The 53758-nt window shown below is 40.1% G+C and carries 54 protein-coding genes, 1 tRNA gene and 2 rRNA genes; 2 read left to right on the plus strand and 55 right to left on the minus strand.

Going from position 1 to position 53758, the window contains the following annotated elements; all coding sequences use genetic code 11:
* The 17 genes from AC3WR0_RS21925 to spoIIE all read right to left on the minus strand — a co-directional run.
* Positions 1 to 66 (minus strand): 16S ribosomal RNA (locus AC3WR0_RS21925); the annotation flags it as partial.
* Positions 67 to 443: 377 nt separating this feature from the next.
* Positions 444 to 1925: a lysine--tRNA ligase gene (gene lysS, locus AC3WR0_RS21930; RefSeq protein ID WP_492554285.1), complete on the minus strand. Its 1482-nt coding sequence runs from the start codon at positions 1923 to 1925 to the stop codon at positions 444 to 446.
* 201 nt (positions 1926 to 2126) lie between these two features.
* Positions 2127 to 3125, minus strand: a complete 999-nt coding sequence (gene dusB / locus AC3WR0_RS21935) for a tRNA dihydrouridine synthase DusB (RefSeq protein WP_492554286.1) — start codon at positions 3123 to 3125, stop codon at positions 2127 to 2129.
* 35 nt (positions 3126 to 3160) lie between these two features.
* Positions 3161 to 3373: a helix-turn-helix domain-containing protein gene (locus AC3WR0_RS21940; RefSeq protein ID WP_492554287.1), complete on the minus strand. Its 213-nt coding sequence runs from the start codon at positions 3371 to 3373 to the stop codon at positions 3161 to 3163.
* Positions 3325 to 3834 (minus strand): 2-amino-4-hydroxy-6-hydroxymethyldihydropteridine diphosphokinase, encoded by a 510-nt coding sequence (folK, locus tag AC3WR0_RS21945; protein WP_492554288.1) that lies wholly within the window; start codon positions 3832 to 3834, stop codon positions 3325 to 3327. The genes AC3WR0_RS21940 and folK overlap by 49 nt, the downstream gene beginning before the upstream one ends.
* A gap of 2 nt (positions 3835 to 3836) precedes the next feature.
* On the minus strand, positions 3837 to 4196 hold the full coding sequence (gene folB, locus AC3WR0_RS21950) for a dihydroneopterin aldolase (RefSeq protein ID WP_492554289.1): 360 nt from the start codon (positions 4194 to 4196) through the stop codon (positions 3837 to 3839).
* Positions 4189 to 5034 carry a dihydropteroate synthase gene (gene folP, locus AC3WR0_RS21955; RefSeq protein WP_492554290.1) on the minus strand — a complete coding sequence of 282 codons (846 nt, stop codon included), beginning with the start codon at positions 5032 to 5034 and terminating at the stop codon, positions 4189 to 4191. The genes folB and folP overlap by 8 nt, the downstream gene beginning before the upstream one ends.
* A gap of 157 nt (positions 5035 to 5191) precedes the next feature.
* Positions 5192 to 6121: a cysteine synthase A gene (gene cysK, locus AC3WR0_RS21960; RefSeq protein ID WP_492554291.1), complete on the minus strand. Its 930-nt coding sequence runs from the start codon at positions 6119 to 6121 to the stop codon at positions 5192 to 5194.
* Positions 6122 to 6535: 414 nt separating this feature from the next.
* Positions 6536 to 7432 carry a peptidyl-prolyl cis-trans isomerase gene (locus AC3WR0_RS21965; protein ID WP_492554292.1) on the minus strand — a complete coding sequence of 299 codons (897 nt, stop codon included), beginning with the start codon at positions 7430 to 7432 and terminating at the stop codon, positions 6536 to 6538.
* Positions 7433 to 7456: 24 nt separating this feature from the next.
* Entirely contained in the window at positions 7457 to 8335 is an 879-nt protein-coding gene (hslO, locus tag AC3WR0_RS21970) for an Hsp33 family molecular chaperone HslO (RefSeq protein ID WP_492554293.1), read from the minus strand.
* A 10-nt stretch (positions 8336 to 8345) separates the two neighbouring features.
* Positions 8346 to 9131 (minus strand): type III pantothenate kinase, encoded by a 786-nt coding sequence (locus tag AC3WR0_RS21975; RefSeq protein ID WP_492554294.1) that lies wholly within the window; start codon positions 9129 to 9131, stop codon positions 8346 to 8348.
* Positions 9132 to 9294: 163 nt separating this feature from the next.
* Positions 9295 to 11283: an ATP-dependent zinc metalloprotease FtsH gene (gene ftsH / locus AC3WR0_RS21980; protein ID WP_492554295.1), complete on the minus strand. Its 1989-nt coding sequence runs from the start codon at positions 11281 to 11283 to the stop codon at positions 9295 to 9297.
* 127 nt (positions 11284 to 11410) lie between these two features.
* Complete coding sequence (gene hpt / locus AC3WR0_RS21985; RefSeq protein WP_492554324.1) at positions 11411 to 11959, minus strand: hypoxanthine phosphoribosyltransferase; 549 nt, start codon at positions 11957 to 11959, stop codon at positions 11411 to 11413.
* The gene (gene tilS, locus AC3WR0_RS21990) at positions 11949 to 13370 is read right to left on the minus strand and encodes a tRNA lysidine(34) synthetase TilS (protein WP_492554296.1); all 1422 of its coding nucleotides are present in this window, start codon (positions 13368 to 13370) and stop codon (positions 11949 to 11951) included. The genes hpt and tilS overlap by 11 nt, the downstream gene beginning before the upstream one ends.
* Before the next feature lie 171 nt (positions 13371 to 13541).
* Positions 13542 to 14585, minus strand: coding sequence for a serine/threonine protein kinase PrkT (gene prkT / locus AC3WR0_RS21995; protein WP_492554325.1), 1044 nt, complete (start codon positions 14583 to 14585; stop codon positions 13542 to 13544).
* Positions 14554 to 15291 (minus strand): VWA domain-containing protein, encoded by a 738-nt coding sequence (locus tag AC3WR0_RS22000; protein ID WP_027322555.1) that lies wholly within the window; start codon positions 15289 to 15291, stop codon positions 14554 to 14556. The genes prkT and AC3WR0_RS22000 overlap by 32 nt, the downstream gene beginning before the upstream one ends.
* Before the next feature lie 89 nt (positions 15292 to 15380).
* The gene (gene spoIIE / locus AC3WR0_RS22005; RefSeq protein WP_492554297.1) at positions 15381 to 17855 is read right to left on the minus strand and encodes a stage II sporulation protein E; all 2475 of its coding nucleotides are present in this window, start codon (positions 17853 to 17855) and stop codon (positions 15381 to 15383) included.
* A gap of 269 nt (positions 17856 to 18124) precedes the next feature.
* Between spoIIE and AC3WR0_RS22010 the strand changes: the two genes are divergently transcribed.
* Positions 18125 to 18198, plus strand: a tRNA-Met gene (locus AC3WR0_RS22010).
* A gap of 392 nt (positions 18199 to 18590) precedes the next feature.
* Here the strand turns inward: AC3WR0_RS22010 and AC3WR0_RS22015 are convergent.
* From AC3WR0_RS22015 to metG, 26 genes are all read right to left on the minus strand, one after another.
* Complete coding sequence (locus tag AC3WR0_RS22015) at positions 18591 to 19016, minus strand: S1 domain-containing RNA-binding protein (protein ID WP_492554298.1); 426 nt, start codon at positions 19014 to 19016, stop codon at positions 18591 to 18593.
* A 95-nt stretch (positions 19017 to 19111) separates the two neighbouring features.
* Complete coding sequence (locus tag AC3WR0_RS22020; RefSeq protein WP_492554299.1) at positions 19112 to 19498, minus strand: FtsB family cell division protein; 387 nt, start codon at positions 19496 to 19498, stop codon at positions 19112 to 19114.
* Between the two features lie 24 nt (positions 19499 to 19522).
* On the minus strand, positions 19523 to 20152 hold the full coding sequence (yabQ, locus tag AC3WR0_RS22025) for a spore cortex biosynthesis protein YabQ (protein WP_492554300.1): 630 nt from the start codon (positions 20150 to 20152) through the stop codon (positions 19523 to 19525).
* Entirely contained in the window at positions 20149 to 20451 is a 303-nt protein-coding gene (yabP, locus tag AC3WR0_RS22030; RefSeq protein ID WP_027322560.1) for a sporulation protein YabP, read from the minus strand. Before yabP ends, yabQ begins: the two co-directional genes overlap by 4 nt.
* A 116-nt stretch (positions 20452 to 20567) precedes the next feature.
* Positions 20568 to 20837, minus strand: a complete 270-nt coding sequence (locus AC3WR0_RS22035) for an RNA-binding S4 domain-containing protein (protein ID WP_027322561.1) — start codon at positions 20835 to 20837, stop codon at positions 20568 to 20570.
* Positions 20838 to 20867: 30 nt separating this feature from the next.
* The gene (gene yabN, locus AC3WR0_RS22040; protein ID WP_492554301.1) at positions 20868 to 22340 is read right to left on the minus strand and encodes a bifunctional methyltransferase/pyrophosphohydrolase YabN; all 1473 of its coding nucleotides are present in this window, start codon (positions 22338 to 22340) and stop codon (positions 20868 to 20870) included.
* Positions 22324 to 23967 (minus strand): putative polysaccharide biosynthesis protein, encoded by a 1644-nt coding sequence (locus tag AC3WR0_RS22045; RefSeq protein ID WP_492554302.1) that lies wholly within the window; start codon positions 23965 to 23967, stop codon positions 22324 to 22326. Before AC3WR0_RS22045 ends, yabN begins: the two co-directional genes overlap by 17 nt.
* A gap of 373 nt (positions 23968 to 24340) precedes the next feature.
* Positions 24341 to 24877: a stage V sporulation protein T gene (gene spoVT, locus AC3WR0_RS22050; protein ID WP_492554303.1), complete on the minus strand. Its 537-nt coding sequence runs from the start codon at positions 24875 to 24877 to the stop codon at positions 24341 to 24343.
* 254 nt (positions 24878 to 25131) lie between these two features.
* Positions 25132 to 28665, minus strand: a complete 3534-nt coding sequence (mfd, locus tag AC3WR0_RS22055; protein WP_492554304.1) for a transcription-repair coupling factor — start codon at positions 28663 to 28665, stop codon at positions 25132 to 25134.
* Between the two features lie 110 nt (positions 28666 to 28775).
* Positions 28776 to 29006 carry an anti-sigma-F factor Fin gene (gene fin, locus AC3WR0_RS22060; protein WP_492554305.1) on the minus strand — a complete coding sequence of 77 codons (231 nt, stop codon included), beginning with the start codon at positions 29004 to 29006 and terminating at the stop codon, positions 28776 to 28778.
* Between the two features lie 97 nt (positions 29007 to 29103).
* Positions 29104 to 29664, minus strand: coding sequence for an aminoacyl-tRNA hydrolase (gene pth, locus AC3WR0_RS22065; RefSeq protein WP_492554306.1), 561 nt, complete (start codon positions 29662 to 29664; stop codon positions 29104 to 29106).
* A gap of 137 nt (positions 29665 to 29801) precedes the next feature.
* Positions 29802 to 30437 (minus strand): 50S ribosomal protein L25/general stress protein Ctc, encoded by a 636-nt coding sequence (locus tag AC3WR0_RS22070; RefSeq protein WP_492554307.1) that lies wholly within the window; start codon positions 30435 to 30437, stop codon positions 29802 to 29804.
* Positions 30438 to 30860: 423 nt separating this feature from the next.
* Positions 30861 to 31817 carry a ribose-phosphate diphosphokinase gene (locus AC3WR0_RS22075; protein ID WP_492554308.1) on the minus strand — a complete coding sequence of 319 codons (957 nt, stop codon included), beginning with the start codon at positions 31815 to 31817 and terminating at the stop codon, positions 30861 to 30863.
* A 22-nt stretch (positions 31818 to 31839) separates the two neighbouring features.
* Complete coding sequence (gene glmU, locus AC3WR0_RS22080; protein ID WP_492554309.1) at positions 31840 to 33213, minus strand: bifunctional UDP-N-acetylglucosamine diphosphorylase/glucosamine-1-phosphate N-acetyltransferase GlmU; 1374 nt, start codon at positions 33211 to 33213, stop codon at positions 31840 to 31842.
* A gap of 265 nt (positions 33214 to 33478) precedes the next feature.
* Entirely contained in the window at positions 33479 to 33769 is a 291-nt protein-coding gene (gene spoVG / locus AC3WR0_RS22085) for a septation regulator SpoVG (protein ID WP_027322572.1), read from the minus strand.
* A gap of 216 nt (positions 33770 to 33985) precedes the next feature.
* Positions 33986 to 34360, minus strand: coding sequence for a RidA family protein (locus AC3WR0_RS22090; protein ID WP_492554310.1), 375 nt, complete (start codon positions 34358 to 34360; stop codon positions 33986 to 33988).
* Positions 34361 to 34372: 12 nt separating this feature from the next.
* Entirely contained in the window at positions 34373 to 35197 is an 825-nt protein-coding gene (purR, locus tag AC3WR0_RS22095; RefSeq protein ID WP_492554311.1) for a pur operon repressor, read from the minus strand.
* A 54-nt stretch (positions 35198 to 35251) separates the two neighbouring features.
* Positions 35252 to 36121, minus strand: a complete 870-nt coding sequence (ispE, locus tag AC3WR0_RS22100) for a 4-(cytidine 5'-diphospho)-2-C-methyl-D-erythritol kinase (RefSeq protein ID WP_492554312.1) — start codon at positions 36119 to 36121, stop codon at positions 35252 to 35254.
* A 446-nt stretch (positions 36122 to 36567) separates the two neighbouring features.
* A complete protein-coding gene (locus tag AC3WR0_RS22105; RefSeq protein ID WP_027322577.1) occupies positions 36568 to 36744 on the minus strand; it encodes a small, acid-soluble spore protein, alpha/beta type in 177 nt (58 codons plus the stop codon).
* Positions 36745 to 36869: 125 nt separating this feature from the next.
* Positions 36870 to 37133 (minus strand): biofilm formation stimulator Veg, encoded by a 264-nt coding sequence (gene veg / locus AC3WR0_RS22110; protein ID WP_027322578.1) that lies wholly within the window; start codon positions 37131 to 37133, stop codon positions 36870 to 36872.
* Positions 37134 to 37413: 280 nt separating this feature from the next.
* A complete protein-coding gene (gene yabG, locus AC3WR0_RS22115) occupies positions 37414 to 38304 on the minus strand; it encodes a sporulation peptidase YabG (protein ID WP_492554313.1) in 891 nt (296 codons plus the stop codon).
* Positions 38305 to 38572: 268 nt separating this feature from the next.
* Entirely contained in the window at positions 38573 to 39460 is an 888-nt protein-coding gene (gene rsmA, locus AC3WR0_RS22120; protein ID WP_492554314.1) for a 16S rRNA (adenine(1518)-N(6)/adenine(1519)-N(6))-dimethyltransferase RsmA, read from the minus strand.
* Positions 39453 to 40013, minus strand: a complete 561-nt coding sequence (gene rnmV, locus AC3WR0_RS22125) for a ribonuclease M5 (protein ID WP_492554315.1) — start codon at positions 40011 to 40013, stop codon at positions 39453 to 39455. The genes rsmA and rnmV overlap by 8 nt, the downstream gene beginning before the upstream one ends.
* A gap of 275 nt (positions 40014 to 40288) precedes the next feature.
* Entirely contained in the window at positions 40289 to 41470 is a 1182-nt protein-coding gene (locus tag AC3WR0_RS22130; protein WP_492554326.1) for a ubiquitin-like domain-containing protein, read from the minus strand.
* 235 nt (positions 41471 to 41705) lie between these two features.
* Positions 41706 to 42476 (minus strand): TatD family hydrolase, encoded by a 771-nt coding sequence (locus AC3WR0_RS22135; protein WP_492554316.1) that lies wholly within the window; start codon positions 42474 to 42476, stop codon positions 41706 to 41708.
* Positions 42477 to 42656: 180 nt separating this feature from the next.
* The gene (gene metG, locus AC3WR0_RS22140) at positions 42657 to 44615 is read right to left on the minus strand and encodes a methionine--tRNA ligase (RefSeq protein WP_492554317.1); all 1959 of its coding nucleotides are present in this window, start codon (positions 44613 to 44615) and stop codon (positions 42657 to 42659) included.
* Between the two features lie 482 nt (positions 44616 to 45097).
* Between metG and abrB the strand changes: the two genes are divergently transcribed.
* The gene (abrB, locus tag AC3WR0_RS22145; RefSeq protein ID WP_027322585.1) at positions 45098 to 45382 is read left to right on the plus strand and encodes a transition state genes transcriptional regulator AbrB; all 285 of its coding nucleotides are present in this window, start codon (positions 45098 to 45100) and stop codon (positions 45380 to 45382) included.
* An 83-nt stretch (positions 45383 to 45465) separates the two neighbouring features.
* Here abrB and rsmI read toward each other — a convergent pair whose 3' ends face one another.
* The 12 genes from rsmI to rrf form a co-directional block, all read right to left on the minus strand.
* Positions 45466 to 46338 (minus strand): 16S rRNA (cytidine(1402)-2'-O)-methyltransferase, encoded by an 873-nt coding sequence (rsmI, locus tag AC3WR0_RS22150; RefSeq protein WP_492554318.1) that lies wholly within the window; start codon positions 46336 to 46338, stop codon positions 45466 to 45468.
* Entirely contained in the window at positions 46316 to 46603 is a 288-nt protein-coding gene (locus AC3WR0_RS22155) for a GIY-YIG nuclease family protein (protein WP_492554319.1), read from the minus strand. Before AC3WR0_RS22155 ends, rsmI begins: the two co-directional genes overlap by 23 nt.
* Positions 46593 to 47333: a tRNA1(Val) (adenine(37)-N6)-methyltransferase gene (locus AC3WR0_RS22160; RefSeq protein WP_492554320.1), complete on the minus strand. Its 741-nt coding sequence runs from the start codon at positions 47331 to 47333 to the stop codon at positions 46593 to 46595. Before AC3WR0_RS22160 ends, AC3WR0_RS22155 begins: the two co-directional genes overlap by 11 nt.
* A gap of 62 nt (positions 47334 to 47395) precedes the next feature.
* Positions 47396 to 47767 carry a DNA replication initiation control protein YabA gene (gene yabA, locus AC3WR0_RS22165; RefSeq protein WP_027322589.1) on the minus strand — a complete coding sequence of 124 codons (372 nt, stop codon included), beginning with the start codon at positions 47765 to 47767 and terminating at the stop codon, positions 47396 to 47398.
* A 12-nt stretch (positions 47768 to 47779) separates the two neighbouring features.
* Positions 47780 to 48607, minus strand: a complete 828-nt coding sequence (locus tag AC3WR0_RS22170; RefSeq protein WP_027322590.1) for a PSP1 domain-containing protein — start codon at positions 48605 to 48607, stop codon at positions 47780 to 47782.
* Positions 48600 to 49607, minus strand: coding sequence for a DNA polymerase III subunit delta' (gene holB, locus AC3WR0_RS22175; RefSeq protein WP_492554321.1), 1008 nt, complete (start codon positions 49605 to 49607; stop codon positions 48600 to 48602). Before holB ends, AC3WR0_RS22170 begins: the two co-directional genes overlap by 8 nt.
* 13 nt (positions 49608 to 49620) lie before the next feature.
* Positions 49621 to 50061, minus strand: a complete 441-nt coding sequence (locus AC3WR0_RS22180; RefSeq protein ID WP_027322592.1) for a YaaR family protein — start codon at positions 50059 to 50061, stop codon at positions 49621 to 49623.
* 23 nt (positions 50062 to 50084) lie between these two features.
* Positions 50085 to 50414, minus strand: coding sequence for a cyclic di-AMP receptor DarA (darA, locus tag AC3WR0_RS22185; protein WP_027322593.1), 330 nt, complete (start codon positions 50412 to 50414; stop codon positions 50085 to 50087).
* Between the two features lie 198 nt (positions 50415 to 50612).
* Positions 50613 to 51254 (minus strand): dTMP kinase, encoded by a 642-nt coding sequence (tmk, locus tag AC3WR0_RS22190; protein WP_492554322.1) that lies wholly within the window; start codon positions 51252 to 51254, stop codon positions 50613 to 50615.
* A gap of 41 nt (positions 51255 to 51295) precedes the next feature.
* Complete coding sequence (locus AC3WR0_RS22195) at positions 51296 to 52729, minus strand: aminotransferase class I/II-fold pyridoxal phosphate-dependent enzyme (protein WP_492554323.1); 1434 nt, start codon at positions 52727 to 52729, stop codon at positions 51296 to 51298.
* 177 nt (positions 52730 to 52906) lie between these two features.
* Complete coding sequence (locus tag AC3WR0_RS22200) at positions 52907 to 53110, minus strand: sigma factor G inhibitor Gin (protein WP_027322596.1); 204 nt, start codon at positions 53108 to 53110, stop codon at positions 52907 to 52909.
* A 574-nt stretch (positions 53111 to 53684) separates the two neighbouring features.
* Positions 53685 to 53758: ribosomal RNA gene (rrf, locus tag AC3WR0_RS22205) — 5S ribosomal RNA — on the minus strand; the annotation flags it as partial.

Consider the following 53758-nt stretch of genomic DNA (forward strand, 5'->3'; position numbering starts at 1 on the left):
CTCGACTTGCATGTATTAGGCACGCCGCCAGCGTTCGTCCTGAGCCAGGATCAAACTCTCCGATAAAGAGTATGAGTATTAGCTCATAAAGTTACGTTGGCTGATGAATAAATTCATCATGTTATTGTTTGTTTGTTCACGCTTTGTTTGTTTAGTTTTCAAAGAGCAATTTGGTTCGTCGCTTGTGGGCGACTTTATTATATTATCAGGTTTAGAACCCGATGTCAATAACTTTTTTACTTTGTTTTTTCCTTGCTTGCTTGCTGTCTTGCAGCAACAGAAACTAATATACCATCAATAAATCTATCTTGCAATAGCTTTTTTTGAAATTTATTCGTATAAATTAAAGAAGCAATTTTCTAATTGTTCTGTAGAAAATTACTATGGCTGCAAAAATGTACTTAAAAAGAAAGAGCACTGCATCTGCAGCACTCTTTTCTGTCTTAACGGTGTCTCATTAAAGGGAATAATAATACGTCACGGATAGATGGTGAATTGGTCAGCAGCATTACCAGACGGTCGATTCCAATTCCCAGTCCTCCTGTAGGCGGCATTCCGTATTCTAACGCCTCTACAAAATCCTCATCCATCTCATGCGCTTCATCGTTCCCCTGCTCACGTTCTTTCAGCTGAGCTTCAAAACGTTCCCTTTGATCAATCGGATCATTTAACTCCGTAAAGGCATTTGCATGCTCACGGGCTACAATAAATAATTCAAATCGGTCAGTAAAGCGTGGATCTTCTTCATTTTTCTTAGCAAGCGGCGAAATTTCCACTGGATGCCCGAAAATAAAAGTAGGCTGAATTAACTTTTCTTCTACCTTTTGCTCAAAGAATTCATTAACAATATGCCCATAGCGCATTGTGTCCTTAATTTCAACGCCATGTTCCTTAGCTAAGTCGCGGGCTTCTTCTTTACTCATTTCTTTCCAGAAATCAACACCAGTGTATTCCTTGATGGCATCGACCATATGGAGCCTTTTCCATTCTGGCTTCAAATCCACCTCATAGTCACCGTATTGAACCGTTGTAGTTCCAAGAACCTCCTGGGCTACATGAGCAACAAGATTTTCTGTCAAAGACATGATATCACGGAAGTCAGCATACGCTTCATAAAGTTCTATCATTGTGAACTCAGGATTATGACGAGTCGATACTCCTTCATTACGGAATACACGGCCAATTTCGTATACCTTTTCAAGTCCCCCTACTATTAGACGCTTCAAGTGAAGTTCGATGGCGATTCTCATAAACAGCTGCATATCAAGGGCATTGTGATGTGTAATGAATGGCCGCGCTGCCGCACCGCCAGCAATGCTATGCATCATCGGAGTTTCAACTTCTAAATAGCCGTTGTCATCTAAATAACGGCGAATTTCACGAATAATTTTGCTTCGGGTCACAAATGTTTGTCTGCTCTCTTCACTGACTATTAAATCAAGATACCGCTGACGATAGCGCTGTTCAATATCTTTTAATCCGTGGAATTTATCTGGCAGAGGGCGAAGAGCCTTAGTTAAAAATTCAAAGTCATTAACTTTAACCGATAATTCCCCAACCTTGGTTTTAAATAAAGTTCCCTTAACACCAGCAATATCTCCAAGGTCTGCAGAATCAAAAATACTATATTGTTCTTCACCAACGGAATCCAGGCGCACATAAATTTGAATTTGTCCGGTTAAATCTTGGATATTGGCAAATCCAGCTTTCCCTTTTCCTCGCTTCGTCATAATTCGGCCAGCAAGGATAACTGAAACGTTTTGAGCTTCTAATTCTTCTTTTTCAAGATTTCCGTACTTTTCAATAAGGCTTTTTGTATCGTCTGTACGATCGAATCTTTTACCAAAAGGATCTAGGCCCTTTGATCGCATTTCGCTCATTTTCTCGCGCCTTACTCTTAATTGATCGTTTAATTCTTCGCTCACGCCTATCAACTCCAATTTTAATATCTAATATGTAAAGGAAAGGTTCCTGGTAGAAAACTTGTACATATCTTATTATTTTACACAATTTTGCTGATTCAGACATCAAAAATGTGTTTATAAAGAAAAACTGCCAGTTTATTTACTGGCAGCTTCTTTTTTACCAAATGTATTATAGAAAATTTGAATCAATACTGTCAAACATTAGGATACAGTTGCTTCTTGTTCTATGGCTTCCACATCTTCAACCAAAGTACTTAATACGGAAACTAGATCCTGACGTGTAATGCATTCATTGATTCCATTACGTACTTTTGCATTTCCACGGATACCTTTTAGGTACCAGGCAGCATGCTTTCTCATTTCACGTACTGCTACATCTTCATTTTTCAAAGCAATCAGCCTGTCCAGGTGAAGTGTACATACATCAACTTTCTCCTGTACAGATGGCTCTCCGGCTAGTTCACCTGTTTGAAGATACTTTACAGTGCTGTAAATCATCCATGGGTTACCTAAAGCAGCACGGCCAATCATAACACCATCTACACCTGTCTCCTCTAACATACGTTTTGCATCCTGAGGAGTTTGGACATCTCCATTTCCGATAAGAGGAATGTTAATCGACTGCTTGACTTCTCGGATAATATCCCAGTTTGCTTTTCCTTCATACATCTGGACGCGCGTTCTTCCGTGAAGCGCTACTGCTTTGCCTCCTGCACGTTCCACAGCCTGGGCGTTTTTAATAGCATAAATATGATCTTCATCCCAGCCCATACGCATTTTAACTGTAACTGGCTTTTCAACGGCATCAACTACAGCTGATACCATTTCATAAATTTTATTAGGATCGAGAAGCCATTTAGCTCCTGCATCACACTTTGTGATTTTCGGAACAGGACATCCCATATTAATATCAATAATATCAGCATTTGTATTTTTATCTACAAACCTTGCAGCTTCAACCAGTGTATCTTTTTTACCACCGAAAATTTGAAGGCTTAGTGGTTTTTCTCTTTCATCAATATAAAGCATATTTATCGTTTTTTCATTTTTAAAAACGATTCCCTTGTCACTGACCATTTCTGCACAAACAAGCCCTGCGCCAAATTCCTTAACGGTAAGGCGGAATGCAGAATTACACACGCCTGCCATAGGAGCCAGTACTACTGGGTTTTTCATTTCGATATCGCCTATTTTAAGCATAATCGATTTCCTCCTATCCTTTACTGATCTATATATTACTGCTCCTTGGGAGGAGTCAATTCTTCTATACTTATCTGTAATGCCTTTGCTATTTCGTCAGCCAATTTTGTAGTAGGTACTCGATTGCCTCTTTCTATCTCCCCAAGAATGGAAACTGAGATTCCTAATTCCTTAGAAAAACTTTCCTGGGTGTAGCCTTTTAGCTTTCGGTAAGCTCGAATACGTCTTCCCCATTTTTCCGCTTCCATATTCGGACTCCTTCACTTTCAGGTGTTTTTTCTAGGGAGAATGGTAAGGTACTCCGATTCTTGGTCATTTCCAAAAGGGGCACCATTACAAAAGCTCTTTCCTGCATCCGGGGATGCGGGATAATAAGCGTCTCCGTTTCAATATTTTCTTGGTTATAAAGAAGAATGTCAAGGTCTATTGTTCTGGGACCCCATTTTATTTCCCGTTTCCTTCCAAGTGCATTTTCGATTGCAAGGCATACATCCAGTAGTTCCTGGGCTGTCAGTATGGTTTTTACTTCAACAGCCATATTTAAAAATAAATCCTGATCCTCATAGCCAACAGGGTCGGTCTCGTAAATAGAAGAATAATTTACCAACTTTAGTTGCGGGTTATCTTTTAGACTTTTAACAGCCATTTTTAAAAAGCTGAACCGATCTCCCATATTCGTACCCAAAGAAATATAAGCTGTATTTTCCACAGTTACCTACTCCTTGTAATTTCCACCGCAACCGATTGATAATGCCCTGGAATCGGCGGGTCCGGCTTAATAACCTTTACCTTTGTTTCTTCTACCATTGGAAAACTTCCCAAAATCTTAGCAGCAATTTTTTCAGCAACAGCTTCCACTAGCTTAAAGGGTTTACCTTCAACAATGCCTTTACATACATTGTAAAGTTCCGCGTAGTTGACGGAATACTCCAGTTCATCCGTTTCCCCCGCTTTTTTTAAATCGAGGCTAACCGTAAGGTCTACCGTAAATCGCTGGCCAAGCTTAGTCTCTTCGGGAAAAACACCGTGGTATCCGTAAAACTCCATTTTATTAACGTAAATTTTATCCACGGTTTACCCCTTTCCCCATCATGGCATCCATCATTTTTGCCATTCTCGCCATCTCTTTAATATCATGTACACGAACCATCTGGCATCCCTTCTGAATTCCGTAACAGACAGTAGCTCCTGTACCTTCCATACGTTCATTTACAGGGAGATCAAGTGCCTGTCCAATCATTGACTTTCGGGAAGTTGCCAAAAGCACTGGATATCCAGTTCCAACGAGTTTTTCCAAGTTGTTCATCATAGTTATGTTCTCAGAATAGTCTTTTGCAAAACCAATCCCTGGATCAAGGATGATATTCCCATCTCTTACACCAGCATCTTTCACAAGGCGTATACTTTCATATATATCGTTCATCGCATCACGAAGAAAATGCTTGTAATCCCGGTTATTGCGGTTGTGCATAAGGATTATCGGTACATTTAATTCCGCTGCTGTTTTTGGCATATCAGGATCTGCCTTAGCACCCCATACATCATTAATAATATGCGCTCCGGCATTAATGGCCGCGCGGGCGACCTCAGCCTTATACGTATCAATAGAAATAGGCACCTGAACCTGTTCAGATAATGTACGTATTACAGGTATTACACGCTCAATCTCTTCCTCTGCAGATACAGGGGCATGACCTGGACGTGTCGACTCACCGCCTATATCTATAATATCAGCTCCCTGCTCCACCATTTCTTTCGCACGGCTTACCGCAGCAGCGATTGCGTTAAATCTTCCTCCATCAGAAAAAGAATCTGGTGTCACGTTCAAAATCCCCATAATAATTGTCTTTTTCCCATAATCAAGAGTATATGGACCGCATTGAATTATGCTTTTTTCAAATGACGTCATTTTATATCCTCCATAACAAAAGCTCTGTCTACCTAGGCGGAAAGAGCGGAATTTCATAATTATTATTTTACCATTAAATTTATGTTGGATTAAAAATTGTAACCGAAAAAGAAGCATTGGCGCTATGCCAATGCTTCAGGAGATTTTATAATTTACATCATTGTTGATCTTCAAAGTTGTAAAGTGGAGTACTTAAATATCTTTCACCGTTACTTGGAAGGATGGCAAGAACCTTTTTGCCTTTGCCAAGCTGCTTAGCAACCTGAAGTGCGGCATAGATAGCAGCACCAGATGAAACGCCGCCAAGAACGCCTTCTTCTCTTGCAGCACGACGTGCATATTCATACGCTTGGTCATTTGTAACCTGAATGATTTCATCATATACCTTTGTATCAAGAACATCTGGCACAAACCCAGCTCCGATTCCCTGAATTTTATGCGGGCCTGGCTTGCCCCCAGATAATACTGCAGAATCTGTAGGCTCCACTGCAAATATCTTAATTTCAGGGAAAGCTTTACGAAGAACCTGGCCAGCTCCAGTGATGGTTCCTCCTGTTCCGATTCCAGCTACAAAAGCATCTAAACTATCCAATTGTTCCACAATTTCTTTTCCTGTTGTTTTGCGGTGAATTTCAGGGTTCGCTTCATTTTTAAACTGCTGTGGCATATAGTAGCCGTTTTCTTTAGCAAGTTCTTCCGCTTTACGGATCGCACCGTTCATTCCTTCAGCACCAGGAGTTAAAACAAGTTCCGCTCCATAGGCACGGAGCAAATTACGGCGTTCTAAGCTCATTGTATCAGGCATTACCAGAACAGCCTTATATCCTTTTGCAGACGCAACCATTGCTAGACCAATGCCCGTATTTCCGCTTGTAGGCTCAATAAGGGTATCTCCAGCTTTTAATTCGCCCTTTTCCTCTCCAGCTTCAATCATTGCTAAAGCGATACGATCTTTTACGCTGCTTCCTGGATTCATGTACTCCAGTTTTACATAAACATCTGCACTGTTTTCATCTGAAAGTCTGTTTAGTTTAACGATTGGTGTTTGGCCGATTAGCTCGGTCACTGAATTTGCCACGCGTACCATATTCGCCACTCCTTATTCCGAGTATTTTTATTGGATTAATTCAAATTTACCAATTTTTATAAGGATTTGTCAATCAATTTGCACTATTTTTTATTAAAAGTATAGTTCTGTTAAACTTGGCTTTTGATTTTCGTTCCACAAAGGAAAGCTTCTAAGAAGCTTCATCGCAGGGACAGGCCGCCTTTTGCCTGTCACGAAGACACTCGCTTCCCACAGGCGGATTTGGGATCCTCTCCTGACCCGCTTTTCCCGCTGGACATTAATTTACATCATGGAAAGTGCCCGCACGAAGGATTTAAGCAGCATTTCCGAGGAGTTTCATGACCTTCCCAAACAACATTGAGAAAAATTGACTCTGTTCTTTAACAAAGCAAAAATATAAAAAGAAAAGGGAAGAATTTTCATCTATCCCTTTCAGTCCTTTTTCTGTTCGCCATAAAACCAATCAACCTTTGCTTCATCCCAAAACGTTTTGGCTGTTGCAGGCTCTTTCATTTGTTCCAAAGCAATCTGTCTCTTAATTTGATCCTTAACCTCTTTATAAGCATAGCTTTGGCCTTTTATTTTTTCTTGTAGATAAATAATGGCGTAACCATCATCAGTTTTTATTGAACTGCTCCAATGGCCCTTTTTAAGTTTTTTGGCTTCATTAAGATACTTTGCGGGATATCTTTCATCTTCTTCGTTAAGATAGCCTATATCGCCGCCCTGATTGGCTGAAAATTCATCTATAGAACGCTCCATTGCCAAAGCTTTGAAACTAGAACCTCCGGCAAGCTCTTTTTCTGTCTTCTTAGCCTCTGCCTTTGTTTTAACAAGTATATGCGAAAGATGATATGAGTCCGGGACATTAAAGAGGTCCTTATTCCTTTCATAATACTTTCTAACTTCTTTATCCGGGACAACTACATCTTTGGTCAATATCTCTTCCAGCAGCAAGTTGTATTTAATTTGCTCTTTCCATTTTTTCTTACTCGTGTTCTGTCCATTACGGTTTGAGCTGTACATCGCTTGATTCATTTTCATTTCACGGTCAACTGTCTGATCCGATATTTTAATATTATATTTATCAGCCATCTGCCCAATTACCTTTTGATCAATCATATCTTTTAAAACATCCTGGCCATACCGTAATTCAAGTTCGGACAGCCATTCCTGCCTGGTTATTTTTCTGTCTCCTACAGTGGCTACCGTTTCCCCTGTAATGCCTGCCCCGTTAGCACCCTTTGCTTTTGTTAAGAAAAAAGCCACGGTAATGCAATTCAGCAAAATGAGTCCGGCGATTACAAGCCATAGCTGCTTTGCTTTCACCTTCTCTTCCCCCAATAAGACTATTTATTTAGCTTGGCCTTCGAATTCCTCCAGCTCTTCCTTTGAATAATGATACTTTTCATTGCAGAAATGGCAATGGGCTTCAGCCATCCCGTCTGTTTCAATCATCTCTCTAATTTCTTCTGAACCGAGACTGACTATGGCATTGCCAAACCGTTCTTTTGAACAATTGCATTCAAAATGGATTGGCATGGAATCAAGTATCTTTACGTTTTCTTTCCCAAATAGCTCTTCAAGTATTTGTTCAGGAGTTAAACCCTTGTCTACAAGCTGTGATATAGGCGGTATAGTCTTAAGCCGCTCTTCTAATTTTGTAATCGTTTCATCCTTTGTTCCAGGCATCAACTGAAAGATAAATCCTCCGGAAGCAAGAATAGTATCATCTGGATTCACCAGAACACCTACCCCAACAGAAGAAGGAACCTGTTCGGAAGTAACAAAATAATAGGTGAAGTCTTCACCGAGTTCACCTGATACAAGCGGAACTTGACCTGAAAAAAAGTCACGAAGGCCAATATCTTTTACAACTGTTAAAGTTCCTTCTGTTCCAACAGCCCTGCGGACATCAAGCTTGCCAAGTTCATTGGACTCGAAATCAACCTGCGGGTTTGAAACATATCCACGGACTCCCCCCTTAGCATTTGTATCCACAAGAATATTGCCGATTGGTCCGCCGCCTTCAATTTTGATTGTCAGTTTTTCTTCGCCTTTTAACATGGCCCCCATCATGACACCTGCGGTCATAGCCCGTCCCAGTGCTGCAGAAGCTGTTCGCCATGTCTCGTGCCGCCGCTGTGCTTCACGGATTGTATCAGTACTTCTTACTGCATATGCTCTCACTTGACCTTCATAGGCCAATGCCTTTACTAAATAATCACTCATAAAAGCCCTCCTAGCCATTATTCCTTATAGTATCCATATTCCGTTTATAAATGAGCTGAAGGCCTTTTAATGTCAAAAATGGATCCACAACATCAATCATAGTTGACTCTTGTGCGATTAAGGTGGATAAACCGCCAGTGGCAATGACCGTTGGTTTTTTATCACTTTGATCCATCATTCGTTTAACGATTCCTTCTACTTGCCCTACGTATCCATAAAGTATTCCAGCCTGCATGGCAGCTACTGTGTTTTTCCCTACCACACCATCTGGACGCGCAATTTCAATACGCGGAAGTTTAGCAGCCCTTGAGTAAAGAGCTTCCGTAGAAATATTGATCCCCGGCGCGATAGCTCCTCCAAGGTACTGGCCTTTTTCATTTACATAACAATAAGTCGTTGCTGTTCCAAAGTCGACAATGACCAACGGACTCCCGTACTCGTGAATAGCAGCGACTGCATTTACAATACGGTCTGCTCCAACTTCTCTTGGATTCTCATACTTAATATCCAAGCCAGTTTTCATTCCAGGGCCAACAACAAGCGGTTTAACGTGGAAATACTTATTGCACATTCTTTCGAGAGCAAACATAATAGGAGGAACTACAGATGAAATAATAATTCCATCAATTTGGTCAAATTCGAGACCAGCATGGTCAAACAATGATTTCACAATCATCCCATACTCATCTTCTGTCCTATTTCGGTTTGTTTCCACTCTCCAATGGTGCTTTAAATCCTCACCTTTATATACACCTAAAACAATATTTGTATTTCCTACATCGAAAACAAAAATCAAGTTTATCACCACTTCATCGAGATTCAATTTTTGTGTTTTTCACTGCAAACATCATATCATATATGGGCGAAACCATAAAAGAAATCGGACATCCTTATCACAAAAGAAAATCTGTTATGCAAAAAAGAGCATCCATAGGATGCTCTTTTCGTTCATGTTTCAATTATACATTTCGATCCGGATCAGAATCATCAGCATTTAAGATGTCCGACGGGCGGTTCTCACCTATTGCCTGAGGACCTTCTTCATCTTTTTTGGTTGTGATATTTACCTTCACATCATCTGACTTTTTTAATCCAACTGATTTTTTATAGTCAGGGGATGTTCTGTCAGGTAAAACACCGTTATCCACAAGATAATTAATTTGTTCAGCATCAAGTGTTTCAACCTTAAGAAGTGTATTCGCAATTAAATCAAGTTTCTCGCGATTTTCAGAAAGAATCTTCCTAGCTCTTTCGTAAGATTCCTTAATTATACGCTGAATTTCAAGGTCAATTTCATAAGCAATGGCATCAGAATAATTCTGCTCATTATTAATATCCCTGCCAAGGAAAACCTGACCTTGGGCTTGCCCGAATTGAAGCGGTCCAAGCTTATCACTCATACCGTATTCAGTTACCATTTTTCTTGCAATGCCTGTTGCGCGCTGGAAGTCATTATGTGCACCTGTACTTACTTCACCAAACACAATTTCTTCCGAAACACGTCCGCCAAGAAGGCCAACGATTTTATCAAGTAATTCTGGCTTTGTCATGAAATAACGGTCTTCCCTCGGAAGCATAACAGCATAGCCGCCTGCCTGGCCACGAGGAACAATGGTAACTTTATGAACCATATCAGCTTCATTGAGTATTAAACCAATTACTGTATGACCAGCTTCATGGAATGCCACAATATTACGTTCTTTTTTGGAGATAACGCGGCTCTTTTTAGCCGGACCTGCAATAACGCGGTCAGTTGCCTCATCCAAATCTTCAATTTCTATCTTTTTCTTATTTTGCCTTGCAGCTACAAGCGCTGCTTCGTTCAGCAGATTTTCAAGATCTGCACCAGAAAAACCTGGAGTTCGCATAGCAATACTCTTTAAATCAACTGATTCATCAAGCGGTTTGTTGCGTGCATGAACTTTTAATACAGCTTCACGGCCAGTTACATCCGGACGGTCTACTGTAATTTGTCTGTCAAAACGTCCCGGACGCAATAATGCCGGGTCAAGGATATCTGGACGATTTGTTGCCGCGACGATAATAATTCCTTCATTAGCCCCAAATCCATCCATTTCTACAAGCAGCTGGTTCAAAGTTTGTTCACGCTCATCATGTCCGCCGCCGAGGCCCGCGCCACGCTGACGTCCAACTGCGTCAATTTCATCGATAAAAATGATACAAGGAGCATTCTTTTTTGCTGTTTCAAAAAGGTCACGGACACGGGAAGCACCAACACCGACAAACATTTCAACAAAATCAGAACCGCTTATCGAGAAGAATGGTACACCAGCTTCTCCTGCAACCGCACGAGCCAACAATGTTTTACCTGTACCTGGAGGTCCAACTAAAAGAACTCCTTTAGGAATCCTTGCTCCTAGCTCGGCAAATTTCCTTGGATCTTTTAAGAATTCTACAACCTCTACCAATTCTTGTTTTTCTTCATCCGCACCCGCTACATCTCTGAAGCGGACTTTTTTCTTATCTTCGTTATAGAGCTTTGCTTTGCTTTTGCCAAAGTTCATAACACGGCTGCCGCCGCCCTGTGCCTGATTTAATAGGAAGAAGAAAAGAATAAAAATAATCACGAATGGAATGATTGATGTAAAGAAGGTAACCCAACCGCTTGTTTCTTTTGCCGGCAATACATCAACTTTTGTATCAGGAACTGCCTTTTCAATTCGATTAAGCATTGTTTCGTTATTTGGCATATAAGTCAGAAAAAACTTATCCTTCGGATAGCCCTCGAGCTGGCCTCTTACCTCATAAACACCACGCTCTGGCTGAAGGGAAACCGATGTAACATCCCCTTTTTCAATATGCTGCACAAACTTGCTATAGGATATATTATCGGTAGGCTGATTATTACCGTTAAAGAAACTAACCACGCCAATTATGACTAGAAATATCAATAAATAAAAGATGGTATTACGGAAAATCCGATTCATTCCTTACCTCCTCCCACGGTCAACAAACTATATTAAATATTATCATAGTAAATCATTCCAATTCAAGAAATTGGTCTTAGTACAATAAGCCAAGTTACTTATCCCAAGTAGGTCTTAGTACAACAGCCTATTCATTATTATTTGAGTACACTTCCGGTTTCAAAACGCCAATATATGGAAGGTTACGGTATTTTTCAATATAGTCAAGCCCATAGCCGACAACGAATTCATTCGGAACAATAAATCCGACATAATCTGCTTCGATATTGCTTTTTCGGCCGGTTGGCTTGTCAAGCAAAGTAACAATTTTAATTGACTTAGCTTTACGGTATTTAAATAAATCAACAAGATAACTTAATGTTAAGCCACTGTCGATTATATCTTCAATAATAAGCAGGTCTCTTCCTTCAACAGAAGTATCGAGATCCTTCAGGATTTTAACCTCACCAGATGATACGGTGGAATGTCCATAGCTGGAAACATCCATAAAATCCATTTCAAGATAGCAGTCCATACGTTTTAATAAATCACCCATAAAAGGCATCGCACCTTTTAATACTCCGACAGCAAGCGGGAAACGGTCTTTATATTCTTCTGTTAACTGCCCAGCCAGATCTTTGATTTTTGACTGAAGCTCCTCCTCACTAAACAGAACTTCTTTAATATCATCTTTCATCATTCCATGTGCCCCCTAGAAGATAGTTGCTTTTAAAAGTAAGCAGTACATAGTGCTCAGCTGCCTGGCTAATGCCCTCAAGCGCTGACTTTTTCAAACCTGGGATCCAAAGGATTTCTCCCTTGCCATCGGTAATTACCGGCCATATATTCCTTAAAGAAATGGGGACTTTACTGTTAATAAAGATATCCTTTACCTTCTTTGATCCGGACATCCCTTTTAACGACATCTTGTCTCCTTTTTCCCTGTTTCGGATAACAATGGGCCATTCCAGGTTCTTTATGTTAAAAAAAGCACCACATTCAGTTAAAAATGGCGACAAATGATCGACAATTTCTAATTTTATGCCGCTGCCATCAGGCAGATAAACAGAACCAGGTTCAGCTAGTTCCAGCCTGTATTTATCATGGCTTTGCAAATCAAATTGAAAATGGCAATCGCTGTAGGACCGAACAACTTTTAATCCGCCAGGAAGATCAAGTTTCCCTGATGGATGAGAGCTGTAAATCAGGGAATAAATCTGATCGATATGTATAGCGGAAAGAGACTCGGGCCTTTTTTTGTAAAGATATTCTAATATTAGTTGAATACCTCTTCTTTGTAAAGGCATTGGCATATCCCGGAAGACATTAGTATCAATAGAAACTTGGCTATTAACTCTTTTAATGATTACTCTATTCATTTTCTCCGCCGTTAATTCCTGTAGGTAGTTTTCATCCGTCTGTAAATCTTCACTTAGACGCTGAAACTGTTCATGGACCTGTCTGTTTTCCGACTTCAAAAATGGAAGGACATGCTTGCGGAATCGATTGCGGCTGTAAACCTCTTTCAAATTGCTGGGATCAAGTCTTGGCTCTAGACCATTAATCCTGCAATACTCCTCTATCTCCTTTTTAGTCATACTCAAAAAGGGGCGGAAAATACACCCTTTATAAAATGGCCTTAAAAAAGGGATACCAGCTCGGGCTTTACCGGAACTTCCTCGTGTAAACCGCATCAGCATAGTTTCAATTTGATCGTCCCCATGATGGGCAAGAGCTAATAATTTGAAACCATACTTTCCCATTACCTCACCAAAGAAATCATACCTGGCCTCTCTGGCAGCAACCTGTGAGCTTTTACCCGTTCTTTCCATCATTTCCGGAATGTTAACCCGTGCCATCTCAAAAGGTATTTCATTTTCTTCACAAAAACTCTTTACGAACATCGCATCTTCAAATGATTCTTCTCCGCGGAACATATGATCCACATGGGCCGCTACAATAGTAATATTCTGCTTCTCTTTTTGCCTCAACAAGTAATGGAGCAGCGCCAGGGAATCCGGACCTCCTGAAACTCCGACTACTATATTTTTGTCTTCGAGGGAAAAGGAATGGTGACTCAAAAAGGCTTCAACTTTTGCTTCTAACATCTTCACTCTTCCTTTTGAAATACCTCTTTACCCGTAATAACAGATAAATACACGTACTTTGTTTTTAAATAGCTTACCACTTTTAAAAGGAGAGCTTCAAAGGCTGAGCTTAGATTTTGGATGTTGAACTAAACTTTCGCTACTTTTATACGATTTGGAGCAAAAAAAGTTTCAAATAACTTTAAATAATATGTAGAAAAAATATAAAAAGGAAACGGCAAGGAAAATAAAGAAGGTTTCCATCCATAACCTGCGTTTTTTCTGTTTTTTGGGTTTTGCCTGTCTTACAGTGCTTTGCCTTTGTTGTTTTAGGGCTGTGCGTGACATTCCTGCCGTCGATCCGGAAGGAATGGTGTTTATTCCTGAAGACTGTGCCTGGGAAACCTTACTCTGTCCAGCAGCGGCGGTGTCATTACCCGAAATCTTTTGGAGAAGCTCACTGCGCATCTCATGAGCGGAAGTAAACTTCCCTGTTAGTGCCTTTAATAGAACATCCTCTATCTGTGTTAACTCCGCTTTTTTCCTTATTGCATCCCTCAGCTGGCCTATTCCACCTATTGTTTTGGAAAACCTTTCTGGATAAGCTGTATTGATTAATACCATAGCTACAGCAAACAAATCATAAGTGGGTTCAGCCTTCCTGGTACCAATTCCCCAGTATCCGCGATCAAAAAACTCTGTAAACTCTTTAATAGCTCTTCCTTTTTGAGTGGTTCCGCCAACATCAATACACCTAATCCGGGCAGGAGGACCCTTAACAATTAAATTTTCAGGCTTTAAATCCCCAAAAACCCATCCTTTTTCGTGCAATATAGCTAAATCATTTAAAAGCTGGAGAATAAGAACCATTGTCCATACGCGGCCTTTTTGCTGAATATATGAAAGTAAATCTGGTCCTTCTATGTATTCCATTGCATAAAACGAAAAAAGCCCCTTACTGCTTTCCCAGTCATCCACATCAAGCAAAGAAGGTCCGAGGGCGGACCCTTGGACCTTTGCGAAGGATTTTAAGACATTTGCCTCAGAAGTAACCGACAATCCATCTTGACTCATTTTCAAGGCAATCTGCATATTTCCATGCTGTGCCAGATAAACGGTTCCGTTCGCACCGGATCCCAATTCCTTTATCACTCTAAACTGCTTCCTATGCCATTTTCCTGTTATCACAGTGCCGGGAATGATATTAAACGGATTCTTCAAAGGATGATTCATCATCACCGGACAAAAGGCTCCTTAATGATCTTTTTTGTTTAAATGATGCTAAAGCTTCCTTAATAGCCGGCCCTGTAGGCGTAACCCCGCCAGTGCTTAGCTGAGGGAAGATAGAACTTAACGCCTGCAGTTTAGGCGACCAATCCAAGAGTTTTTCAACATCTCCATTTTTCCCGGGAAATACACAAACGGAATATAGGTTAGCTCCTGATCTGGCACCCATACTTAAAGATAGATCAATCAGGGCTTCTTTTACTGTTGGCAGTTTACTTTTCATGCTTGCACTAGTATCCACAAGAATCATGACTTCAAGATTTACAGTCTCCCCCAGTTCATCTACCACTTCCATTACTTCTCCCCTTTTTTCAGGCGGAAGATCTTCAAGTGATTGTGATCGGCCCAGGATTTGCTTTAACTCTCGATTAACAACACCCTGAAGGGTTTGAGTCATTGCTTTTCTTGTTACCATTTGAACTGTTTGGGAAAGCTGGCGAGCATAAACAATTTGATGAACGCCGCCGCCCGATAAAGCAATACCCTCAATTTCTTTCATTCCTTGTTCGTCTATCCGATCCTCGTTAATAACTCCTATTACATTTACGGTAATTCCCTGCTCCTTAGCTAGTGCGGCCATTGCAATCGGGTCTTCACCCTGGTTCGAACAGCCATCCGTAATTAATAAGATTTGCCGAATTTTACCTGCGTACATTCCCATTCCCCTCCGTTAACTGAATTGTTACCATTTTCGACGTCAACTGGAGGATTTATACCTATATCTAACTAAGTCTTTAAACCACTCTAAGCCTGTTTTTTTAATTTATACATTGGAATGGATGCCCACTTCGGGGTATTATGTTTGATTTTCGCAACTGTAACAGTCATATCATCATCAATAGAGCCAGAGCCTGAACGGATAACCTCCTCCATAATTAAATCTGCCATCTCCTGAGGTTCGTCAGTTTGAATCTCCTGTATTTTCCTCTTCATCCATAAATCATAATTTTCAACATGGCGCGGTCCCTCAAAGACTCCATCGCTCATCATGATTAACAAATCTCCAGCCTTAAGCTGCTCGCTGACTACATCAACATCAAACTCCTGTATGATACCTATAGGAAGATTGCTCGCCTGTATTTTAATTACCTTACTTCCTCTTTTAATAAAGCTTGGGGTTGAACCAATTTTTAAAAATTTCGCTGCTGCATTTTGCAAATCAATTACAGCAAGGTCGAGAGTAGAAAATATTTCATCTGTTGTTCTTAGTGAGAGGACAGAGTTAACAGATTTTATTGCCACTCTTTCTTCAATGCCCGATTGAAGAATCTGCTGAAGGAGCTGGAGGGTCTCCTTGCTCTCATAATGAGCTCTTTCTCCATTGCCCATGCCGTCACTAATTGCAATGGCGTACTTCCCGCAGCCTAGCTCAATTGTAGAATAGCTGTCCCCTGAAACAAGGCCTCCATCCTTTGCAGCATGCGCTACGCCTGTTTCAACCGTAAAAGTTTTAGAAGATCGGAAGGTTACCTGGCTGAAGCCACGTGGATATTCTGATTTCTCTTCCGAAATGACTACAATGGTTTCCCCCAATATATCCGATAGCATCGGAGCGATTAACTTTTCACATTCACCATGTCCATTAGGATATGGAATGGTCATATCTATATCAACGTTCCCCTGTTCAAGACTGTATATTTCTACATGCTCAATTAAAACCCCGAATTCCTGAATTGCCTCCATTATTTGCTCTTCCTGTTTCGAATGATTTTCTCTTTCTCTTTGGATTTCCTTAGCAAAGTCACCCATCACTTCTGAAACTCCCAAAAGCTGATCCGCAACAAGTCTTCTGCTTTCCAAAACCTGCTTCTTTAATTTTTGATTAGCCTGGTAAAACGTGAGCTCTTGCTGGATCGTATCAATAACTTTCTTTGAACGGGAACAATATTTGTCCCATTCCCTTTCCAGCCTTTGAGGGACGGTGCCATCATTTTGGTCTAATTGATGCATAATATCTTCCATGTACTCATATGTTGTATTAAAATTCCTTGTCCAGCATTGATCTTTCTTAAAACATGTCTGACAGGTCTTTTCTGTAACATTGCTCATAAAATAATCCAGTTCTCTAAAACTATCATCATCTGATACTGGAGTGCTGGCATTCGAAAAGCTTTTGGATAAAGCCTCAAACACATCTGAAAATTGAGCTACCCGCCGTGCTGTAACATCCCGCATTTTCCGCATGTATTTTTGCTGCTCGGCAGTATACTCCGGAGTGCCAGGAATATATTTGGCCAACCTTCCCGACAATGCAGCAGGGGTAAGCAAAAATAAAGCAATAGCTGCAGCAGTTTCAAATAGAGAAACAGAAAGCGTGCCGCCTCCCTCACCATACATACCAATCAGCAGGGTAGAAATAAACAGGCCAATTGATACACCAATTTTTTTACCTTCCTTAAGCAGACCTCCCAGAACCCCTGAAAAGGCGAGTAAACTCATATGATAAAAGCTCGATACGTTCGCAAGACTGAAGATCAATCCTGTTACGACTCCAACGGTAGAACCAACTGCGGCACCTGCTACATAGGAAAACAAAAGGACAAGATACCTTGACATGATATGCTCTAAAGAAAGGCCGTAAACCTTCCAGCCAATTGTTCCAGTCATTATAGAAGCCAGTAAAATAATCAGGCACACAATTTCTTCTGTTTTTAAGGACTGTCTTCGTTTATTAAATGTTATTAAAGGGATGCTTTGCATAAAAATCAGCACTAAAATAAATCCAAGGCTGCACTGAACTCCTGCCATCATCCCATCGTAAACCGATAATTCCTTATGGACAATAAATGCTTCCGCTAACTTACTAATCAGCAGAACTCCGCTAACAAAAAAGGGAAGGGCTCGTATTTCATTTTTCAGCCACTTTTTAGAAATTCTAAACACTAGCAGGAACAAGAATGCCGATCCAAATGTAACAACAGAATTTTGAAGGCCTATTGTTGCTGCGCCTGCAACTAGTCCAACTAGCGCGATAGGGGCACGGTCCTTTTTAATAATGTAGACTGCAGCAAAAAATGGCAGACAAAACGGAGTAAGCTTTGATAGTATTAAAGCCCTGCCCAATAAAAATCCAAGAATCAGTAACAAATATCCTTTTTTAAGGAAGAAGGATTCCAGTTCAGTTTTCAATTTCTTCATACCCGACCGAAATTTCCACCTTGTTGGCTCAAAGTTAACTTCCCCCATAGGTTTCAATAAGCCCTGTTCTGCCTTTTCCATCCATTAACACTCCCCCATCGAGCTCTTATTGCAGATTATTATATAGGGACATGCTTTCAAAGATTGTCAAAATAGCGAACAAGCCATGATAATTCATTCGACTGTTTTTTTTAAAAAGAACACAAAGGAACAAAATCCTAAGGAATGAAACAATCATTTACAGATTTCATAGACTTAAGCGGTTTATTCCCGAATTAAGGAGGGTTTAAAAAAATAGATTGACATACCTTTTTAATCTTAGTATTATATAACTTGTTCGTTAACAACTTGGCGGTGTAGCTCAGCTGGCTAGAGCGTACGGTTCATACCCGTAAGGTCGGGGGTTCGATCCCCTCCGCCGCTATTAAACTGCAGGATAAACTCCAGTATCTTTTTAGATACTGGAGTTTTTTTCGTTAATTGATGGTTTAGGTCAAAAAGCGATAGACTCGCATTTTATCCTCAAAATAGGATTTCCTGCGTCCCATGATTAATAGAGTGAACGATCAGCCTTTATATTATCCCTTTGAAAAACGGATGAAGCTTTTCTTATCCTCTGCCTTTCGCCTGATCAGGACTTCCTAGGAAAAGCTGGTGCATGCGGGGATATTGCTGCCCAAGCCTTCCTTATCTGTTATCAACTCACTCAGGATTTATGGATATACAAAAAAAAACAGGCATGCCCCGACGGACCAGCCTGTTCCACGTATATAAAAACAGAGTACTGCTAAACTTCCAATTAAAATATGCAGCAAGTTAGCCTCGTCTGGCTCCTCTTCCCCCGCGTTTCGATTCTGTATTGCGCTTTAAGGAAGTCAAACGATCTTCGCTATCTTTCAAGAACTTTGCCACTTTAGACTCGAAATTTTCAGGTCTGGCATTTCTGTCATTCGTTCTTCCCTGCCGAGGACGTTGTGAATGTGAATGAGATTTCGGCTGTTCCGGACGGTCCTTTGCCTTTTTAATAGACAAACCAATCTTGCCATCCTTCTCAACATTAATGACTTTCACTTCTACCTGGTCGCCTACTTTTAAATGATCATTGATGTCCTTAACATAGTTATCTGCGACCTCACTGATATGGACAAGTCCAGTCGATCCCTCCGGCAGCTCCACAAACGCTCCGAAATTAGTAATCCCTGTTACTTTCCCTTGTAACTTGCTGCCTACTTCGATTGACATAAAAAGATTTTTCCTCCTTAAAAATATAAAAAATCATACATACTACATATTATACAGAATGGAAAAAATAAGTGTCAATAAGACTACCTGTTGGTTTATTTTTCCTCGGCATCTTTTGGAAGATTAAAAATGATTTCGTTCTTGTCAGATAGAAAGTATTCCTTCCTGGCAAGCTTGGCAATATAATCGTCATCATTCAATTTTACAATATCCTCTTTCAGAATGGCCTGTTGTTTCTTCATGCCCGCCAATTCCTTTTTAAGCTGTTCCCTTTGGGCCAATTTACCATCAAGGTCGGCTGATTGCGTCAGAATTTGAGATATCATAAAATACCCCACAAATACAGCAAAGACAAAGAACAGCCCCAGCCTTCTCATCAGGAATTTTCTATTCCGGGTAGTTGCTAAATCAGCGTTTTCCCGTTCCTTCACATAAGGTGATTCTATCTTTGCGATCTTTCGCCTGTTGCGTATTGCACCCATTCCTCGCAAACCTCCCGATTCCATTCATTTCTTACTTTTCCACCTATTCAACCATCTATTAAGATAATTCTTGATTTTTAATATAATTCCTGCCACACCATTATATAACTTCTCGACGGGTTTTTTAATATATTTCGGCAAAAGCTTCCAAAAAAATAACAGAATTATTCCAAAGGGCTTTAAAATAACCTTTATGATTACTAATATAGCCTTAAATAATATCTTTACAAGGGCAAAAAGCCCCCGAGCCGCAAGCAAAATAGCAGCGATCAGCAGCTGTATTAATCCGACAATCGGCTTATATACCAACAGGCGAATAGCGTTTTTGAAAAACCGGTAGATCGCCATTACAGTAGAAATAACTATTTCCAGTAGTTTTCGATAAAAGGAACCTAATAAACTTTGATAGGCTGCGAATCCACAAAGCAGAGCCACAAATATATAAAATCGAAGCTCTCCTTTATTGGAAAGGAAAAGAACATAAAAAACGATTAATGCCTGTACGGCCCAAAACAGCAGATCATTCAAAAAAACAATCCATACTTTCCGTTTGGGGCGCTTTAGAAACCGCTGGTATGTATCCAGCATTGCCCCAAAAAGCGCTCCCATACCAATCATGGAAATCATGGTAATAAACTGTGTTGAAAGACTCATCGGAATAACTTGCTAAAGAACCCTTTAGACTTCTCCCCATGCTGCTCGTCCAGATAGACGAGATCAAAAATCTTTCCTTTAATAGAAACAATCCCTTTATCAACATCCAGGTTTTTCATTTGAAGATTTTGCCCCCTGATAGCGAGAAAACCCATAACCGTTTCCAGCAGGAATTCCTCATTATCAAAGCTTTCGACTTGTTTAACTCCGGTTATATCGAGCAGTTTTCTTCCCCGCATGACCACATCATGGTCGGGAACCGTACTTTTTGCTGTGTTTGTTTCATAATATTGACTCATTATCATCCCTCACAATCACTTTGTACAACCCTTTTGTACATTTGTATGTGATTTGTTAAGGAATTAGAACAAGCAGGTCCCTTCCCTCTATCCAAAAAAGTCGGGAAGAGTGCTATTTAAAATTCTTCTCTTGGAGCCCTTTCTTCGCTTACGATCGTGTACATTTCTGCCGCTTCTTCCTTTCGGGAAGTTTCTTGAAGGCGTTCAATTTTCGCGGTCACAGTACGCTGTCCAAGACGGATCGTTAACTCATCCCCTACCTTAACAGTAGAACTGGCTTTTGCTTCTTTTCCGTTGATCTGGATTCTACCCTGATCCGACACTTCCTTTGCCAGAGTTCTTCTTTTAATTAATCGCGAAACTTTTAAAAATTTATCTAAGCGCATCCTATTTCCCCTCTTTTCTTATAATGTTGTTCATAGTCCCTTCGCTTTTGCTTCATCCCAGTATTGGTCAAGCTGTTCTAAAGAGTACTCCTCAAATCCCTTGCCGCTTTGACGGACTTTTTCCTCAATAAACTTAAAACGACGGACAAACTTTTCATTTGTTGCAAATAAGGCTTCTTCAGGCTGAATTTTTAAGAATCTGGCGATATTAACAAAAGCAAACAATAAATCGCCATACTCTTGTCTCGCTAAAGAAATAAAGCCTTCACCTTTCACGAGCTCTTCTTCAAATTCCTGAAGTTCTTCTTTCACCTTCTCCAAGGCCGGACCAATTTCCTTCCAGTCAAAACCTACTTTTGCTGCTTTTCTTTGCAGCTCATAAGCCCTCAATAGATTAGGAAGTGCAAACGAAACCCCATCAAGCAGTGACTTTTCTGGTTTTGTCTCTCCCTTCTCCTGATTTTTAATTTCCTGCCAATTGGCCAGGACCTCATCTGAGTTTTCCACTTTTACATTGCCAAAAACATGCGGATGGCGCCGGATCATTTTTTCCGATAAAATCTTTATGACATCATCAATGGAAAAATATCCTTCATCTTCTCCAATTTGTGCATTGAGCATTACCTGCAGGAGAACATCGCCCAGCTCTTCAACAAGATGGTCAAGGTCCCCGCTGTTTACTGCATCTATTACTTCATAGCTTTCCTCTATTAAATACTTTTTAAGTGACTCATGCGTCTGCTCTTTATCCCAAGGACAGCCATTTGGGCCTCTAAGCTGAGCAATAATTTCACGAAGCTTCGTAAATTCCTGTAAACGAATTTGTTCGTCCTTTACAGGGGGTACATAAATCGATGTCAGATTGTTCAATGACACTTTATGATCAAGCTCATAAAGCGGCACAGCAGTAATTTCTTCTTCAGAACTTCCTGCTGCTGTGACAATGTAGACAGTATAGTCATCGGGCAGTCGTTCCATAAGCGTTAGCTTTACCTCTGATGCAACAAACTGGTCATAAACCTGGCTAATAAAAATATGCTGAGTAATTTGCAAGTCCGATGGCTGCAGATCCGTTCCGTCCAAAAGCTGAAAGCCTTCAACCGGGTCAATTTTTAATGCCTGAAAAATAGCATCTAAAAAGCTTTGCCCTCCGCCAACCAAAATCTCTACACCTTTTTCGGGCCCATAGTTCAAAAGAAGCTGGACTGTCCTTTCAGCCACAAGCGGGTGGCCGGGAACAGCATAAATAACTTTTTCGGTATCCGCCTTTTCAAGGAGAACCGAAGCAATCTCCTCGTAAACTGCCTCAAATTGGTCATGCTTTTCATAGATGGAGTCAAATGAGGTATATTGAAGTCCTTCCTTTTCCAATTCCGCAATAACTGGATGCTCCTTTGTCCTTAAATACAGATGACCCGAGTTCTTTAATTTTTTATAAACACCCAAAGGGAGCTGGTCGAGATCGCCTGCACCCAAACCCATAATTTCAATCGTTTTTTCCATATTTTTGACTCCTGTCGCCCTTTGGCAATAATAAAATTAATTTACTTCCAAATGGAAATAAAGCAAGATCTTCTTCACGAAAAATTGACGAACGAATGACAACGAATAAAAATAAGAACCCTCCGAGCATTACTGCACTCAATGCTTGAATGGCAGCTGCAAGCCGTTCCGTTCCAATTACCCCATATAGAAATTCCGTTGCTGCTAAATATCCTTTCAAGATCAAAATCATAATCAGAGATCCTGCAGCAAGGACAGCAATAAACCTGGATGAGATTAACCTGATGGAAAGAACTTTACGAAGATTTGCACCGAGCAATAAGGTAATGAGCGCCATTGAAATAATGGTTGCCCAGGCTGCCCCCTGTGTTCCAAATAAGGGAACAAGTATAGCATTAAGAACATACTTAACAGGGAAGGAAGCCAATATGACAACAGATGGAAATACCATCTTCCCCAACCCCTGCAGCACAGCTGTCACGGTTGAGATGACAGAGGTGAATAGAATGACCATGGACAAAACTCCAAGAACTTCAGAACCGCTGCTATTTTCAAATAGCATTATATTGGTTGGCTTAATAACAGCCCATAGACCCGCTGTTGCACCAACACCTATAACTAGGCTGATCTGCAAAGCAAGCCTGATTTTTTCCCTTAAAAAATCGATATTTGCCTTCATTCGTTCACTGGTGATAATAGGAACCAGAGATAACGACATGGAAGTAGATAAAACTGTGCCAAGCTGAATCAAAGGCTGCCCCCTGTCAAAGATACCTTTTAAGGCCTTTGCTGTCTCAACTTCTATACCACTTGCTATTAAAAGGGAGTATAAATTTAATGAATCTGCCATTTGAAAAAAAATCATCAGCATCCCACTTATGCAAATAGCCATCCCTTGGAAAACCAGAGCTTTCAGAATCCATCCGGTTCCTCTGAAAATACCTCTTTGTCCAGCCTCTTTTAACGAAAAAACATGACCTTTCTTCCTCAGCCATAAAAACATAAATAAAAGTACAGCTGAAACCAGGCTGCCTGTAACGGAACCAAACATAGCCCCTCCACCAACAAGATACAATGAAGCTCCTCTATGCATGAATAAGTAAGCCAATATTAAGATGGTTCCAACCCTGATTGCCTGTTCGGCCACCTGAGAGACTGCTGTTGGAAACATGTCTCCATTTCCCTGGAATAGCCCTCTTAGCAAAGCAACCACTGGAAAGGTAAGGAAAACAATTGATACCACTTTTAATAAAATAACGAGCTGCGGGTCATCCATCCAGTGGGCAATCTTTTCAGAGCCGACATAAAGAATTAAAAAACATATAAGGCCGAATAATTGTAAATAAACATATGTAATAAATAAAAAATGGCGAGCGCCAGCTAGGTCATTCTTTTCCCTCAATTCAGCATACAGCTTTGATATAACGACAGGAAAACCGGTTGTTGCCAAAACTATCGCTATTCCATAAAAGGGGTATACCTGCTGATAAATATAAAAGCCTACATCTCCGGCTATATTTTGAAATGGTATTCGATAAACTGCACTTAATACTTTGGTAATTAAAGCGGCTGCCATTAAGATGAAAGCGCCCTTTAATAGATCCTTCGAGTGACTTGCGGGCTTCATAGCCCATCCCCTTCCTACAATAAGTTCCACCGTATTATAGCATAATGCCCGCATGTTTCACGGTAAAATGCAGGCACATAAAAAACTATACCCTCTGTAAGCTATGCTTTTACATGAATGATTCCAAAGGCACCTTTGAATAGGGGGAGTCATAGTGGAAACAGTATTGTAGTTCAACTTTGGTTATCACCTTTCTTTCATGAAGATGGTTCCGGGAACGTGTTAGCATTTTTCCTTGAAAGATTATTTCGGGAACATTTTCGTCACGTTTCCGTTTTTCCTCCAAGTTGAAAATCATGAAACATGAAAGGTCCTCCGTATTTTCAGCGTAAAAAAAGGCAGCCTAAGCTGCCCGTTCTCCTAAGAGTTATTACTATGATTCCATCTGTCTCGCTAAGAAGCCAGCTGCTGTTTCAACCGCTTTTTGTTCCACTTCACCAAGATTACCTTCTTTGGCAAAGATAATAACAGCACCAATCGGGTCACCATTTGCAATAATTGGTCCAATCGTATAGGCAGAAATTGCTTCCTCGCTGCCTTCCACAAGTGCCAGATCACTCTGCTGGTTCATCAATACTGAATTGCGGTCTTCCATTGTTTTTTCTACCAGTTCACTGATGTTTTTGTTTAGATAATCCTTTTTAGAGCTTCCAGCTACAGTAATATAAGTGTCCCTGTCACAAATTAGAACAGGATTACCAAGGCTGTCATATAACGCTTCTGCGTATTCTTTTGCAAAATCACTTAATTCACTAATTGGAGAGTACTTTTTAAGGATTACTTCTCCATCCCTGTCTACGAAAATTTCTAATGGATCCCCTTCGCGAATACGTAATGTTCTTCGTATTTCTTTAGGGATTACTACACGACCCAAATCATCGATTCGACGAACAATACCAGTTGCTTTCATCCAATGTTGCCTCACTTTCATCTGATGATTTTATTTTTGGCAATGACAAACTTTATTAGAAATCACCACCAACTTTGAACTTAGTATCTTTTCTAGTTGAAAGTTCTATACACCAATAGAGTATTTTTTTCTTTTCCTGATAAATGTTCCAAAATAGGATAAACATACCAGTTGAAAAAGGCAGCTATATTAGGAATATTACCCCTGGGTATTGCCGATGAAACTTTTGGGAGGTTACAAAAGCATTACAGTTTTTAATTTAATGTCTTTTCTTTTTTTGCATAAGAAAGGCCCTTAACCATTTCAAAGGTTAATTGAAGCCACTGGATGATTTCCATTCCTTTAATATGCAGGCCTAACTTGAATTTTTTTCCGTCCATTCCCGGACCAACTGTTCTGCCATAAGGATGGATTAACTTATGGATTTCCTGAATATTTATCTCATTGCTTTCTGATTCTTTAACCAAGATGGCGATGTCTTTCTTGTTTTGTTTAATAGTCTCCACCCCTGCAAGAGCAGCATAAACCTTCATCTCCGCGATTGTAAACAGATAGGACACTTCATCAGGATATTCCCCAAAGCGGTCCAGCATTTCTTCCTGTAGCTCCTGAACATCATCGAGAGATTGAATGCCTCGGAAACGTTTGTACATTTCAATTTTTTGATGGCCGTCTTTTATATAGGAATCAGGTATATAAGCATCAATTTCAAGGTCAATTTCTATCGCTGCTCTTATATCCTCTTTTAAAGCACCCTTTCTCTCTTCAACAGCTTCCTTAAGCATTTGCGAATACAAGTCAAAACCGACAGAATCAATAAAGCCATGCTGCTGTGCTCCCAGCAGATTTCCGGCCCCGCGAATTGATAAGTCCCGCATGGCGATTTTAAATCCTGAGCCAAGCTCTGTAAATTCTTTTATGGCCTGAAGCCTCTTGTCAGCAACCTCTGTCAGGACCTTGTCCTTCCGGTAGGTGAAGTATGCATAGGCAACCCGATTCGAACGGCCGACACGCCCTCTTAATTGATAAAGCTGAGAAAGTCCCATTCGGTCTGCCTCGAAAACAATTAACGTATTTACATTCGGAATATCTACCCCGGTTTCGATAATGGTCGTACTAACAAGGACATCAAATTCCCCTGATAAAAAGGAAAGCATAACTGCTTCCAATTCATTTTCGGACATTTGACCATGAGCGTAGGTTACCCGGGCATCAGGAACAAGCATGGATATTTCCTCTGCCTTGCGTTCAATATCCTCCACACGGTTATATAAAAAGTAAACCTGACCATCGCGGGCGAGTTCCCTTTCAATTGCCTCCCGAACAAGTCCTCCATTATACTCCATCACATACGTCTGGATAGGGAATCTATTCTCAGGTGGTGTTTCAATAACAGATAAGTCCCTTACCCCGAGCATGGACATATGAAGTGTCCTTGGTATTGGCGTAGCCGTTAAAGTGAGAACATCAACATTTGTTTTAAGATGTTTAATTTTTTCCTTATGCGTTACACCAAAGCGCTGTTCTTCGTCAATGATCAGCAAACCGAGATCACGATAATTTACATCCTTGGAAAGAATGCGGTGTGTTCCTATGACAATATCAACAGTACCTGCCTTTAACCCTTTTAGTGTTTCAGTCTGCTGTTTTTTCGATCTAAACCTGCTCAATAATCCTATATTAATCGGATAGTCCTGGAATCTTTCTCTTATCGTTTCATAATGCTGCTGAGCAAGGATTGTTGTCGGCACCAGTAAGGCAACCTGCTTTCCATCTGCAATTGCTTTAAACGCAGCACGGATTGCCACTTCGGTTTTTCCGTAACCAACATCTCCGCATAGCAGACGATCCATTGGCTTTGCTTTTTCCATATCCTTTTTAATTTCAAATATGGAACGGATTTGGTCCTCTGTTTCCTGATAAGGAAATGAGGTTTCAAATTCCCTTTGCATATCTCCATCAGGTGAAAACTGATAGCCAACTGCGGCTTCGCGCTCGGCATATAGTTTGATTAGATCATCGGCAATATCCTGGACAGATTTCTGTACTTTCGTCTTTACTTTCTTCCAATCACTGCCGCCCAGTTTATAAATTTTGGGCTCTTTGCCTTCGGAACCAACGTATTTTTGAACCAGGTCAATTTGTTCTACCGGGACATAAAGCTTATCTGTCCCCTGATAGCGTATATGAAGATAATCTTTATGGATACCGTTTATAAGCAATGTTTCAATGCCAAGATATTTACCGATACCGTGATTAACATGAACAACATAATCGCCAATTTTAAGTTCGGAGTAACTTTTAATTCTCTCTGCATTTGATAGTTTTTGCCTGCGCGCAGATGGCTTTTTCGTTTTTTTATTAAATAGCTCCTCTTCCGTGATAACAGCAATTTTTTGAATGGTCAATTCAAATCCTGTTTGAAGGTTTCCCTGCATAATCTGTGCTATTCCAGGACGTATCTGGCTGTCATTCTTTATTATAGATGCCTCGATTTCATAATCCTCCAGAACCCGCTGCAGTTTCTTTACCCGCTCTTCGTCCTGCCCTAAAAAAGTAACAGAGTAATTTCCTTTTTTCCATCGCTCTGTTTCCGCCTTAAGCAAATGCATTTGACCGTGGAAACTTTGCATGGGCCTGCATGATAAATTAATAATATTTTGAGGATTGGTATTCGATACATGTCTTAGAAATAAAGAAAGATAAAGCATTGGATGTTTTTTTCTTTGCAATAGCTCCGGCAGGTTATGGGAAATGGAAATATCATGGATGATATGACCCTCAGCCAGCAATGATGTATACCATTCTGCTTCTTCTTTTTCCAGTGAAACATCCATTTCTTGAACTCTGCTGATCTCATCTATAAAAACAAGCCCATTATCAGGCAGATAATCTAGCAAACTATTTGGATTTTCATAAGCTAGTGATAAATATTTAAAGATCTGGTCAGGCTTTATGCCATTTTTCAGCTGTTCAATTTCATAACCTATATTTTGTGAGAGAAGGATTTTTGCTTTATCATCCCTTACTCTTTTCAGGCTTTTGGAAAGTCCTTCTTCCAATTTGCCAATCAGCCTTGCAAAGTCACTATCTTCAAGCGGTGCCTCTGTAGCGGGCCCAATCGATATCTCTTTCTTTTTATCCTTAGAGCGCTGATCCTCTATCGAAAATGAACGAATGGAATCAATTTCAGTATCAAATAGTTCGATTCTAATAGGAGATGTTTCCGTTAACGGATAAATGTCTATTATTCCGCCCCGCACACTAAACTCCCCTGGAGTGGCTACCATATCTGACCTGTTATAACCCATTTTAACAAGCTGTTTGAGCAGTCCATCTATATTAATATCTTCGCCCATCTTTAGGGACAGCTGATACTGGTTCCACAGGTTTTTAGGCGGAAGAATTTTTCTAAGGCCTGCCATTGGCACAATAACCACACCATTTTTATGCTTTCCCCAATGGTTTAAAGCTTCAATTCTTTGACCCTTTAACTCCGGACTAGCAATACTCATTTCTGCGGCAATAAGTTCATTTGCCGGATATAAAAATACTTCCTGCTCGGTTAATAGATTCACAAGGTCATCAAAAACCTTTTGAGCCTGTAATAGATTGTGGGTAACCAGCAGGACTGGCCTTTTGAGTTCTTTATAAACCGAGGCAACAAGCAGTGTTCTCGCCGACCCGGATAATCCCGCAATTAACTGTTCCTTTAATCCTTCTTCAATACCGCCAATAATAGAACGAGTATCTTCCTGCTGAAGAAATAGTGTTTTTAGACCCTCCAAATGCTGTCCTCCTCTCTCGAAAAGCTTTATCATCTGCTAACCAATGATAAAGCTGTCAATCAAATCAAAAATATAAACAGAAAAATGCTTTGGACTTTTTCCAAAGCGTTCTAATGTATTAAATAATCATATTGATGATAGTCTGGGTTCCGTTCTAATGTCTCCTGGCAATCCTCGCAAATGGCAGTTACATGTATATTCCCTGCATGATCGTAAGACACCATATCCTGTCTCTCAGTAACCGTTAATTTATCTAAACCAAGACTTTCACTATGAATGGAAACGCGGTCAATGGAACCGATATTTGTTCCGCAATGACGGCAATGGTAATGAATGGCCATGCCTGTCCCTCCCTGTAATCCTACTTTTTATATATTGTTTACAGATTGGGAGGAAGTTATTCAGACAGTTTATATTATGACATAAAGCCTTTCATCATTACTGATTAAAATCATTCATAACCTGCAAAAATGGCTTATCAAGCCATGTTTCACAGGCCTCTGCACTCTGTTTCACGGCTTCCTGCATGACAGGCTGTTCCTGTTTGGTAAAGGTTCCAAGGACATAATCGGGGACAAATACACCTGGCTCAGGCCGGTCAATTCCGATCCTAATCCGATTAAATTGCTGTGTCCCTAAGTGAGCTACAGTAGATTTTATTCCATTGTGGCCGCCTGGACTTCCTTTTTGCCGAAGACGGATTTTTCCCGCCGGCAGGTCAAGATCATCATAGATAACAACAAGGTCCTCTGTCTCTATTTGATAATAATCCATTACTGCACGAATAGACTCTCCTGATAAATTCATATATGTAAGGGGTTTAAGCAAAAGAACTTTCTCTCCTTTAAAGAAACCCATCCCGTATATCCCCTTATGCTTAGACTGATCTAGAGGGATATTAAAACGGCTTGAAAGTTCATCTATTACCTCAAAACCTATATTATGTCGAGTTTTCGCATACTGTTTGCCCGGATTTCCAAGCCCAACGATTAATTTCATCTGTTTCACCCCATTGGCTTACAAAAAAGCGTTTTCTTTAAAACTGAGGATACTGGGCACTTTCATGCCTTCATATCTTCTTTTATTATATAAGATAATTGCAAAAGACGTAACCTTTTCAGGCTACGTCTTTTTTTCTATTCACCGCTTGGCTGCGTTTCTCTTCCTTCTTCATTTTCAGGAGGATCTGATTCCTGCTGTTCACCTGAGTTAATTTCCTCTTCCTGCTTAGGAGGGAGTATCGAAGCGATAACTTCTTCTCCTTCATTGTTAATTGTATATTCCCCGGAAACTGGAATATCAGCGACTGTAACTGTTTCTCCCACTTGGAGACTTGTTACGTCTACTTCAATATTAGCTGGAATCTGATCTGGAGTTGTGGTTACAGAAACCTGGTGAACCGGCTGCTGTAATACCCCGCCATCCTTAACACCTGCTGCGTCTCCCGTTAATACGATGGTTACGTCTACTGTCAATTTGGAGGATTTATCTACAGCCAGGAAATCAGCGTGTACGATTTCGTTTCTAATATGGTCCTGTTGGTAATCAGTAAGGATAACGTCTTGTCTGCTGCCTTCTACATCAAGAGAAATGACACCATTCCGGCCAACTTCCCTGATTGTTTTTAGAAGATCAATGGAACTAACGGAAACTGGTTTACTCTCAACCTTTGATCCGTAAAGAACCGCCGGAATACTGCCACCTTGTCTTAATTTTTTTAGTCCTGATCCTCGAAGCTCTTTTCTTTCCTTTGCTTGTAGAACAGTAGTCATATTTTTGTCCCCTTCCTGTTTCTGAGCTAAAGTGCAAGGTTGGTTCCGCTGTCACCTTAAGGCTAAACAGTACCAATTTATATTAAATAAATGCCTCTTTAAAAAAATGCCCCAAAAAAGGATTGTCTAAACGTAAATTTTAAAGTGTTACGTAAAGCTTTTAAAAACAAGAAGATTATTTAAACTAAATTGTTCAGCATTTTCGAAGAATGGTGCCGTTCTGTATTTGTGAATTTTTGTGAAAAATACGGCTGTGTTAAAGCATATTGATGATTTTGCGTTTGTTGATTGGAGCGGAAGGCGCGAGACTCCAGCGGGAAAAGCGGGCACCGAGAGCGAAAATCAAAAGTTAATTCTTAACAATGCTGAAAACAAAAAAGGGCTGTTAATTTAAACAGCCCTTTTGACATTCCTATTTTTTTATCAATCAAAAAGAGTACTTACGGATTGCTCTTCGTGGACACGGATAATTGCTTCACCGATAAGAGGAGCAACAGAAAGATTAACAATCTTTCCGGTTATCTTCTCTTCAGCAAGTGCAATTGAATTAGTAACAACTAATTCTTTAATTTTAGAGTTTTCAATCCGGTCAATTGCTGGACCTGACAGTACAGCATGGGTACAGCATGCGTAAACTTCAGCAGCCCCATTTTCAACAAGAGCATTAGCTGCAAGAGTAATCGTTCCTGCAGTATCAATAATATCATCTATTAAGATGGCCACTTTGCCTTCAATATTACCCACAATATTCATTACTTCAGCCACATTCGGTCTTGGACGGCGTTTATCGATAATAGCGATTGGTGCTTTTAAGCGTTCTGCCATTTTTCTTGCTCTGGTTACTCCGCCATGGTCAGGGGAAACGATAACAATGTCTCCGTCTAACTCTCTGTTTTTAAAATACTCGGAAAGAATAGGCACACCCATTAAATGGTCAATTGGGATATCAAAGAATCCCTGAATTTGAGGAGCATGCAAATCAAGACAGATTACGCGGGTTGCTCCAGCTGTTTCAAGCAGGTTAGCTACCAATTTTGCAGTAATCGGTTCTCTGGCACGTGCTTTACGGTCCTGGCGGGCATAACCATAATACGGCATAACAATATTAATTGTTTTTGCAGATGCACGCTTTAAGGCATCAATCATGATCAATAGTTCCATAATGTTTTCATTTACCGGAGCACTGGTAGATTGAATAACATATACGTCGCAGCCACGAATACTTTCTTCTATGTTGATCTGAATCTCACCATCACTGAAACGGGTAACGGAACATTTTCCAAGTTCTACTCCGATTACCTTTGCGATTTCTTCTGCCAGTGGATAATTTGAGTTCAGGCTGAATACCTTTAAGTTAGGATCTAAATATTGATTTGACATGACGGCCTCCATTATTCTTCTCTTATTTCTTCAGGTTAAGCTTTTCAACATAATTTTCTTTATTCACCTGGCGTGCACGTGCAATGGACAATGCTTCACCTGGAACATTATTTGTTATGGTAGAGCCTGCTGCAACATATGCGCCCTTACCGATCGTAAGAGGAGCGACAAGATTGGAATTGCAGCCAATAAACACTCCATCCTCTATTTTAGTCAGGAATTTATTTTTTCCATCATAATTAACTGTTATAGATCCGCAGCCAATATTAACATCTGCTCCAACCTCAGCATCACCAATATAACTTAAGTGAGATGCTTTACTTGCTTTACCTATCACAGCCTTCTTAATCTCCACGAAATTACCGATCTTAACTTCATCCTGGATAGCAGAATCTGGGCGAATATGTGCAAATGGCCCGATGTTTACGTCAGAGCCTATTGAACTTTTAAACGCAGCAGACTGACGAATAACCGTGTTGTCACCAACTTCGCAGTCTTCTATTTCAGAAAAAGGTCCTATCATGCACTCGGATCCTATTGTAGTATTTCCTTTTAAAATAGTCCCTGGAAGAAGTACAGTATCCTGTCCAATCACTACATCTGGTCCAATATATGTATTGGATGGATCAACAATTGTAACTCCATTTCGCATATGCTGCTCATTTGTTCTATTCTTCATAATTCTCTCGGCTTCAGCTAGCGCTACCCGATCATTCACACCAAGAGTTTCTTCAAATTCATCCGTTTGGAAGGCTGATACAGTATCGCCCTGTTTTTTTAGTATTTCTATAACATCCGGTAAATAGTATTCACCTTGGACATTATCGTTTGAAACATTTGAAAGAGCATTAAATAAGGCTTGATTATCGAAACAATAAGTACCGGTGTTTATTTCATTAATTTTCCGCTCTGCCTCTGTAGCATCCTTATGTTCCACAATTTTTTCAACATGTCCATTCTCATCGCGGATAATCCTTCCGTAACCAGTTGGATTCTCAATGCTGGCAGTCAGAATTGTTGCTTTAGCAGATTGTTCCTCATGGTGTTTGAATAGAGATTCCATGGTCTCAGCTTTAATTAAAGGAGTGTCACCACATACAACAAGAGTGATCCCTTCTTTTCCTTCAAGCAGATCCTTGGCCTGGACAACAGCATGCGCCGTACCCAGCTGCTGTTCCTGGAAAACATAATGGCTTTGCTCGCCAAGCTGGGATTTAACCAAATCCGCCCCATGGCCGATAACCGTAATAATTTCCTCTATGTGAAGCTTTGTAATTTGATCAACCACATGCTGAACCATCGGCTTTCCGCATACCGGATGCAAAACCTTGTAAAGCTTTGATTTCATCCGTGTACCCTGGCCAGCGGCTAAAATAACAGCAAAACGTTTAGACATGAACAGGCCTCCAATTTACCTTTTTATCCATTAAAAATATTATCGTAAATAGCCCGGCATTTCAAGGAATGAACGCAAGTCCCTTAAATTGTCAGAGGTTTTTTGAAAAAGATGATTAGGAAAGAGTACATGGGGGTATAAAATAAGCGAAGATTAATTGATATGAGTTTTGTACGTAATCTAAACTTTTAAGAAGGATATCAATATCCAAGTCTTTTCAAAATAAAAAGGCCTTACTTATGAAGTAGGCCCTTGTTGCATGTACTTAGGAAGCTCCGGCTTCTTCAAATTCAACTTCTAGTTCCCCTAAACGATGATATTCCGCCAAGACTGCTTCCTGAATTTTTCCGCGTGTTCCGGAATTAATTGGATGGGCAATATCACGAAATTCTCCGTCTGGAGTACGTTTACTTGGCATTGCGACAAATAAACCATTGTTTCCGTCAATTACACGGATATCATGAACTACGAATTCATTATCCAGAGTAATTGATGCAATCGCTCTCATGCGTCCATCTGTAGTTACGCGGCGTAATCTAACGTCAGTTACTTCCACTCTGTTCACACCCCTTTTTTTATAGATGAAATTCTAAATTAATTAATTCAACAAATTTTTTTAGATTCCTTCTAAGTTTTAAAATTTTTTAGAAAAATTAGGGCAAATTGGTGAACAAATGTAAAAAATGACCTTTTTAATACAAAAAATGGTGGCTAATTGGCTGGTTTTATAGAAAAAGCCCGTTCATTAGGAACGGGACTTTAAATATTTCTATTATTTTACTAGAGCTACAACTTCAATTTCTACAAGTACATCCTTTGGCAAACGGGCCACCTCAACACAGGATCGGGCCGGCTTATGGTCTGTAAAGTATTCTCCATACACTTCATTTAAAGCTGCAAAGTCATTCATATCCTTGATAAACACTGTTGTTTTTACCACTGTATTCAAAGACGCACCAGCAGCTGCCAAAACAGCATGCAAATTTTTAAATACCTGATGTGTCTGTTCGCGGATGTCCCCTTCAACCATGGTCCCTTCCGCTGTTAATGGAATTTGGCCGGAGCTGTAAAACAAATTATTTACAATAATTCCCTGTGAATATGGCCCAATGGCGGCAGGTGCCAGATCAGTTTGTACAGTTTTCATTGATTTCTCCCCCTAATTTGTCCTTTTAAAAAAGTTGCCTTCTTTTACATTGATTTTTTTATCACGAACATCCACATCCGAAAGCTGAACAAGTGATAAATATTCATCTACAAGCCGTTCTTCTATCCTCTCTGCTTCAACCAATACAGCAATGCCAGCTACATGTGCATTGAATTCTTCAAGAAGGCTTTTCATTCCAATTACCGTCCCGCCGGCTTTCATGAAGTCATCTACGATTAATACACGGGAGCCCTCCGCAAGACTTCGTTTTGAAAGAACCATCGTTTGAATTCTCTTTGCCGATCCAGATACGTAATTAATACTAACTGTTGGGCCCTCTGTAACTTTGCTGTCTCTTCTGACTATCACTACCGGTACATTTAATTGGCTGGCAACAGCATAGGCGAGCGGTATTCCTTTTGTAGCGACAGTCATAACAACATCAATTGGCGTATTGGAGTAAGCAGAGGCAATAATTTTCCCTGCCTTTTGCACGATAGACGGATTTCCAAGAATATCAGTTAAATATAAATAGCCTCCAGGCAGAAGTCTGTCGGGATTTCCAATCAACTCACATAATTCCTTTATAAAAGGTCTTACCTTGTCCTCGCTTACCTTTACAAAAAATTTCACACCGCCGGCTGCTCCTGGAACTGTTTGCAGCGTGCCGATGCCTCTTTGTTCAAAGGTTTCTTTAATAATTCCCAGGTCTTCACTTATGGAGGACTTGGCTGAATCGTAACGTTCAGCAAAATATGTAAGGGGAATCAACTGGCGAGGATGCTCCAGCAAGTAATTTACCATATCAATCAGTCGTTCACTGCGGCGAAATTTCATAAAAACCCTCCAAAGCCGTATATTATAACCTTATTATAATTATATTGTACGGACTTAATCAAGAGTATGCCGTTCGCCAAGGAGCCTGACCGCAAAAACCTGGTCACAAAATCCCCTTAATCCGTTATAAATCCGATGCATTCTTGAATCATGCTGCACCAATCCAAATACTGTCGGACCGCTGCCGCTCATCAGTACGGAATCCGCGCCAAAGCGTTTCATTTGATCTTTAATCTGAGCAACATCATGATGAAGATTCAGCGTAACTTCCTCGAGAACATTGCCCATATTCCGGCAGACCTGCTGATAATTATTTTCTGCAATTCCCTCAATCATGGACTTTGTATCGGGATGCTGCAATCGGGCTACATCTAGCCGTCTGTAAATATCTGCCGTAGAAACTCCAATAAACGGTTTTGCCAGAATCACCCAGCAGGTTGGAGGAACAGGGAGTTCCTGTATCTTTTCTCCTCTGCCGCTTGCGAGTGCCGTTCCTCCATAGACACAAAAAGAAACATCGGAACCAATTTCTGCCCCAAGAGCCGCAAGCTCATCCATTGAGAGGCCAAGACCCCAAAGCTTATTTAACCCCCTTAGAGCCGCAGCTGCATCACTGCTGCCTCCTGCAAGCCCTGCAGCAACCGGTATATTCTTCTCTATAGCAATCGTAACACCCTTTTTAACCCCAAACCTATCTTTTAATAGCTGAGCTGCCTGATAGGCCAGATTCCGCTGATCATCCGGAACAAAGCGGTTATGTGAAAGTATTTTAATTTGGTCTGATTCCTGAAGGGTAAGTTCAACCCTATCTGCCAGATCAATTGTTGTCATAACCATCTCAACTTCATGATAACCGTCTGGACGTTTATGCAAAACATCTAATGTTAAATTTATTTTCGCCGGCGCTTTTATTAAAAGCTTCACTGCGTCCACCTACTTTTGTAAAATTCCACGTTCCTCATATTTTGTCCTATTTTACCACAAAAAGAAAGCTGTAAGACGTCTAATCCGAATTGCTTCCAGAATAATTATTTTAACATCCTTGACGAAAGAAAAAAACGTCCAGCCGGATTTTGGTTTATCTTATTTTGTATAGGTACCAGATAGGCTCCCAAAGGAGTCCAATCGTTTCCTTTTTTTGTTCCATACATTATTTCGGTCACGTAGTGGCTCTTTCAATACCGTAAATCCCTTTTTTCTTGAATTTTGGTCAAGTAGGACACTTTGTTACTATTCTTCCCCTCTGCCTTTGATTTCGGTCAGGGAAATCGTTCTCCACCTAGAAAAAAGAAGCCAGGGCTGCCCCTGACTTCTGCCGATGTGAATTGCTTTTTAAAAGCTTTCCTATTGAAACAGGAAGGTAGTAGTTATTATCGCTTATTGAGTAACTGCTGCTCTGCAAGTTCAATTGCCCTTTTGACCATATTGCCTGCATCTCTTGCACGGATTCCGCCCCAGCCTTCCTGTTGAACGACATCGTAAAAACCAAGATCTTTTGCTAGCTCCTCTTTAAAACGATCAGACATGACGCCTCTTCTTCTGGCCATCTGAAAACAACCCCTTTCATCACTGTCGGCATTTATAGTATGGAAAGGAATCTATTTTTTAATTAATCCTAAAAATGTAAAAAGCAGCAAACCAGATGGTTTCCTGCCCGCTTGAAGCGTTATATTTAGCTTAAAGCCACTTGTCCTGCTGCATCTTCGTAGAAGGTAATTTGAACCGTTTCAGTTAAAACATCTGCATAGCTGTAGGAAACGCGCTCAAAAGCGTTCTCTTCCTGATCTAATTCAATAACAAATACAGAGGGATAAGTTTCGGCAAGTACACCAGACCGTTCAATGGTCTTTCTGCGTCCGCCATTTGCTTTTAGCAACAATCGTTTCCCTAAGTTTGAGTCTAGAGCCTTTTTAATATCGGCTAATGTTTTTGGCATTCGGTCCACCTCACTATGTAAAGTATAACACGCTGACACATTTATGTCAAACAAAAACATAAAATTATATCAGTCAAACAAAAAGTTTGTCAATAACTTTTCTTATGCAATTTCTGATATTTTTCAACATTTTTAGCGTGTCCATTTATAAAAGGTTATATGTATTGGCTTTTAACCCCTTTACAATTCCCCTTTTTTCACAAATATAATCTAGTAAGATAAGCATAAAAATTTTGTACCCTATAAACAAAAAACCTTTCTTCGTAAAGAAAGGCTTGATCTATTCTTCTTCTTGTACTGGTTTGTATGGCATCCCTGTCCTTAAGACGCCTTTTGTTTCAATTCCTCCGAGCCCTTTTTCACCTGAAAGAGTATTTCGAAGGACATCCCATACGTTAATTCTCTCCATGAAGGGTGTAAAGCTTATTTTTGCAACGATATAAACCGGATCTAATGCATGAATATTAATTCTTGATGGAGAACTGGCAAAATTGGCACCTGCCTGGATTAGAGATTCAAAATGTGACTGGCAGGCACCTGCAAAAATAACGAGCTGATCCAGGTGAGGCGATTTTTTTCGTGCCTCTAATACGGTTTGGACAAAATGCCTGGAATGGCGGTATGCATTAATATCCCCCATCTTTCCTTTTGCTTTGGAATAGGCATCATGACCCGTTATAACCAGGATATCAGGCCTGTAATAGTCTATCAGCTGGCCAACCTTTGCAGGCATCTCTTTTTCATTACAGTGAACCCCAAAAACAGGAACACCAATTTTCTCATATACCGTCATGCACTTCTTTAAATAGGCTGAATCACCATCCATATGAAGGACTTTTCCGGGCATCTGAAAATATGCAGCTGTTTTTGAATAGCCGTCGGTCGTTTCATATTCCTGTCTTTGCCGCAGTAAATCTACATCCTGTCTAAAAAGCCGGAAGGATTGTTCTTCCAATGTCTTGGATTCCTCTATAAGCTGTCTCCGAGTGTTTTGGTCAATAACCACAACATCATCATATGGAGCGTCAGCAACGATACGGAAATCCTCACCATAAAGAATGGCATATTTTTTTCCGTTTACTTCAGTTATATCTATAACCCGGAATAGAATATCGCAATTGTATGAATGCCTGCCGACAATATCATTCTTCTTAATTTCCACTGCCGTCACTCCAATAAGACCAGGAATTTATAGGCCTTTATATTTCTCTCATAAGCTATGCAATGGCCTTGCTTGTTGTGAATTGGCAAATTAAGTAAGAAAAAATGTATACCCTGCCGTATTATAAACTATCACCGATAATCCAGCGCTTACCGCCGGGGTTAAACAAGGCGCTTCCGTTTCTATCTCCCCCGGTCTCGCGGATTGCCCGCGGAGCAAGTCTATATGCTTTTATAAACAAATAGTTTAAAAAAAGAGCCAAAAAAAAGACCCTCGATTAAAGGGCCTCATTAAAAAGTGGATACAATTCATCGCTTAAGCGGCCAAATTCCGTGAGTGAAAGAGTTTCTCCTCTTCTGCCTGCTTCAATTCCGCTGGCAGCCAATGCAGCCAGTATCTCCTCTTTCCTCTGTTTTCCATCAGGAAGCTGGCTTGTCAGATTATTTAGGATCGTTTTTCTCCTTTGGGCAAAGCTTGCTTTTGTTACCTGAAAAAAGAAGCTTTCACTTTTAACTTCCACTGGGGGTCTCTCACGTTTAGTCAGTCTTATTACAGCAGAGTCAACATTAGGCTGCGGAACAAAGACTGTTTTAGGAACAACCATCACTATTTCAGCCTTAGTGTAGTATTGAATGGCAATCGATAAAGATCCATACTCCTTCGAACCCGGGCTGGCAGAAATCCTTTCTGCTACTTCCTTTTGGAGCATAACGACTATTCCTCTGATAGGGAGCTGATCTTCCAAAAGCTTCATAATGATTGGTGTTGTTACATAATAAGGGAGATTGGCTACAACCATGACATCCTGATTGGCGCTAAACTCTTCCTCCATCGTTCCTTTAACATCCGCTTTCAGTACATCCTGGTGGATTACTTTTACGTTTGGGTATGGTGAAAGTGTATCCTTTAAAATGGGGAGGAGACGCTGGTCAATTTCAAATGCTGCAACCTTTGCAGCACTTCTGGCAAGCTGCTCAGTAAGAGCTCCAATTCCCGGACCAATTTCAATTACGGCTGAACCTTCTTTAAGCTGAGCCGCTTCGACAATCTTCTTTAAAATATTGGTATCAATTAAAAAATTTTGTCCCAGACTTTTTTTGAATGAGAATCCGTATTTTTCAAGAATCTCCCTCGTTCTGTTGGGAGTTGCAATGTCTTTATTCATTTTCTTCCTCCTGAAGTATTGCAGCAAGGGCTTTTGAAAATTCCTGCCTGCTGATCTGAAACATCATCAAGCGTTTATGAAGCTGTTTTCCATTGGCATAGCCTATTTTAAGAAGCTTTCCAAGCTTTATACGCCTTTCTTTGGCTCCCTCGCCACCTATAAGTCCAGCATCAATCAAATCACCTTGAGTTATAAGCTCCTCTATTTCCTCCTGCATTAAAAGCGCATTCTTTAAAGCTTCGCGTATTACTTCCGGAGTTGCATGCTCCACGCCAAGACCTTTATTATTTTTAGCAATGGCTTTTTCCTTTTCTAAAAATGCATGCTTACAGCCCGGGACATTCTCTGTTATAATTTTCCTTATTTTTTCTCCCGGAAAATCAGGATCAGTGAAAATAATAACACCCCTAGTCTGCTGAGCAAGTTTCACCTTTTCAATTGTTTCACTATTAACCGCTGAACCATTTGTTTCAATCGTATCAGCCTCAACAGCTCTTTTTATTGCTGTTGTATCGTCTTTTCCCTCTACTACTATGATTTCTTTTATTTTCATTTTTCCTCCAAAAAAAGGCTTTTCCAAAGCCATAAATACATATAGACACAAATTAACACAGTTTTTTTCTATATTTTTAATTATTTTTCTTAAATCACCTTGACGGTTTAAAAAAATTTATATATATTGAAAAAAAACTGAAACATTTCTGTAATATAATTCGTCTATATAATAGTAAAACCACATAAATTAATATTAAATGTTCCACTGTTAGTATAAAGAAATCCTGAAAAAAAGCAAAATGCAGAGGACCCCCATCCCCTGCATCAGCATAACTATTTAAGTATTTTAATTTTTACTTTGCGTGCACCCCAACGGTAAGCTTCAGAATTAGAGGGGAAAAAGACGTCGATCTTGAACCCTCTGATTGCACCACCGGTATCAGCCGCTACTGCGTATCCATAACCTTCTACATAAACCTTCGTTCCAAGCGGAATTACACTCGGGTCTACGGCAATTACCTTTGCCCCCGGGTTAGCCAGAAGATTGATTCCTGTAGCTGTATGTCCTGAGCATCCATTGCAGCTGGCTGTATAAGCTGTACTGCTAACATAAAATTCTTTACTTCCACTTACCTCGCCACGTGAAACCTGCTGCGCTAATTCTTTGGTTCCCATTGCTACTACTTTGTCCTGCTTATCTCTTACCTTTTTCTCACTAATCAGTTTTCTGGATTTTTCTTTGCCGTTTTCAAGGATTACTTCAAAGTTTTTAGAGATCAAACCCTGCTGTCCCTCTGTTACCACTTTCTGTTTTCCCTTTTCCAATTGGTTATCCTTCTTGGTTACTACAGCAAATTGTACTGGTTCTTCCACCACATCGGTGACTTTTTCTACTCGAATAACGTTGATAACGGCATTTTCCATGACTGTTTGAGTCAATGACGGTTCAACCCGGTCTAAGTTATTAAGCTTGATTCCCTGTTGTTTTAAAAAGTCAGCGACCGTAGCCGAAGTGGACCAAACCTGTTTCTGATGTTCGCCGTCCACTAGTGTAAGCGGCATTGCTTTTTTGATAGCAACTTCCATCTTACCCTTAATCATTTCTTGCGTTCCTGGAGAAATTTGGTCATGTTCGTTCAAAACAATGTTTTGTTGTTTGAGGAGCTCAGCAACTGTTTCTGCTGTTGTCCAGACTGTTTTTTTCTCGTTTTCTTTCACAATTTGAACCTGTTTAGCCGGTTTCCAGACAATCGCAAGGTTATTTTTCACCTTGGAGTTAGTCGTGGGAAACACGTAATCTTCTGAGCGTAGGGATATATTAAGATCGTCAAAGATGTCCTGAATCGTATCTGCGTGTGTTTTGATGACTGTTTCCTTGCCATTTAATGTTAATGCTACTGTTTTCTTCGATCCCTCATAAAATAGAACTCCGAGGGTAGCTGCAAAAACTAGGAAACTAGCAACGAGAATCATCACTTTCTTTCCGCTCAAAGACTTGGAAAACAGGTTTTTCATGTCTTTGATTACGATGAAAAACGCCTCCTTTTCTTTGGAGTGATTATAAAGAACTATGGTGCCGGCTGTCAACCAATACACTTTGCTGGAACGTATTTTTAATTATGCATAAAGGAGGACAGAATGCAAAGGAAAACTTCTCGACACAAACTATCCTATGATGAAAAGGAGACATGTAGAACATTATATGATTAGAAAAATTAGGACAAGCTTCCCCCGATCTCGACAGATTGTCCTATCGATTTATGCCGAAAACTTTTCTGGCATTCCTGGTTGTCACGCTTGCCACTTCTTCAAGAGAGAGGCCTTTGATTTCAGCAATTTGCTCAGCTACCAATCTTACATAACCGGGTTCATTTCTTTTTCCTCTGTACGGGTGAGGAGCTAAATAAGGACAGTCTGTTTCAATTAGTAATTTTTCCAAAGGAACCTCACCAGCCACCTCTTTTGGTTTTTTCGCATTCTTAAAAGTTACAGGACCTCCAAGGGAAATATAAAAATTCATTTCAACACATTCTTTGGCTGTTTCTGCACTTCCACTGAAGCAGTGCATAATACCCCCTACTTCTTCTGCCCCTTCTTCTTTCAGAATATCAACAATATCTGCTGTAGCTTCACGGTTATGAATAACAATTGGCAGCTTCACTTTTTTAGCCAGCCTGATTTGTTTACGAAAAACTTCCTTTTGAATGTCTTTTGGCGACTTGTCCCAATGATAATCAAGGCCCATTTCCCCAATAGCTACCACCTTAGGATTTGAAGCCAGCTCCTCGATCCATTTCAAGTCTTCCTCTGTCATATCAATGGCATCGACCGGGTGCCAGCCGACACATGCATAAATAAACTCATACTTTTCTGCCAGCTCCATTGCCTTCTTGATTGTTGGCCGGTCAAAGCCGACAACTGTCATCTCCGAAACACCCATTTCCTGTGCACGCGAAATGACTTCTTCTAAATCCTCTTTATATTGCTCATCATTAAGATGGACATGAGTATCAAATAACATAGTTTATCTCCTCTTCAGAAAATTTTAAGAGCATAGAGTTTTACCTTTTTCGCCAAAAAAATCACACTTTGATATTCCTTATTTTACACAGTTCGACGAATTTTAGAAAAGAATTCTCCCTTTAGAAAAATAAAAAGGAATGCTCCTGACGCTGTTACACGTGGAACATTCCAAGGTTAATTACTTCACTTTTGCCCCGTTTGGAAGGCTTTCATCTACTGAAGCAACCGACAGTTTCCCTTCGACAGAACCTGCCAAAATCATACCTTCTGACAACTCGCCGCGAAGTTTTACTGGTTTTAAATTTGTTACGCAAATAACCTTTCGGCCAACTAATTCTTCAGGCTTATAATATTGTGCAATACCTGAAACTACCTGACGTTTTTCATAACCAAGATCCAACTGAAGCTTTAACAGCTTATCAGCTTTTTTCACTGGCTCAACATGGAGTACTGTTGCCACCCGCAAGTCAATTTTCATAAAATCATCAATCGAAATTTCTTCAGTATCAGGTTTTTCAACCTCAACCTTTGGCTCTTCCTTCACAGGCTCAGTTCCCTGCATTTGAGTTTTAATGAATTCAACCTCATCTGCAATTTCAAGACGAGGGAAAATTGGGTTTCCTTTTTGAACTTTGGTTCCTGCCGCAATCTTAGAGAACTCTGCAAGGCTATCCCATGCCTTTAATTCTTCTGAATCCAGTCCAAGCTGTCCAAAAATTTCAGAAGGAGTTTTTGTTAAGAACGGTTTAAGTAATACAGCCACCCTGCGCAGAGATTCTGCCAGGTGAACCATTACACTTTCAAGTTCAGGTTTAGCTTCTTCATTTTTCGCAAGATTCCACGGCTGCGTTTCATCAATGTACTTATTTGTCCTGCTGATTAGCTGCCAAATGGCTGAAAGGGCTACTGAGAACTCCATATTTTCCATAGCTTCTTCATATTTCTCGACTGTTTCTTTATTCATCTCCTGAAGTGAGGAATCGAACTTGCCAACAGTTCCTTTATACTCAGGGATAAAGCCGTCAAAGTAGCGGTCTATCATAGCTACCGTTCTGTTCAGCAGGTTTCCAAGATCATTTGCCAAGTCAAAATTGATTCTTTCGACAAAGCCTTCTGGAGTAAATACACCATCTGCGCCAAAAGGAACTTCACGAAGCAAATAATAACGGAGAGCGTCAAGTCCATATCTGTCAATCAAGGTGACCGGATCTACTACGTTTCCTTTAGATTTGGACATCTTTCCGTCCTTCATCAAAAGCCAGCCATGGGCAAATACCTTTTTAGGAAGAGGTATATCCAAAGCCATTAACATAATTGGCCAGTAAATAGTGTGGAAACGGACAATTTCCTTACCTACCAGATGAACATCAGCTGGCCAGTATTTTAAATACTTGGAATCATTATCTGTTCCATAGCCAAGAGCCGTAATATAGTTAGATAAAGCATCTATCCATACATAAATAACATGTTTAGGATCACCAGGAACTTTTATTCCCCAGTCAAATGAGGTTCTTGAAACTGCAAGATCCTCCAGGCCCGGCTTAATAAAGTTATTGACCATTTCATTCTTCCGCGATTCAGGCTGGATAAAATCCGGGTTTTCCTCGTAGAATTTTAAAAGACGGTCAGCATATTTGCTCATTCTGAAAAAATAGGATTCTTCCTTAACCTTTTCAACTGGCCTTCCGCAGTCAGGGCATTTTCCTTCGACCAATTGGCGGTCAGTAAAAAACGCTTCATCCGGAGTACAGTACCATCCTTCATATTGATCCAGATAAATGTCTCCCTGTTCAAGAAGCTTGGCAAATAGTATTTCGACAATTTCTTTATGTCGGTCTTGAGTAGTCCGAATAAAATCATCATATGAAATATCAAGCTTTTTCCATAAATCCTGAATTCCGCTCACGATCTCATCTACATATTGCTGAGGTGTGATTCCCTTTTCTTCAGCCTTCCGCTGAATTTTTTGACCATGCTCATCTGTTCCTGTCAGATACATAACGTCATAACCACGCATCCTCTTATAGCGTGCCATTGCATCGCCTGCCACTGTGGTGTAGGCATGCCCAATATGTAAATTTCCGCTTGGATAGTAAATTGGTGTTGTCAGATAAAATGTCTTTAACTTTTCATTCATGAAAGTCCCTCCTTATCTTTCTATAAAAAATGAATAATATATTCATTATTGCCTCTTTCCTTGCTATTATATCAACAAAATATACCGAAAATCTGCTGTTTGTGCAATAATCCTGCCATTAAAATCCTGCAGTTGGGTAAAATAACCTTTTTAACTATCCCTATAAAAAGCTTAGTGGTAACGAATCATATGACGGGACATTTTAAATTACTGTTGAAATATGTCGAAAAAGTGGACAATCATCATTTTATTAAAATTATTCAATTTTTGACTTTTCTATATAAAACTTTATTACTTTTATAAAGAAAACATTGATTGTATAGTGTTTTATAGTTATTCCAAAAGTTTCTATTATTTTTCCGGCGAAAGTAATTGACGTTTTTTGGAATGGCTGGTATTATTAAGGTGTTGAAAATTTTGTCGAATAATGACGAATAAAACTATATAGAGAAAATGTTTATAAGCGAGAGGAGAAAATTTAAATGAAATCTACTGGTATCGTTCGTAAAGTTGATGAGTTGGGCCGTGTGGTTATTCCAATCGAATTAAGACGTACACTTGGTATTGCTGAAAAGGATGCTCTTGAAATCTATGTTGATGACGAGCGCATTATTTTGAAAAAATACAAGCCAAATATGACTTGCCAAATCACTGGTGAAGTTTCTGATGACAATATCACCCTTGCAGGCGGAAAATTAATTCTTAGCCGTGAAGGTGCAGAGCAACTAATCAAGGAAATCCAAAACACTTTTGAAACTGTAAAATAAGATTAGAAACTTGATTAAACGATATAGATATAAAAAGCTTCTCCTTCCAGCTGGAGAAGCTTTTTTATTATTCTCGGCTGTCCTTAATCAATATGAAAGGCCTGATAAACTTCCCTTTTATTCATTCCCCTGTCTTTAGCCGCCTGTTTAATTGCCTCTTTGGAATTCATTTGCCCAGATTCTATGTAATGATTCACATGATCCTCGATAGATATATTTGCCCACCATAAGTTTTCCTCCTGCGGTACCTCATCCGTACCTTCTATGATTAGGCAAAACTCTCCCCTTGGATCATTCTCATCCGCCCAGCTGACCACTTCGCTTATCGTTCCTCTTACAAATTCCTCAAATTTTTTTGTAAGCTCTCTGCACACAGCAATCCTTCGGTCACCTAATACCTCAAGAAGCAGAGCAAGAGTGTCTTTTAACCGGTGGGGCGATTCATAAAAAATCAACGATGCTTGTTGTTTCTTTAATTCTTCAAGCTCTTTTCGCTTTTCTTTCTTTTGCCGATTTAAAAAGCCATAGAAATAAAAAGGCTGGCTTAATAGCCCAGAAGCAATCAAGGCTGTAACAGCAGCATTTGCCCCAGGGAGTGGAACTACAGTCAGCCTTTCTTTAATCGCACTTTCAACAAGTTCGAATCCCGGGTCGGAGATGGCTGGCGTACCTGCATCAGTTACAACGGCGATTTTGGCACCCTCCCGCAGTTTTTCAATCAGCTTGCCCCCGCTTGCTTCCTTATTATGTTCGTGGTAGCTAATTAGCGGTGTTGTGATCTCAAAATGATTGCATAGTTTTTTTGTATTACGGGTATCTTCTGCAGCAATAAGATCCGCTTCTTTTAAAATTCGGACGGCCCGGAAGGTCATATCCTCAAGATTGCCAATAGGTGTTGGAACCAGATAGAGTATCCCTTTAGTATTTTCATTTTCAAAGCTTTTCTGCTGCCACATTTATATCACTCGCTTCTCTATTTAAAAATTGCTCTTTTTTCAGCCTGGTTAATTGCTTAAACCTATATTCTGCTTTCATTGCTTCCTCTTTTGTATCAAATTCTTTGGCAAATGTAAGACTGACAGGACCACGCCCTCTTGTGTACTTGGCTCCTTTCCCTTCATTATGAAGCTTCAGGCGCCTTTCAAGATTATTGGTATATCCGCCATAATAACTGCCATCCCTGCATGTTAACACATAAAAATAATGTTCGTTATTCACCATATAAAATCTCTCTTATCTCTGCAGTATATTCATTTTCCTCATTATAAACAAACAGAGGAGGTAAAATCTTTAAATCTGGATTTCCATCCTTAGCTCCTTCAACAAGCAGGATATTGGATTCCTTGCCTGCCTTCGGATAAACAAACTGAATCCTTTTTGGCTCAAGCCGATATCTTCTCATCAATGTAATAATATCTATTAGTCTTCCTGGACGGTGGACAAACGCCGCCTTCCCCCCGGGCCTCAATAATTGGCTTGATACCCGAACCGTATCTTCCAGTGTACAGAATATTTCATGGCGTGCTATGGCTAAATGTTCGTTAGGGTTCATTTCATTCTTAGAAGGTGTAGGAAAATATGGAGGATTGCAAGTAACAATATCATATTTACCATGACCCAGCTTTTCCGGCATTTCTTTAATATCTCCGTGAATCATATGAAGCCGATCCTGAAGTCCATTATAATCAATACTTCTTACAGCCATATCATAAAGGCGCTCCTGAATTTCTACCCCAGTAATAGTACCTTTTGTCCTCGCACTAAGAAAAAGCGGAATAACCCCATTTCCACTGCATAAATCAATTAAATTCCCTTTTTGAATCGGGACATATGCAAACCTTGCAAGAAGAACGGCATCCAGGGAAAAAGCAAAGACAGAGGGACTTTGAATAATCCGCAAATCCTCAGCAAGCAAATAATCCAACCGTTCATCATCTTTTAATATAACCATTAATAATCCTCCGTTAAAATATCCTTATAACCAGAAAAATAGCCTTCCAAATGGAAGGCTGTCTACTTTTTATTGAGAAATGATAAACAGAATAAGCAGTCTCCCTCTTTTCGCAAACTTCCAAAATGCAGATTGCAGATATGGAATCCTTCCTGGTAAAGACGGGCAAGATTGTCGTATCCCTCGCCAATATCAATGGCTTTTTCACCTTTACTAACAGTCGGGCCTGGCTTTTTCCGTTTATCCCCTTTTGCTTTTACTTCTGTAGCGGTTAAATCAAGACGGCGTCTCAAAAGTTCATTCTCAATTTTTAACCCGTGATTTTCTTCTAGTATTTCCGCCAAATGCTGCTTTAACTCACCAAGTCTCTGGTAAAGCTCGCCAATTTGGCTCTCCATATTCGTCACTGATTCAAAAATCTCTTTCTTATCCACGCTTCCACCTCATTAATCTGTGGATTGTACAGAAAAGGCACCTTCTTTAATAATTTCCTCCAGCGTGTACTCCAGAACTCTTTCCTGCTCTTTAAACTCTATCTGAAGAACTCGCTCCAAAATATTTAAACCTACAACTTTCCCTTTGCCCATTGGAGTTTCAATAAATTCTCCCAGGTCCGGAAGCTGCTCTTTTGCAGATTCATATTCATCATTTTCGTACTTTAGGCAGCACATTAAACGTCCGCATAAGCCGGAAATCTTTGTAGGATTTAAAGAAAGATTTTGATCCTTGGCCATTTTAATTGAAACCGGATCGAAGTCACCTAAAAAAGTTGAACAGCAAAGCATACGTCCGCATGGCCCGATACCACCCAGCATTTTTGCTTCATCTCTTACTCCAATCTGGCGAAGTTCGATTCGGGTACGGAAAATTGCTGCCAGATCTTTTACCAGCTCACGGAAATCAACTCTTCCATCAGCGGTAAAATAAAAGATTACTTTATTGCGGTCAAATGTATATTCTACATCTACAAGCTTCATATCAAGATTATGCTCATTTACTTTATCACAGCACACTTCGTATGCTTCCCGTGCGGCCTGTCTGTTTTCTTCCACCAGCATCCGGTCCTTTTGATCTGCAATTCTGACAACCTTTTTCAATGGAAGCACTACATCATGCTCGTCCACTTGTTTACGTGGAACTACAGCTTTTCCATATTCCACGCCGCGGACAGTTTCCACGATGACAAAGTCGTCTTTTTGAATTGAGAGATCTCCGGGATCGAAATAATATATTTTCCCCGCTTTTTTGAAGCGTACTCCTACAACATCATACAAGTGTAGATCCCTCCTGCAATTTTAAAACAAGCTGCTCCATCATCAATTGAAGATTCATATTCGCCTGCAGCTTTCTTTTGGCATCCAGAATGGCAGTCATTTGCCCAGAGATGCTTTTTCCTGAAGTATGCAGAGCAAATTGCTTTAAACGCTCACTTTCCTTTTTAAAGACAATTTGATCCTGCTTGTCTAGCTGTATATATAATAAATCCTTAAAAATAAGCAATAAAAGATCTAAACCACGATTTACCTGCTCTTTATCTTTAAAGTGTGGAAACCAATCCCCCTGAAGGGTGACCATTGCTTCAAGCGGATTTTTTTTCAACACTTCATATAATTTTACCACTATTTTTTGGGCTTGTGCAAACCAATCATCGACATTTAGTGCTATCGCCTCATCCAAATTATTCGTGATATGTGCAAGTAAAGGGGCATTTTGTAAATCAATGCCGTTTTCTGTCAGTTGTTTAACCATGGCAGAAGTGGGTAAAGGTTTAAAAGATAAAATTTGGCATCTGGATATAATAGTTGGAAGTATCTGCTGAACCTGCTCTGTAACCAGCAGGGCCGTTGTCTGTGAGTTTGGTTCTTCCAAGAATTTCAGAAGGCTGTTAGCAGCTCCTGGAGACATTTTGTCGGCATCGATTATCATATAAATCTTTCTGGATGACTCTACAGCCTTTTTCGAAAACTCTTCCTGTAATTCTTTAATCTGCTGTTTTTTTATTGATAACCCATCCGGCTCCAAAAGATGAATATCCGGATGATTTCCACTGTGAATTCTTTTGCAGTTATTGCAGCTTTCACAGGGTTTATATCCTTCAACAGGTGATTCGCAAAACAAGGAACGGGCAAGCAGCAAACCGATATCCCTTTTTCCGGTGCCCCTCATGCCTTCCAGTAAATAAGCATGGCCTACGCGGTTCTTTACTATGCTGTTTTTCAACATTTTCAGCACTGTAGGCTGCATTTCTTCCAATTGTCCCCATGTTTTAGCCAACCCTATCACTCTCTTACGTATATAGATTAATCAATAGACCCTTGATTTCCCCTATTTTCCCTAATACATCTATTGACTTTTCTTCTTTTTGCGTTAATTCCTCGGTTAATTCAATCAGCTTCTGATCTATTGTTTCCACTGTCTTTAACGATCTTCCCTGCCCAAACTGGTTCCAGCTATGGGACTGCTTAAGCCCCATGCCAAAATCCACGGTTTCTTTAACAAATTTCTTTACCAATGTCTTAAACTTTGCTAAATCCTTAAAGTTTCGGGAACGGGCAAGCCTGTCCCCTGCAGTTCCAATATCATCTAGCAGCTGCCTTAGACCATCGACATGAAGCTTTTGTTCCTGTTTTTGGACATAGTCATTAAACCTTGAACTATTTAAAGGCTGCTGCTTTTGGTCTGCCTTCAGCTGATCTATATTCAAGCGTAAATCCTGATTAATTTTCATCTTTTTTTCCTCGGACTTTTCTTCTAAAATTGCATAAAGTGTTCAACTGGTAATACAAATACTGTAGCTCCGCCTACTTGTACTTCAACGGGATATGGGACATAAGAGTCTGCGTTTCCTCCCATTGGAGATACAGGAGCGACCAGCTGGTCTCTTGACTTGCAGCTTTCCTTAATAACTTGAAGGGCTTTATCTACACGGATGTCATCAGTACCAATCATAAAGGTTGTATTTCCAGCCCTTAAAAAACCACCTGTTGAAGCAAGCTTAGTAGAACGGAAATTGTTCTCCATCAGAGCCTGTGATAAACGATTGCTATCCTGATCCTGTACAACAGCTAAAATTAACTTCATATAAATCTCCCCTTCAATTTATTCCCGACAATATTCTCTTTCTATTATAACAGGTATTAATGTTCCATACATGGTAATCAAAATGGAAATTATCAGGAATTCCTATTATAATCTTAATCTTTACCCTTTTTTTATTGAATTTAAGCTAGCAGGCAAAACAGTAAGAATTTTTATATAAAAAAAGCCTTCTGAGAAGGCTCATTTTCTTATTTTTTCGATACGTTCTTTAAGACTTTCTAATGCAAATGTAAAAACATCCTCCACAGAAGCTGAAGCATCAATTGATATAAATCTCTCCGGGAAGCGTTCTTTTAAAATTAAATAGCCTTCTCTCACCTTTTTATGGAAATCGAGAGCTTCGAGATCAAGCCGGTTGATCTCCCTGCCCTTATGACTGTTTATCCGCTTTAATCCCTCTTCAGGTTCAATATCAAAATAAAGAGTCGTATCAGGCATCATATTTTCAATAGCAAACTGATTAATCGTAAATACTTCTTCCATTCCCAAGCCTCGGGCATAGCCCTGGTAAGCAAGCGAACTATCAACAAATCTGTCACAAAGGACTATACTTCCTTTTTCTAGAGCAGGCTTTACCTTCTCTGTAAGGTGCTGTCTTCTGGCCGCCGCATATAGCAGGGCTTCGGTCCTCGGGTCCATTGCAGTATTATCAGGATTCAGGATCACCTTCCTGATTTGTTCTGCAATTTCAATTCCACCCGGTTCTCTTGTCATCAGCACTGGATATCCTTCTTCTTCAAGCCGTTGTGCGAGCATGGCTATCACTGTGGATTTCCCTGCTCCCTCGGGCCCTTCAATCGTAATAAATACTCCGTTTTCCATAAAAAATTATACCCTCCAAAAACCGGTCCTATGTAATGCCATTAAGGCCGAAATACTTTCAGCATATTTTTTTCTATAATCGAGCCTCCCTGAAATCTGGCTCCGCTGTTTCTTAATTTCAGTAGGTTTTCCAACATTAATATTGTAATCCTTTCTCCTGCCAGGATTAAAGGGATTCCTGGCGGATAGGGGATAATCGATTCAGCTGCAATTTCTCCCACTGCCTCATGTAGGGGGATCTCTGCTTCCTCATAGTTAGGCATTTCATCAAAAGGGATAGTAAGCTCAGAGATGACATTCCCTTTATATTTAGTGTAACTTGGCTGAACGGCTGTTTTTATATCTTTTAAAGAGCGTCTTATTTTTTCTAACGTTTTATTGACCGGGTATTCCATTCCATCCTTCAGCAAAGGGAAAACAAACAAAACGTTAAAAGGATCCGCCAGCTCCGTATATATATCATTAGCCTCCAGAAGACTTTGGATTTCAAAACCACTTAAACCACAGGCAGATTGTATCGTTATTTTTAAAGGGTCGCCCTGTCCATTTGGATATTCCAAAACTTTAATTTGGGGTATTTCCTTCAAAAACTGCCTGAAAAAATCAATTTGTTTAAGTACATACGTCTTATCCACTTCTCCATAAGTACCAAGATAACCCCTGGCTAAATCCAAAGAGGCCATTATTGGGTATGATGGGCTGCTGGATTGGAAAATACGCAAATATTCTTCAACAAACTCAAGCTTTATTCTCTGGCTATTAAAATGCAAATATGAACCCATTGTCATTGCTGGAAGGGTCTTATGCGCAGATTGAACAACAATATCAGCTCCAAGCTCCACTGCTGATGACGGAAATGAACCACCTAGTTTAAAATGCGCCCCATGGGCTTCATCAACCAGAACAGGAATATTCTTTTCATGTGCTAAAGTGATAATGCTTTCCATATCCCCGGCTATCCCATAATAATTCGGATAGGTAAGGATCAGTGCCTTTGCCTGGGGATAGACTTCAAGTGCTTTTTCAACTGTTTCCCTGCTTATTCCGGATGCTATTTTCCAGTCAACCAAATAGTCAGGACCTAGAAAAACGGGCTTGGCCTTTGCAAGCTTTAAAGCATTCATAATGGACTTATGGCAATTTCTTTGTACTAGAACTACATCATTTACTTTACATGCTGCCATTACCATAGCTAAATTGCCAGAAGTAGAGCCATTTACAAGAAAAAAGCTTTTATATGCTCCATATAAATTGGCAAGCAGTATCTGCGCTTCACGGATGGGACCTTCAGGAGAATGCAAATCATCGAGTCCGGTAATTTCCGTAGCATCCAATTTAAGAATTCCTCTAAAGTTTTCCCTTTCTTCAGTTGGAAAAACTTCTCCATATTTATGCCCAGGTACATGAAATGAAATAGGCTTTTTGCTGCTATGTTCGATGAGCGCTGTATATAAAGGTGTCTTTTTTTGATCCATTATCTTTACTTCCTTATAAGTGTCTAATCCATTCTATCAAAAAGCAGTGGCCGGTACATCTTTTTAGAAAAACTTAGCATCCGCAAAGTCCATTTTGCGGATGCTAGTTTTTCTTATGCGTTCAGAATCTATGGATATAAATTTTGATTAGCTAAAAAAAAGCCCTTAACAGGACTCTTAGGAAAAAATTTCAGGTGTCGTTATCTTTTTTAACTGTTTTAAAAAATACTTATATTTTGGATGATTCGTTTCTGTATGAATCAGTTCCATTTCGCATTCAGTGCAGATAAAGACAGTGTATAGATGAATACCCTTTTCTTTAAATTCCTCACAAATAACGCAGCTTTCCCCAGGCTGGTTATGCGCAAATAACGAACTCATTCCTCCACCTCCATACACCCATTCTGCCCTGGCCCTTGGATTTGTATACAATTTTTCGAATTATATTTTTGCTATAGTACTTGAATACTATTTTATGAGTCTCTTTGGGTTTACGTGTATGTCTATCTTGGATTTCTTAAAAAGGACGGGAAGTATTTTATCTTTTAGGTTGTTTATAGAGTTATAGGACAATATTTACCCTTATTGGAACCTATAATGTGGTTTCATGGCAGGCTGTGTGGGCTCCGGAACTTAGATTAAGCAGAGGAGGACGGACTGAGTGTGGAGAATAGCTGGTTTTGTGTAGAGAAGATCTCATTATGTGTAGATTGTTGATTTCCGCCTCCAAGCGATCATTATCTCTAGGCGGTGAAGGCTACTGCCTGTTTGCTGCTATAGTTGATTCTGCCCGTGAGACGCTGATTAAAGGTTAATTCTTTGCTCATGTGTTTATACTTTGTCCCCGATAGACCGGTTCAAGGACAAAGTCTTTGCTCCTGTGGTTGAGTTTTGTCTCCGAGACGCTATTCATAAACAAATAAAAAAGACAACCCATACAGGTTGTCTTTCGTTTGCCTGGCAACGTCCTACTCTCACAGGGACGCATGTCCCAACTACCATCGGCGCTGAGAAGCTTAACTTCCGTGT

Source organism: Neobacillus sp. FW104-15D2 (assembly GCF_058790155.1).

Coding starts and splice junctions, on each gene's coding strand:
- AC3WR0_RS22180 (WP_027322592.1), bottom strand. CDS start 50,061: ATGAAAATTAATCAGGATTTACGCTTGAATATAGATCAGCTGAAGGCA.
- AC3WR0_RS22020 (WP_492554299.1), bottom strand. CDS start 19,498: ATGGGTGCAATACGCAACAGGCGAAAGATCGCAAAGATAGAATCACCT.
- spoIIE (WP_492554297.1), bottom strand. CDS start 17,855: ATGGAAAAGGCAGAACAGGGCTTATTGAAACCTATGGGGGAAGTTAAC.
- AC3WR0_RS22135 (WP_492554316.1), bottom strand. CDS start 42,476: ATGTTATTTGATACTCATGTCCATCTTAATGATGAGCAATATAAAGAG.
- AC3WR0_RS21940 (WP_492554287.1), bottom strand. CDS start 3,373: ATGGAAGCGGAAAAATGGGGAAGACGTATTCGAGCTTACCGAAAGCTA.
- prkT (WP_492554325.1), bottom strand. CDS start 14,585: ATGATGAATCATCCTTTGAAGAATCCGTTTAATATCATTCCCGGCACT.
- dusB (WP_492554286.1), bottom strand. CDS start 3,125: ATGCTTAAAATAGGCGATATCGAAATGAAAAACCCAGTAGTACTGGCT.
- yabP (WP_027322560.1), bottom strand. CDS start 20,451: ATGAGTCAATATTATGAAACAAACACAGCAAAAAGTACGGTTCCCGAC.
- purR (WP_492554311.1), bottom strand. CDS start 35,197: ATGAAATTTCGCCGCAGTGAACGACTGATTGATATGGTAAATTACTTG.
- AC3WR0_RS22070 (WP_492554307.1), bottom strand. CDS start 30,437: ATGACTACTGTTCTACAAGCAAAGGAAAGAAAAGAGCTTCGAGGATCA.
- AC3WR0_RS22035 (WP_027322561.1), bottom strand. CDS start 20,837: ATGCGCTTAGATAAATTTTTAAAAGTTTCGCGATTAATTAAAAGAAGA.
- AC3WR0_RS22155 (WP_492554319.1), bottom strand. CDS start 46,603: ATGGTGAATAACGAACATTATTTTTATGTGTTAACATGCAGGGATGGC.
- AC3WR0_RS22160 (WP_492554320.1), bottom strand. CDS start 47,333: ATGGTTATATTAAAAGATGATGAACGGTTGGATTATTTGCTTGCTGAG.
- yabN (WP_492554301.1), bottom strand. CDS start 22,340: ATGGAAAAAACGATTGAAATTATGGGTTTGGGTGCAGGCGATCTCGAC.
- tilS (WP_492554296.1), bottom strand. CDS start 13,370: ATGTTAGAAGCAAAAGTTGAAGCCTTTTTGAGTCACCATTCCTTTTCC.
- spoVT (WP_492554303.1), bottom strand. CDS start 24,877: ATGAAAGCAACTGGTATTGTTCGTCGAATCGATGATTTGGGTCGTGTA.
- fin (WP_492554305.1), bottom strand. CDS start 29,006: ATGGCCATTCATTACCATTGCCGTCATTGCGGAACAAATATCGGTTCC.
- rsmI (WP_492554318.1), bottom strand. CDS start 46,338: ATGTGGCAGCAGAAAAGCTTTGAAAATGAAAATACTAAAGGGATACTC.
- glmU (WP_492554309.1), bottom strand. CDS start 33,213: ATGTCTAAACGTTTTGCTGTTATTTTAGCCGCTGGCCAGGGTACACGG.
- AC3WR0_RS22195 (WP_492554323.1), bottom strand. CDS start 52,729: ATGGATCAAAAAAAGACACCTTTATATACAGCGCTCATCGAACATAGC.
- AC3WR0_RS22200 (WP_027322596.1), bottom strand. CDS start 53,110: ATGAGTTCGTTATTTGCGCATAACCAGCCTGGGGAAAGCTGCGTTATT.
- metG (WP_492554317.1), bottom strand. CDS start 44,615: ATGAATGAAAAGTTAAAGACATTTTATCTGACAACACCAATTTACTAT.
- veg (WP_027322578.1), bottom strand. CDS start 37,133: ATGCCAAAAACATTAGCCGATATTAAAAAGGCTCTAGACTCAAACTTA.
- ftsH (WP_492554295.1), bottom strand. CDS start 11,283: ATGAATCGGATTTTCCGTAATACCATCTTTTATTTATTGATATTTCTA.
- AC3WR0_RS22045 (WP_492554302.1), bottom strand. CDS start 23,967: ATGAAGCCCGCAAGTCACTCGAAGGATCTATTAAAGGGCGCTTTCATC.
- AC3WR0_RS22090 (WP_492554310.1), bottom strand. CDS start 34,360: ATGAAAACTGTACAAACTGATCTGGCACCTGCCGCCATTGGGCCATAT.
- AC3WR0_RS22130 (WP_492554326.1), bottom strand. CDS start 41,470: ATGAAAAACCTGTTTTCCAAGTCTTTGAGCGGAAAGAAAGTGATGATT.
- AC3WR0_RS22105 (WP_027322577.1), bottom strand. CDS start 36,744: ATGGCCAGAAGAAGAGGCGTCATGTCTGATCGTTTTAAAGAGGAGCTA.
- hpt (WP_492554324.1), bottom strand. CDS start 11,959: ATGAAAGATGATATTAAAGAAGTTCTGTTTAGTGAGGAGGAGCTTCAG.
- cysK (WP_492554291.1), bottom strand. CDS start 6,121: ATGGTACGCGTGGCAAATTCAGTGACCGAGCTAATCGGCCAAACACCA.
- hslO (WP_492554293.1), bottom strand. CDS start 8,335: ATGAGTGATTATTTAGTAAAGGCATTGGCCTATGAAGGTCAAGTGAGA.
- darA (WP_027322593.1), bottom strand. CDS start 50,414: ATGAAGTTAATTTTAGCTGTTGTACAGGATCAGGATAGCAATCGTTTA.
- abrB (WP_027322585.1), top strand. CDS start 45,098: ATGAAATCTACTGGTATCGTTCGTAAAGTTGATGAGTTGGGCCGTGTG.
- AC3WR0_RS22015 (WP_492554298.1), bottom strand. CDS start 19,016: ATGTCAATCGAAGTAGGCAGCAAGTTACAAGGGAAAGTAACAGGGATT.
- AC3WR0_RS22075 (WP_492554308.1), bottom strand. CDS start 31,817: ATGTCAAATCAATATTTAGATCCTAACTTAAAGGTATTCAGCCTGAAC.
- pth (WP_492554306.1), bottom strand. CDS start 29,664: ATGAAATTAATCGTTGGGCTTGGAAATCCGGGCAAACAGTATGCGAAA.
- rsmA (WP_492554314.1), bottom strand. CDS start 39,460: ATGAATAAAGACATTGCAACTCCCAACAGAACGAGGGAGATTCTTGAA.
- folP (WP_492554290.1), bottom strand. CDS start 5,034: ATGACGTCATTTGAAAAAAGCATAATTCAATGCGGTCCATATACTCTT.
- rnmV (WP_492554315.1), bottom strand. CDS start 40,013: ATGAAAATAAAAGAAATCATAGTAGTAGAGGGAAAAGACGATACAACA.
- AC3WR0_RS22000 (WP_027322555.1), bottom strand. CDS start 15,291: ATGTACGCAGGTAAAATTCGGCAAATCTTATTAATTACGGATGGCTGT.
- tmk (WP_492554322.1), bottom strand. CDS start 51,254: ATGGAAAACGGAGTATTTATTACGATTGAAGGGCCCGAGGGAGCAGGG.
- yabQ (WP_492554300.1), bottom strand. CDS start 20,152: ATGAGTCTTTCAACACAGTTTATTACCATGATTTCCATGATTGGTATG.